Source organism: Allobosea sp. GW821-FHT03A12 (genome assembly GCF_058986765.1).
Genome location: NZ_JBYSVZ010000010.1, coordinates 55,673 through 105,781, shown reverse-complemented (window position 1 = coordinate 105,781; position 50,109 = coordinate 55,673). Strand labels below are relative to the sequence as shown.

Annotated in this window: 46 protein-coding genes (1 of these 46 running past the window's edge); 21 read left to right on the top strand and 25 right to left on the bottom strand. The window is 64.9% G+C overall.

Annotated elements, in window-relative coordinates; translation table 11 throughout:
- Window positions 1–188: 188 nt before the first annotated feature.
- Window positions 189–929 carry a metallophosphoesterase family protein gene (locus AC3WLC_RS29995; RefSeq protein WP_493687556.1) on the top strand — a complete coding sequence of 247 codons (741 nt, stop codon included), beginning with the start codon at window positions 189–191 and terminating at the stop codon, window positions 927–929.
- 127 nt (window positions 930–1,056) lie between these two features.
- Here the strand turns inward: AC3WLC_RS29995 and AC3WLC_RS29990 are convergent, their stop codons facing one another.
- On the bottom strand, window positions 1,057–2,517 hold the full coding sequence (locus tag AC3WLC_RS29990) for an aldehyde dehydrogenase family protein (protein WP_493687555.1): 1,461 nt from the start codon (window positions 2,515–2,517) through the stop codon (window positions 1,057–1,059).
- A gap of 399 nt (window positions 2,518–2,916) precedes the next feature.
- Here AC3WLC_RS29990 and AC3WLC_RS29985 point away from each other — a divergent pair, with 399 nt between their 5' ends.
- Both AC3WLC_RS29985 and AC3WLC_RS29980 read left to right on the top strand, forming a co-directional pair.
- On the top strand, window positions 2,917–4,269 hold the full coding sequence (locus AC3WLC_RS29985) for an MFS transporter (protein ID WP_493687554.1): 1,353 nt from the start codon (window positions 2,917–2,919) through the stop codon (window positions 4,267–4,269).
- A gap of 2 nt (window positions 4,270–4,271) precedes the next feature.
- Complete coding sequence (locus tag AC3WLC_RS29980) at window positions 4,272–5,930, top strand: GMC family oxidoreductase (protein ID WP_493687553.1); 1,659 nt, start codon at window positions 4,272–4,274, stop codon at window positions 5,928–5,930.
- A 244-nt stretch (window positions 5,931–6,174) separates the two neighbouring features.
- Here AC3WLC_RS29980 and AC3WLC_RS29975 read toward each other — a convergent pair whose 3' ends face one another.
- Window positions 6,175–7,479 carry an MFS transporter gene (locus AC3WLC_RS29975; protein ID WP_493687552.1) on the bottom strand — a complete coding sequence of 435 codons (1,305 nt, stop codon included), beginning with the start codon at window positions 7,477–7,479 and terminating at the stop codon, window positions 6,175–6,177.
- A 351-nt stretch (window positions 7,480–7,830) separates the two neighbouring features.
- Here AC3WLC_RS29975 and AC3WLC_RS29970 point away from each other — a divergent pair, with 351 nt between their 5' ends.
- Window positions 7,831–8,748: a LysR family transcriptional regulator gene (locus tag AC3WLC_RS29970; protein ID WP_493687551.1), complete on the top strand. Its 918-nt coding sequence runs from the start codon at window positions 7,831–7,833 to the stop codon at window positions 8,746–8,748.
- Between the two features lie 27 nt (window positions 8,749–8,775).
- On the opposite strand, the gene AC3WLC_RS29965 is transcribed toward AC3WLC_RS29970, so the two are convergent.
- From AC3WLC_RS29965 to AC3WLC_RS29925, 9 genes are all read right to left on the bottom strand, one after another.
- A complete protein-coding gene (locus AC3WLC_RS29965; protein ID WP_493687550.1) occupies window positions 8,776–9,450 on the bottom strand; it encodes a dienelactone hydrolase family protein in 675 nt (224 codons plus the stop codon).
- 28 nt (window positions 9,451–9,478) lie between these two features.
- A complete protein-coding gene (locus AC3WLC_RS29960; RefSeq protein WP_493687549.1) occupies window positions 9,479–10,189 on the bottom strand; it encodes an SDR family NAD(P)-dependent oxidoreductase in 711 nt (236 codons plus the stop codon).
- Between the two features lie 42 nt (window positions 10,190–10,231).
- Window positions 10,232–11,149, bottom strand: coding sequence for an alpha/beta hydrolase (locus tag AC3WLC_RS29955; protein ID WP_493687548.1), 918 nt, complete (start codon window positions 11,147–11,149; stop codon window positions 10,232–10,234).
- Between the two features lie 17 nt (window positions 11,150–11,166).
- Window positions 11,167–12,798 (bottom strand): flavin-containing monooxygenase, encoded by a 1,632-nt coding sequence (locus AC3WLC_RS29950; protein WP_493687547.1) that lies wholly within the window; start codon window positions 12,796–12,798, stop codon window positions 11,167–11,169.
- Between the two features lie 195 nt (window positions 12,799–12,993).
- Entirely contained in the window at window positions 12,994–14,625 is a 1,632-nt protein-coding gene (locus AC3WLC_RS29945) for an ABC transporter ATP-binding protein (RefSeq protein ID WP_493687546.1), read from the bottom strand.
- Window positions 14,622–15,452 carry an ABC transporter permease gene (locus tag AC3WLC_RS29940; protein WP_493687545.1) on the bottom strand — a complete coding sequence of 277 codons (831 nt, stop codon included), beginning with the start codon at window positions 15,450–15,452 and terminating at the stop codon, window positions 14,622–14,624. The genes AC3WLC_RS29945 and AC3WLC_RS29940 overlap by 4 nt, the downstream gene beginning before the upstream one ends.
- Before the next feature lie 3 nt (window positions 15,453–15,455).
- On the bottom strand, window positions 15,456–16,433 hold the full coding sequence (locus AC3WLC_RS29935) for an ABC transporter permease (RefSeq protein ID WP_493687544.1): 978 nt from the start codon (window positions 16,431–16,433) through the stop codon (window positions 15,456–15,458).
- A gap of 40 nt (window positions 16,434–16,473) precedes the next feature.
- Entirely contained in the window at window positions 16,474–18,078 is a 1,605-nt protein-coding gene (locus AC3WLC_RS29930; RefSeq protein ID WP_493687543.1) for an ABC transporter substrate-binding protein, read from the bottom strand.
- A 98-nt stretch (window positions 18,079–18,176) separates the two neighbouring features.
- On the bottom strand, window positions 18,177–19,028 hold the full coding sequence (locus tag AC3WLC_RS29925) for a VOC family protein (protein WP_493687542.1): 852 nt from the start codon (window positions 19,026–19,028) through the stop codon (window positions 18,177–18,179).
- 326 nt (window positions 19,029–19,354) lie between these two features.
- On the opposite strand from AC3WLC_RS29925, the gene AC3WLC_RS29920 reads away from it, so the two are divergent.
- The 4 genes from AC3WLC_RS29920 to AC3WLC_RS29905 all read left to right on the top strand — a co-directional run bounded on the left by AC3WLC_RS29920 (window position 19,355) and on the right by AC3WLC_RS29905 (window position 23,722).
- Entirely contained in the window at window positions 19,355–20,683 is a 1,329-nt protein-coding gene (locus AC3WLC_RS29920) for an NAD(P)/FAD-dependent oxidoreductase (RefSeq protein WP_493687541.1), read from the top strand.
- Window positions 20,684–20,967: 284 nt separating this feature from the next.
- A complete protein-coding gene (locus AC3WLC_RS29915) occupies window positions 20,968–21,717 on the top strand; it encodes a response regulator (protein ID WP_493687540.1) in 750 nt (249 codons plus the stop codon).
- Complete coding sequence (locus tag AC3WLC_RS29910; protein WP_493687539.1) at window positions 21,714–23,060, top strand: ATP-binding protein; 1,347 nt, start codon at window positions 21,714–21,716, stop codon at window positions 23,058–23,060. Before AC3WLC_RS29915 ends, AC3WLC_RS29910 begins: the two co-directional genes overlap by 4 nt.
- A gap of 101 nt (window positions 23,061–23,161) precedes the next feature.
- Window positions 23,162–23,722: a hypothetical protein gene (locus tag AC3WLC_RS29905; RefSeq protein ID WP_493687538.1), complete on the top strand. Its 561-nt coding sequence runs from the start codon at window positions 23,162–23,164 to the stop codon at window positions 23,720–23,722.
- 133 nt (window positions 23,723–23,855) lie between these two features.
- Here the strand turns inward: AC3WLC_RS29905 and AC3WLC_RS29900 are convergent, their stop codons facing one another.
- The gene (locus AC3WLC_RS29900; RefSeq protein ID WP_493687537.1) at window positions 23,856–24,410 is read right to left on the bottom strand and encodes a helix-turn-helix transcriptional regulator; all 555 of its coding nucleotides are present in this window, start codon (window positions 24,408–24,410) and stop codon (window positions 23,856–23,858) included.
- 214 nt (window positions 24,411–24,624) lie between these two features.
- Here AC3WLC_RS29900 and AC3WLC_RS29895 point away from each other — a divergent pair, with 214 nt between their 5' ends.
- The 11 genes from AC3WLC_RS29895 to AC3WLC_RS29845 all read left to right on the top strand — a co-directional run bounded on the left by AC3WLC_RS29895 (window position 24,625) and on the right by AC3WLC_RS29845 (window position 35,381).
- A complete protein-coding gene (locus tag AC3WLC_RS29895; RefSeq protein WP_493687536.1) occupies window positions 24,625–25,380 on the top strand; it encodes an ABC transporter ATP-binding protein in 756 nt (251 codons plus the stop codon).
- Complete coding sequence (locus AC3WLC_RS29890; RefSeq protein ID WP_493687535.1) at window positions 25,377–26,144, top strand: ABC transporter ATP-binding protein; 768 nt, start codon at window positions 25,377–25,379, stop codon at window positions 26,142–26,144. The genes AC3WLC_RS29895 and AC3WLC_RS29890 overlap by 4 nt, the downstream gene beginning before the upstream one ends.
- On the top strand, window positions 26,137–27,339 hold the full coding sequence (locus AC3WLC_RS29885) for an ABC transporter substrate-binding protein (RefSeq protein ID WP_493687534.1): 1,203 nt from the start codon (window positions 26,137–26,139) through the stop codon (window positions 27,337–27,339). Before AC3WLC_RS29890 ends, AC3WLC_RS29885 begins: the two co-directional genes overlap by 8 nt.
- 21 nt (window positions 27,340–27,360) lie before the next feature.
- Complete coding sequence (locus AC3WLC_RS29880; RefSeq protein WP_493687533.1) at window positions 27,361–28,248, top strand: branched-chain amino acid ABC transporter permease; 888 nt, start codon at window positions 27,361–27,363, stop codon at window positions 28,246–28,248.
- Window positions 28,245–29,189 (top strand): branched-chain amino acid ABC transporter permease, encoded by a 945-nt coding sequence (locus AC3WLC_RS29875; protein WP_493687532.1) that lies wholly within the window; start codon window positions 28,245–28,247, stop codon window positions 29,187–29,189. The genes AC3WLC_RS29880 and AC3WLC_RS29875 overlap by 4 nt, the downstream gene beginning before the upstream one ends.
- Window positions 29,186–30,766: an amidohydrolase family protein gene (locus AC3WLC_RS29870; RefSeq protein ID WP_493687531.1), complete on the top strand. Its 1,581-nt coding sequence runs from the start codon at window positions 29,186–29,188 to the stop codon at window positions 30,764–30,766. Before AC3WLC_RS29875 ends, AC3WLC_RS29870 begins: the two co-directional genes overlap by 4 nt.
- Window positions 30,766–31,746: a CobW family GTP-binding protein gene (locus AC3WLC_RS29865; RefSeq protein ID WP_493687530.1), complete on the top strand. Its 981-nt coding sequence runs from the start codon at window positions 30,766–30,768 to the stop codon at window positions 31,744–31,746. Before AC3WLC_RS29870 ends, AC3WLC_RS29865 begins: the two co-directional genes overlap by 1 nt.
- Window positions 31,743–32,321, top strand: a complete 579-nt coding sequence (locus AC3WLC_RS29860; RefSeq protein ID WP_493687529.1) for a hypothetical protein — start codon at window positions 31,743–31,745, stop codon at window positions 32,319–32,321. The genes AC3WLC_RS29865 and AC3WLC_RS29860 overlap by 4 nt, the downstream gene beginning before the upstream one ends.
- Window positions 32,322–32,633: 312 nt before the next feature.
- Window positions 32,634–33,356 (top strand): haloacid dehalogenase type II, encoded by a 723-nt coding sequence (locus tag AC3WLC_RS29855; RefSeq protein WP_493687528.1) that lies wholly within the window; start codon window positions 32,634–32,636, stop codon window positions 33,354–33,356.
- 21 nt (window positions 33,357–33,377) lie between these two features.
- Window positions 33,378–33,863, top strand: a complete 486-nt coding sequence (locus AC3WLC_RS29850) for an Lrp/AsnC family transcriptional regulator (RefSeq protein WP_493687527.1) — start codon at window positions 33,378–33,380, stop codon at window positions 33,861–33,863.
- 105 nt (window positions 33,864–33,968) lie between these two features.
- Window positions 33,969–35,381 carry an FAD-binding oxidoreductase gene (locus AC3WLC_RS29845; protein WP_493687526.1) on the top strand — a complete coding sequence of 471 codons (1,413 nt, stop codon included), beginning with the start codon at window positions 33,969–33,971 and terminating at the stop codon, window positions 35,379–35,381.
- Between the two features lie 281 nt (window positions 35,382–35,662).
- Here AC3WLC_RS29845 and AC3WLC_RS29840 read toward each other — a convergent pair whose 3' ends face one another.
- The 6 genes from AC3WLC_RS29840 to AC3WLC_RS29815 form a co-directional block, all read right to left on the bottom strand.
- A complete protein-coding gene (locus AC3WLC_RS29840; protein ID WP_493687525.1) occupies window positions 35,663–36,610 on the bottom strand; it encodes an electron transfer flavoprotein subunit alpha/FixB family protein in 948 nt (315 codons plus the stop codon).
- Window positions 36,610–37,356, bottom strand: a complete 747-nt coding sequence (locus AC3WLC_RS29835) for an electron transfer flavoprotein subunit beta/FixA family protein (RefSeq protein WP_493683537.1) — start codon at window positions 37,354–37,356, stop codon at window positions 36,610–36,612. Before AC3WLC_RS29835 ends, AC3WLC_RS29840 begins: the two co-directional genes overlap by 1 nt.
- Before the next feature lie 55 nt (window positions 37,357–37,411).
- Window positions 37,412–38,308, bottom strand: coding sequence for an NAD(P)-dependent oxidoreductase (locus AC3WLC_RS29830; protein WP_493687524.1), 897 nt, complete (start codon window positions 38,306–38,308; stop codon window positions 37,412–37,414).
- A gap of 99 nt (window positions 38,309–38,407) precedes the next feature.
- Window positions 38,408–39,712 (bottom strand): 4-aminobutyrate--2-oxoglutarate transaminase, encoded by a 1,305-nt coding sequence (gabT, locus tag AC3WLC_RS29825; RefSeq protein ID WP_493687523.1) that lies wholly within the window; start codon window positions 39,710–39,712, stop codon window positions 38,408–38,410.
- A 37-nt stretch (window positions 39,713–39,749) separates the two neighbouring features.
- A complete protein-coding gene (locus AC3WLC_RS29820; protein WP_493687522.1) occupies window positions 39,750–40,928 on the bottom strand; it encodes an NAD(P)/FAD-dependent oxidoreductase in 1,179 nt (392 codons plus the stop codon).
- 55 nt (window positions 40,929–40,983) lie between these two features.
- Window positions 40,984–41,322 carry a tRNA-binding protein gene (locus AC3WLC_RS29815; RefSeq protein WP_493687521.1) on the bottom strand — a complete coding sequence of 113 codons (339 nt, stop codon included), beginning with the start codon at window positions 41,320–41,322 and terminating at the stop codon, window positions 40,984–40,986.
- Between the two features lie 158 nt (window positions 41,323–41,480).
- Here AC3WLC_RS29815 and AC3WLC_RS29810 point away from each other — a divergent pair, with 158 nt between their 5' ends.
- Both AC3WLC_RS29810 and AC3WLC_RS29805 read left to right on the top strand, forming a co-directional pair.
- The gene (locus AC3WLC_RS29810; RefSeq protein WP_493687520.1) at window positions 41,481–42,938 is read left to right on the top strand and encodes an NAD-dependent succinate-semialdehyde dehydrogenase; all 1,458 of its coding nucleotides are present in this window, start codon (window positions 41,481–41,483) and stop codon (window positions 42,936–42,938) included.
- A 13-nt stretch (window positions 42,939–42,951) separates the two neighbouring features.
- Window positions 42,952–43,467 (top strand): Lrp/AsnC family transcriptional regulator, encoded by a 516-nt coding sequence (locus AC3WLC_RS29805; protein ID WP_493687519.1) that lies wholly within the window; start codon window positions 42,952–42,954, stop codon window positions 43,465–43,467.
- A 131-nt stretch (window positions 43,468–43,598) separates the two neighbouring features.
- Here AC3WLC_RS29805 and proX read toward each other — a convergent pair whose 3' ends face one another.
- From proX to AC3WLC_RS29770, 7 genes are all read right to left on the bottom strand, one after another.
- The gene (proX, locus tag AC3WLC_RS29800) at window positions 43,599–44,639 is read right to left on the bottom strand and encodes a glycine betaine/L-proline ABC transporter substrate-binding protein ProX (protein WP_493687518.1); all 1,041 of its coding nucleotides are present in this window, start codon (window positions 44,637–44,639) and stop codon (window positions 43,599–43,601) included.
- 81 nt (window positions 44,640–44,720) lie between these two features.
- Complete coding sequence (locus tag AC3WLC_RS29795; RefSeq protein WP_493687517.1) at window positions 44,721–45,668, bottom strand: ABC transporter permease; 948 nt, start codon at window positions 45,666–45,668, stop codon at window positions 44,721–44,723.
- Window positions 45,665–46,834 carry a quaternary amine ABC transporter ATP-binding protein gene (locus AC3WLC_RS29790; protein WP_493687516.1) on the bottom strand — a complete coding sequence of 390 codons (1,170 nt, stop codon included), beginning with the start codon at window positions 46,832–46,834 and terminating at the stop codon, window positions 45,665–45,667. Before AC3WLC_RS29790 ends, AC3WLC_RS29795 begins: the two co-directional genes overlap by 4 nt.
- 64 nt (window positions 46,835–46,898) lie before the next feature.
- Window positions 46,899–47,213 carry an NIPSNAP family protein gene (locus tag AC3WLC_RS29785; protein WP_493687515.1) on the bottom strand — a complete coding sequence of 105 codons (315 nt, stop codon included), beginning with the start codon at window positions 47,211–47,213 and terminating at the stop codon, window positions 46,899–46,901.
- Window positions 47,210–48,043 (bottom strand): alpha/beta fold hydrolase, encoded by an 834-nt coding sequence (locus AC3WLC_RS29780; RefSeq protein WP_493687514.1) that lies wholly within the window; start codon window positions 48,041–48,043, stop codon window positions 47,210–47,212. Before AC3WLC_RS29780 ends, AC3WLC_RS29785 begins: the two co-directional genes overlap by 4 nt.
- Before the next feature lie 5 nt (window positions 48,044–48,048).
- Window positions 48,049–49,134: an LLM class flavin-dependent oxidoreductase gene (locus AC3WLC_RS29775; RefSeq protein WP_493687513.1), complete on the bottom strand. Its 1,086-nt coding sequence runs from the start codon at window positions 49,132–49,134 to the stop codon at window positions 48,049–48,051.
- 32 nt (window positions 49,135–49,166) lie between these two features.
- Window positions 49,167–50,109, bottom strand: partial view of an aldehyde dehydrogenase gene (locus AC3WLC_RS29770; RefSeq protein ID WP_493687512.1) — the 3' portion only. The gene runs 569 nt beyond the window's last position; the window shows 943 of its 1,512 coding nt (coding positions 570–1,512); the start codon falls outside the window, past its right edge; its stop codon occupies window positions 49,167–49,169.

Below are 50,109 nucleotides of genomic sequence, written 5' to 3'. Positions count from 1 at the left end.
GGCGGCATCAAGGACTCCGGCCTCGGCTACAAGGAGGGCGTCGTCGAGGCCATGAAGTCCTTCACTAACGTCAAGACTTGGTCAATGCCATGGAACGCGTGACCGTCCCGGGCCTTGGCCTGCGGTCCGAGACACGCCATCACTGGACCGGCCGGCACTGAGCCGGCTCGGGATTCGGGATTTGCGACATGCGGCTAGGCGTCATCGCTGACATTCACGGCAACCTGCCGGCGCTCGAAGCGGTGCTCGCCAGCCTCGCCGGGCTCTCCGTCGACCGGGTCGTCAATCTCGGCGACTGCGCCTCCGGTCCGCTCTGGCCGGCGGAGACGGTGCAGCTGCTGCGCGCCAGCGCGATGAGCCATGTCCGCGGCAACCATGATCGGGCGCTCGGTGCGACCTCCCCGGATGGGCTCGGCGCCTCCGACAGCTATGCCTGGCGCAACCTCGATGCCGAGGCGCGTGGCTGGCTGGCCGGACTGCCATTCGAGCTCGAGGTCGGCGGGGCGTATTGCGTCCATGCCAGCCCGAAGGACGACGACACCTATCTCCTCGACGCGATCGAAGGCGGGCGGCTGGTCGCCGCCGGCCCGGAGGCCGTCGCGGCCTTGCTCGGCCCCGCCGGCGCCCCCATTGTCCTGTGCGGTCACAGCCATCAACCGCGCCTGCTGCGGCTCGATGACGGCACCGTCGTCGTCAATCCCGGCAGCGTCGGCAACCCCGCCTATCACGCCACCGAGCCGAGCATCCACCTCTCGGAAAACGGTGCACCGCATGCACGTTTCGCTGTCGTGGACATGACGGCTGCGGTCGCGGTCGAGCACTACGCCATCGCCTATGATTGGGAGCATGCCGCAAGGCGGGCCGAGATCAATGACCGGGCCGACTGGGCCCACGCCTTGAGAACTGGTCGGGCATCGACGTCGCGATAGCGTCCCTTCCAGATATTGGCCCGATGCGGGCAGCGGCCACCAGCACCGCGCCATTGTCACAGGTAACTGTGGCCTGTTTCGACGCAACCGCGGCGAACCACCTGCATCGCCGCCCGCTCCGTTCTCCTCAGCGTCGCGGCAGCATGATGTTGATCGTCTTCGTTTCCGTGTAGCTCAGCATCTCCTCGATGCCCTCCTCGCGCTCCACACCGGAACTCTTCATTCCGCCGAACGGAACGCCGATGAAATGGGCCGAGGAGCCGTTGATCCACGTGTGGCCGGAGCGGATCTTGCGCACCATCCGCAGGGCGTCGTTGATGTTGTTGGTCCAGATGGCGGCCGTCAGCCCGTATTCCGTGCCGTTGGCCTTCTCCACGGCCTCGTCGAAGGTCGTCCATTTGCCGACCGACAGGATCGGCCCGAACACCTCCTCGCGCCAGACCCGCATGCCCGGCTCGACATCGGCATAGACTGTCGGCTCGACCCAGAAGCCCCTGGCGAACATCTCGCCCGCGGGGCGCTTGCCGCCGGTCATCAGGCGCGTCCCATCCGTCCTGGCGCTATCGAAGAAGGACAGCACCTTCTCCAGCTGGGCGCGCGAATTCAGCGGGCCCATGCCGGTTTCGGGCGATTGCGGGTCGCCGATGCGGATCGCCCGGACCCTCTCGACGACACGCTCCAGCACGGCGTCGTAGATGTCCGCATGCAGCAGGAGGCGGCTGGTCGAACCGCAGGACTGGCCCTGCCAAGCGAAGTTCATGCCGCGCACCGCCGCGTCCGCGATCTCGTCGGGATCGACGTCCGGGAAGGCGACGAACGGGTTCTTGCCGCCCAGCTCCAGGCTGACATGCTTGACATCGACCTCGGCGGCGGCGCGTTGGATCGCGCGGCCGGTTTGCGGCGAGCCGATGAAGGCGATGCGCTTGATCAGCGGATGCTGGACGATGCTGTTGCCGACCGTCCGCCCGTCGCCGGTGACGATGTTGAACACGCCGGGCGGCAAAGCGTCCCTGGCGATCTCCGACAGGATCATCGCGGAGAGCGGGCTGGTCTCCGGCGGTTTGACGAGGACGGCATTGCCGGCCGCCAGCGCCGCTGCGGTCCGCGCCACCGCAAACATCAGGGGGTGGTTGAAGGGCGCGATGCGGCCGACGACGCCATAGGGCTCGCGCATGGTGATGTGGATGTTCTCATGCGTCGAGGGGATCGTCTGCCCCTTCAGCTCATGGGTGATGCCGGCATAGTAATCGAGGCTGTCGACCGCGAAACCGACATCGCCGCGCATCGGCGTGATCGTGTTGCCGGTATCGGCGACCTCGACCTTGAGGATCTCCTCCGAGCGGGCGAGGAGGGCTTTGCCGAAGTCGCGCATGGCCCGGCCGCGGGCGAGCGGGGTCAGCGCGAACCAGTCAGGCCAGGCGGCATCGGCAGCCTTGGCGGCGCGATCGACATCCTCGGCCGTGCCGCGCGGCACCCGGCCGATGACCTCCTCCGTCGCGGGATTGATGGAGAGATCGAACTCGCCGCTGCTGGCATGGACGAGCTCGCCGCCGATCAGCATGCGATCGGCCCGGGTCACGTAGTTCATCGGACGCTCCTCCTCGAGCCGACCCGGGATGGTCGGCTTCCCGTTTCTCGAAGCCCGCCATCGCGCATCGAAAGCCGGACGACCGGCGCGATGTGGGCTTTCGCATTCAATTATTGACAGCATACTGATCATCAGTTAGCTGTCAATATCTGACGACCGCTGACTTTGAGACTGCTCGCCGACCCCGATCAGGACCGCGGCAGATCGTTCGGTGATATAATTGACAGTATACGTACTTTACGTATGCTCACTATATAGACGGAGGAGTGCGGACCGGCTGCCGCGATGACCGCACGAGCGGCGCCGGATCACCGTTCCGCATGACTCCGAATGACTTCACGCGATCGAGCGGCCGGCATGGCCCGCGGTCGACAAGTGACGCTTCAGGGAGGAACTGCCATGGCGCCCAACGCGCTCAACGTCTCGCGGATCATCGACGAGCGGCCATTCAGCCGATTGCAGATCACGGTGATCGCCCTCTGCGGCATGATCAATTTCTTCGACGGCATCGACACTCAGTCGATCGGCGTCGCGGCGCCCTTCATCGCCAAGTCGCTGGGCCTGACCATTCCGCAGCTCGGTCCGGTCTTCTCGGCCGGCCTGCTCGGCGCCGCCGTCGGCGCGGTTGGGTTCGGCGCCATCGCCGACAGGGTCGGGCGCAAACGGCTCCTCATCCTCGCGGCCGTGCTGATCGGCATCTTCACGCTGCTCACGGCCTTCGCCCAGTCGTTCAACACGCTGCTGCTGTACCGCTTCCTCGCCGGCATCGGGCTCGGCGGCGCGACGCCCTGCTTCATCTCGCTGACGGCCGAATATACACCGGAGCGCCACCGGGCGACCTGCGTGACGCTGATGTGGTCCTCCTTCCCGCTCGGGGCGATGGTCGGCGCCTTCGTGAACTCGCGCCTGATCGAGCATTTCGGCTGGCAGGCGATCTTCTATATCGGCGGCGTCCTGCCGCTGGTGATCGCAGTCATTCTTGCGATCTGGCTGCCGGAATCGCTCAAATTCCTGATCGTGCGGCGCAACGACACGACGGCTGCGCGCAGGATCCTGCAGCGCATGGGCATCGCCTCGGTCTCGGAGAGCACGATCCTGACCGCCGACGGCGACAAGGCCGAGCGCACCTCGTTCGGCTCCGTCTTCCACGACGGTCGCGCCGCCGGCACGCTCCTGCTCTGGGTCCCCTTCTTCGTCGGCTTCGGCATCCTCACCATCGTCGTGCTCTGGACGCCGGCGCTGATGGGAATGAACGGCGTCACGCCGGCCGATGCCGCCTTCGTCGTCGCCTTCAATGGCCTCGGCGCCTTCATCGGACAGGCCATTGCGGGTCGCTGCATCCAGCGCTTCGGCATCGTCCCGACGATGGTTCCCGCCTTCGTGCTGGGAGCGGTCGCGACCATCGGCCTCGGCTACAACGTCGCCTCCATTCCGGCGGCAGCGGCGTTCATCGGCCTCGTCGGCCTGTTCCTCGGCATCGGAACCGCCGGCGCCATAGCGCTCGCCGCCGAGATCTATCCCACCGCCATCCGGGCGACCGGCGTCGGCCTCAGCATGGCGATCGGGCGGTTCGGCCAGGTCTGCGCTCCCTTCATCGTCGGCCAGACGCTCGCGGCCGGGATGCTGCCGAGCCAGATCATGTTCGGCGCGGGCGGCGCCGCCCTCATCGGCGGCGTCTTCGTCCTGCTGTTCAAGCTCTGGCTCTCGCAGCGGCCGCTCACACCGGCCGTCAACTCCGAGGCGACCTCCTGACCATGCCCCTCGATCCATCCATCCACGACGCCGGAACCTACGACTTCGTCGTCGTAGGGGGAGGCTCCGCCGGCTGCGTGCTGGCCAACCGGCTGACGGAAGGAGGCGCCAGCGTCCTCCTGCTCGAGGCCGGGCAATGGGACCGCGATCCCCTGATCCACATCCCTGTCGGCATCGGCAAGATCTTCCCCGAGCGCCTGCACGACTGGGGCTACTTCATGGAGCCCGACCCCGGCATCGACGGCCGGGGCATCGAATGCGCCCGCGGGCGGGTGATCGGCGGCTCCTCCTCGATCAATGTGATGGCCTATGTCCGCGGCCACCGCAGCGACTATGACCGCTGGGCGCAGTCGGGCCTCGACGGCTGGTCCTATGCCGACGTGTTGCCCTATTTCCGCCGGTCCGAAACCTGGGAAGGCGGCGGCGATGCGTTTCGCGGCAGCAACGGCCCCTTGCGCGTGCAGCGCACCCGCTATCAAGACGGCATCCTGGGCGACTTCATCGAGGCGGGCCGGCAGGCCGGCTACCCGGTGACATCCGACTACAACGGCGCGCAGCAGGAAGGCTTCGACTTCATCCAGGAGACGATCCATGGCGGGCGCCGCAACAGCGCCGCCACAGCCTATCTCCGCCCTGCCCTGCGACGCCCTAACCTGCGCGTCGTCGTCGGCGCGCGCGCCGACCGGATCGAGCTGGAAAGTGGGCGCGCCACCGGCATCCGCTTCAGCCAGGGCGGCCGCGTCCAGCTTGCCCGGGCCCGGCGCGAGGTTCTGCTGGCGTCCGGCGTGATCAATTCGCCGAAGCTGCTGATGCTGTCCGGAATCGGCGACCCCGAGCAGCTGGCGGCGCATGGCATCGCGGTGCGGATCGCCAACCCGCATGTCGGAAGCAACCTGCAGGACCACCTCTCGGTGATGGCGAGCTATCGCCGCAAGAGTCCGAGCTGGTTCCAGCAGGAGATGCGCTATGACCGGCTCGCCTTGGCCATGCTCAAATCGCTGCTGCGCAAGGACGGCTTCGCTTCCGACGTCCCGATCGGGGTGACCGCCTTCCTCAAGACCCGGCCGGACTTGGTGGCACCGGACATCCAGTTCCTGTTCCTGGCGGCCCCCTTCCCGGCCCGCCCCTATCTTCCGCCCTTCATCCAGCCGCTTCCGGACGGGTTCGGCTGCCGGGTCGCACTGCTGCGGCCCGAAAGCACCGGCTCGGTAACGCTCGCTTCCGCCGATCCCGACGCGATGCCGAAGATCACGCCGAATTTCCTGACCTCGGAGCGCGACCGCGAGACCTTGCGGGAAGGCCTGCAGATCCTGCGCAGGACGATGAACCAGCCGGCGATGGCCGGCCACATCCAGCAGGAGAACGCTCCGGGCCGCGCCGTCCAGGACGAGGAGGCGCTCGACGCCTTCATCCGGTCGACCTCGGTGACGGTGCATCACCCGGCGGGAACCTGCCGGATGGGCGCCGCGCAGGATACGCGCCGCGTCGTCGACCAGGAGCTCAGGCTGGTCGGCGTCGACGGACTGCGCGTCGTCGACGCCTCGGTCATGCCCGACCTCGTCGGCGGCAACATCAACGCCGTCGTGATGATGATCGCGGAGAAGGCGGCCGACCTGATCCTCGGCAAGCCCTCCCTGCCGCAGGCGGCGCTCGCGGCCTGAGCTGAGCGCCAGGTTCGCCCATCGACGACAAGAAGCCGGTGCCTGCTCTCAAAGCAGGCACCGGCTTTTTCTGTTGCGGACTGGCAGCGGCAGCGCTGCTCGCGGCGTCAGGTTTCGGAACTTACGCCTTGACGCAGTTTCGTCGTCCGACCGGTGCCACTTCGCTTAGATGTGTTCCGGGCAAAGCCGACGGCGCGCCGCCCTAAGGGCGACGCGCCGCGGGATGTTCGCCTCGTTCTGGAGGTCAACGAAGCCGGTCGTAGGCGGTCTCACGAACCGTCAGCAACGCCAGACCGGTCAGCAGGGCCGCGGCGACGACATAGTAGGCCGGGGCCACCGGCGAGCCGGTCTGGGCGACCAGGAGCGTGGAAAAGAACGGCGCGAATCCGCCAAACACCGTGATCGCGATCGCCGAGGAGATGCCGACGAGCGTCGCCCGGTGGCGCGTGGCGAAAAGCTCGGAGATCAGGGCCGGCCCCACCCCGGCGATCAGTGCCGTCGGGATGGCGAGGGCAACCTGAAGCAGCACGATCATCGCAAATCCGGGGGCGCCAACGATCAGGCTATAGACGGGAACGGGCAGGAGGATGAACGCCACGACGCTGCACCAGATGACCGAGCGGCGGCCGACGCGGTCCGAGATCGCGCCGGCGAGCGGGATCAGGAGCACGGTGAGCATCGTCGCCGTCGCCGTCGACCAAAGGGCTTGCTTCGGCGACAGGCCGCCAAAGCGCTGCGTGTAGGTGGTGAGATAGACCATGGTCGCGAAGGCCGTGACGGACCACAGGGTGACGATGCCGACCGACTGCAGGACCGCGACCACGACCGAGCCGGTCTCGGGAGCCGCGTGTCGAGCCGCTGCCGCGGGCGCCTGCTGGAAGCGCGGCGTCTCGTCGACATGCCGCCGCATGTAGAGAGCGACCACGGCGAGCAGGCCGCCGGCGATGAACGGGATGCGCCAGCCCCACTGATCGATCTGCTCCGGCGTGAGCAGCGTCGACAGCGTCGCCACCGCGGCGGCGCCAAGCAGCAGGCCGCCATAGGTCCCGACCTGATGGAAGCTCGCAAAGAATCCCCGGCGGGAATCCGGGGCCCATTCGATCAGAAAGGCCGCGGCGCCGCCGAACTCGGCGCCAGCCGACAGGCCTTGGACCAGGCGCGCAAGGACGATGATGATCGGCGCCAGGATGCCGACTTTTTCAAAGGTCGGCGCGATGCCGATGAGGAGCGATGCCCCTGCCATCAGGAACATCGCGATCAGCAGCACGAATTTGCGCCCCTTCAGGTCGGCGAGCCGGCCGAAGACAATGGCACCAAGGGGACGAGCGACGAAGCCGACGCCGAACGCGGCGAAGGTCGCCAAAAGCGCGGTCGTCTCGTTTTCAGCCGGAAAGAAATGGCGCGCGAAGATGGCGACGAGAAATCCGTAGACAGTAAAGTCGTACCACTCGAGGATATTCCCGATGCTGGTGATCACGACATAACGCCGGCGTCTGGAACCGATATCCACGACGCCGCCGCTCAGCGCGCCCAGGTTCTGTACTGTCATGCCATCCTCCCAAGGATATTATTTGGAATTATGATCCTGGGATGTCGGGATAGCCGCCCGACACGAGCGCACCGTCGTTATCGACAGTCGATCGGTGTATTGCGTCTCGCGCGCCCGCTCCCGTATCTTGAGAGTGATGCCGCAACCGATAACACGCAAATTTTATTCGAGAATAGCCAGTATTGATATTGTGAATTCCGGCAAGAAGAGACGCGGGCCAAATTCGCCGCAGCCCCGCTGGTGGCCGCCCGAGCGCGCAGAAGCCTTCCGGAGAAGACGAAGCTCGCCCCACGCGCTTTACGCTGATAGACCTGAGGAGAGTTATGAATGCTGTAAATGCAGGACCGAGCCATGCGGGACATCAACCTGTTGGATCTCAACCTGCTGCGGGTGTTCGAAACCGTAATGCGGGAGCGCAGCGTCTCCCTGGCCGCAGAGCGCCTGCACATCACGCAATCGGCGGTGTCGAACGCGCTGAATCGCCTGCGAGCCGCGCTCGACGATCCGCTGTTCGTGCGCACTCGCAACGGCATGGAGCCGACGCCGCTCGCCATCTCGTTCGCGACGCCCGTGCAGGATGGCCTGGCGACGATCAGGGCCGGCGTCACGCAGAGCCTGTCTTTCGACCCTGCCGTCGCCCGGCGCCGCTTCACGATCATCACGACGGACGTTGGCGAGGAGACTTATATCGCGGCGCTCCTGCAGATCCTGGCCCGGGAAGCCCCGTTCATCGATCTGCGGGTGATAGAGGCTCCCAGCGAGGAATATGAAAAGCTGCTCGACAACGGCGAGGCGGACTTCGCCATCGGGCGCGTCGAGATCGCAGAGTCCTTTCGCCAGGAGCAGATCGGCTCGTGCATCTATGTCGCGGTGATCTGCGCGGAGCACGCAGCGCGCCTCGGACTGCGACAGGGGGATGTCATCCCCTACGAGACCTTCATCGGACTGCCTCACGTCCAGGTCGTCCCGCGCGGCGCGGGCCTCAACACCAACCCGGTCGAACGCGCCCTGGACGGTGCGAGCCGGCGTGTCGCGCTGACCCTGCCCCATACTTCCGTGCTCTCGGAGCTGATCCCCGGAACCAGGCTGGTGGCGGCGGTGCCGCAGCCCGCGGCCCCGCCTCTCTGTCGCGAGCGCCTGCTTTGGCTGCATCTGCCCTTCGAAACCGAGATCAGCCGTCAGCGCATGATCTGGCACAAGCGCCAGGACCCCGACAAAGGACATGTCTGGATGCGCGAGAAGATCCGCTCGATCGAACTCAAGATCTGAACGGATCCCGCTAGTTCGCGGCCTGTCTTACGGGCTCGCCACCTTGCTCCCGAACAGGTCCAAGGCCCGCGACCAGGCCAGGTTCGCAGCCACTGGCGCATAGCTGGCGCGCCTGTCGCAATTGAAGCCGTGGCCGGCGCCTTCGTAGACGAAGAGCGAGACGTCCGGACGCCGCGCTGCGACATCGCGATAGTTAGCTTCAGGGATCGACTGATCGTCGGCGCCATAGTGGAGCTCGGTTGCGCAGCGTGGCACCTCGTCGGCGAAACGCTGGATCATGCCGCCATAGAAGCAGGACGCCGCCGCAAAGCCGCCAAGGCGCGTCGCCGCGAGAAAGGCGATCGTCCCCCCGAGGCAGAAGCCGACGATGCTGACACGGCCGAGCTTCGACAGCTCCTCGCGACAGGCATCGACATCGCGCAGGCAGCCGTCGAAATCGAGATTGGGGATGAACGTCTTGGCCCGCTCGACCTCTGCCGGCGAATAGCCGGTCTCGAAGCCCCGCGCCTGCCTGTCGAAGATCGACGGAGCGATGGCCGCGTAGCCTTCGCCGGCGAGCCTGTCGCAGATGTCGCGGATATGCTCGTTGACCCCGAAAATCTCCTGGACGACGACGATGCCGCCTCGAAGCATGGAGGTCGGTTCGGCGCGATAGGCGGAGAAGACGTGCCCGTCGTTCGCCTGCAGCTCGATCATTGGCATGATGTGCCCGATCCTTTCCTGTCCGGCGTCAGAACGCCGAAAGCCCGCCATCGATGTGAAGAACTTCACCTGTTATCAGAGCTGCATCGGATGAGCACAGGAATGCCGCCCCGCGCGCGACGTCCTGCGGAGAGACGAGACGGCCGAGCGGGACGAGCTTGCTGGCGGCTTCTTCTCCGCCCTGTCGCCGGCGCAGCTCTTCCCCGCCCTTCATCGTCACGGAGACGAAGCCGGGCGCGATCGCGTTGACGCGGATGCCACGCGCCGCACAGGCGATCGCCATCGCCTTGGTCATCGCTTCCATCCCGCCCTTGCTCGCCTGATAGGCGAAGGCATTGCGGATGCGGCCCAGGAATGCGGTGGCGCTGCTGATCATCAGGATCGTGCCATTGTCGGCAAGGCGCTGGCTGGCGACCTCGCAGACAAAGGCCGCGCTCTTCAAGTTGATGTCGAGAACCCTGCCGACCGTCGCCAGGTCGGCCTGCCCCGCCGGTGTCTCGGCGAGGATGCCATGCGCGATCACGACGCAGGTCAGGGTACCGAGCTTGGCGGCCTCGTCGAACAGGCGATGGACGTCTTCGGGCTTGGTCAGGTCGCAGGCGACGAAGGCGCGGTTCCCCGGCACGCTGGCGGCCGCCATGTCGGCTGCGACCGCGATCAGGCCGCGCTTCTCGAATTCCTCGCAGATGGCGGTGCCGATGGACCCGGTGCCGCCCGTTACGATCACGACATTCGACATGCTCGTCTCCTCTCCGCGACGACGTCAGCCGTCGGCGTTCCCTCAAAAGGCAGCCCGCATCGCCCCGGCCGCGGCAGCGACCGCTTGGTCGGCCACGTCGACGTGATTGTGCAGGCGCGCGAAGCCGTGCATCACGCCAGTGCAATGCCGGAGCTCGACGCCCCGTCCGGCCGCGCGCATCCGCTCGGCAAACGCCTCCGCTTCGCTGCGCAGCAGGTCGAATTCGGCGATGCCGATCCAGGCCGCCGGCGCCTGCGAAAGATCGGGCCAATGCAAGGGGGCGAGCAGCGGATCCGTGGGGTCGGCACCGGCCGCGTAATTGTCGACGAACCACGCCATATCCTGCCGGGTGAGAAGGTAGCCCTCGCCGTAGCGGGCGTAGCTCTCGGTTCCCGGATCGACATCGACGCAAGGATTGAAGAGAACCTGCAGGCGAATATCGAGCTGGCTCCCAAGCTCCAGCGCCGCGGCGGCAGCGAGATTCCCGCCGGCGCTGTCGCCGGCGACGATCAGACCGGGACCGAGCCCGAGCTCCGACAAGCCCTCGGCGCCGGCCCAGTGGAGCGCCGTCCTAACGTCCTCGAGCGCCGCGGGAAAGGGATGTTCCGGCGCGAGGCGGTAATCTACCGAGAAGACCGCGCTACCACTCCTATGCGCCAGGGTCCTGACGAGCGCATCGAAATCGTCGAGCGCTCCCAAGGTCCAGCCGCCGCCATGGAAATAGACACACAGGCCGACGAGCTCCCCGGTGGGAACGTAGAGCCTGCCGGTGACGGAGCGCCCGTTCGCATGGACGGTTCGATCGGTGACCGAAGCAAGCTCGGGACCGCTGCCGAAGGCCGGCCGCGCCGCCGAGAACGCCCTGCGCGCCTCGGCAATGGGAAGCGACCAGAGCGGCGGGGCGCCCAGGTTCTTCTTCTGGAGCTCCCAGATCTTCGCGACGACCGGATGCAGCGGCATGGCGCTTCTCCCTGCCGTCACTCGGCGGCCGTCAGGGCGGGACCTGCGAAGGTTCCGCCGAAGCTCAGTCCTGCCGCAGCCTCGCGCTCGATTTCGGTCCGGAACGCCTCGATCGTCCCCGGCCAATGGGTGATCACCTTGCCGGTGCCGCCAGCACGGTAATAGGAATTGCAGCTGCCACGAACCAGGACGCTGTTCTGCGCCCGCGCCTGGATATCGCAGTTGAAGGCATCATGTGCCTCGGCCGTCACCTCAACGACACTCGCCCCGTTCTCCCGCAGGCGCTCCAGCGCCCCGATCACCAGCTTGAGCTGCGCCTCGATGAACTCGGTAGCCGATGCGCCCGAGACGTTCGGGCCGTTGATGACGAAGAGGTTGGGGAAGCCTTTGACCAGCGTTCCGTAATAGGCCTCGGGCGCCCTGCCCCAGAACTGCGAAAGCTCCCGTCCGTCGCGGGCGGTGACCTTCAGCCCGCCCAGCATCGCCGCGGGATCGAAGCCGGTCGCCCATATGACCATGTCGATCTTGTATTCGGTGCCGTCGGTGTCGACGATCCCATCCGGCGTCATCGCCGCCGCGCCGGAACCGACGACAGTGACGTTGTCTTGGATCATCGCCGGGTAATAGGCATTACTGAACAGCGGGCGCTTGCAGCCGAACCGGTAATCCGGGGCCAGGATCTGTCGCAGGCGCGGGTCAGAGACGACGGATTCGAAATACCTCCGCCACTCCGCCTCCTGCTGCGCGATGAGCGCCTCGTTCATCGGAAAGCGGCCCTTCGCGATGAGTTCGAAGCGTTCGAACCAGACGTCCCGGCGTTCGCGCTGCTGTTCGGCGAATTTGTGCGCGTCGGTCGTCTCATGATCGAAGAAGAGATCGGGCCGCGCCATCACATAGGATGGGGTCCTGACGAAATTGATCAGCCGGGCGGCAATGGCGGCCGCAGCGGGCACGATTTGGATGGCCGTCGCACCGCTGCCGACCATGGCGACGCGCTTGCCGTCCATCGACACCGCCTGCGACCAGTCGCCGGCGTGCAGCGTCTCGCCTGCGAAGGCGGAAAGCCCGGGGATTTTCGGAACCGTCGGCTGCGAGAAGATGCCGCCCGCCCAGATGATGAAGCGGGCGTTGAAGGCGCGCCCGTCGGCTGTGGCGACACGCCAGCGGCCAACGGCGTCGTTCCAGGCGGCGTAGGTCACCTCGGCGTTGTAGTGGATGAGGTCGTGGAGACCATAGGTCTCGGCGAGGTCCCCGAGATAGGCGAGGATTTCGCTGCCCGGAGCGAAGTTCGTCGTCCACTTCGCCCCCGGATAGAAGCGAAAGGAATAGAGATCGATCGGCGTATCGCAGGCCACGTTCGGATATTTGTTGGCCTGCCAGACCCCGCCGAGGCCGGAGGCCTTTTCGAAGACGGCGATGTTGGAGAAGCCCGCTTGCTTCAGCTGCGCAGCCGAAGCCAGCCCGCCAAGTCCCGACCCAATGATTGCTACATCAACGTCGCCGATATGCTTGGGTCGTGCGAGGTGTTTCGCCGCATCCATCTCGTCGCCTCCCAATATTGCTTCGCTGATTGTGATTATTCCTTCCCTGCATTCAAATTTAATTTGGTATATTGGATTATCACTGCTCGAAATATTCCTCGAGCACACAAGCTCGCACCACTGGCAGTGAGAGCGCTCCGGCACTGACCTGGGTAGAGGTCTCCGCGAAGCAAGCTGATGGGGTCTGAACGAGGCCCTAGTCGGCGGGGCTTGAGGCCTGCAATGCCACAGCGGCCACCGCGACCGGACTGCGCCGACGAGCGGCGCCTCGGCCTCCGCGGATCTGCGCCCATCGTCCGCCGATCAGCCTATTGCCTCTCGACGGAGCCCTTGCACGTTCCCGAACTCCCGGCCCGGGATCGAGGCGAGCAGCGCCTGCGTATAGGGGTGCTGCGGCTGACCGAAGACCATGCCTATCGGCCCGGCTTCGACCACCTCGCCATTCTTCATCACCGCGACCAGATCGCAGACCTGCGCCGCGACGCGCAGGTCATGGGTGATGAAGACGATCGAGAGGCCGAGGCGCTGGCGCAATTCGGCAAGGAGCTTCAGCACCTGCGCCTGCACGGAGACATCGAGCGCCGAGACCGGCTCGTCGGCGACCAGCACCGCCGGCTCCAGCGCGAGCGCCCGGGCGAGGCCGATGCGCTGGCGCTGACCGCCCGAGAATTCGTGCGGATAGCGTTCGGTTGCCGCCGGATCGAGCCCGACCAGCCCGAACAGCTCCTTCGCCCGCGCCAAGGCCTCTGGCCGCGCCATGCCGTGCACGATCAGCCCTTGCGCCACCGCCTCGCCGGCCTTGCGGCGCGGGTTCAGCGAGGCGAACGGGTCCTGGAACACCATCTGGATATCGCGTGTCGCCGCGCGCATTTCTTCGCGGCTCAGCTTGGCGAGATCGGTGCCGTTGAGGCGAATCTCGCCGCTTTCCGGATCGATCAGCCGCACGAGGCAGCGCGCCAGCGTCGACTTGCCCGAGCCGGATTCGCCGACGATGCCGAGCGTCGCGCCCCTGGGCAGCACCAGCGAGACGTCCTTGACCGCATGGGTGACGCGCTGGCCACGGCCGAGGAAGCCGCCGGTGCGGTAAGTCTTCGAGACATGGCCAATCGTCATGATCGGCTCGTCGGACAGAGGCCGCGGTGGCGGCGCCTTGAGCGGTGGGACAGCCGCGATCAGCTGGCGGGTATAGGCGTGCTGCGGGTTGCCGAGCACGGCAGCGGTTTCGCCCTGCTCGACGACATGGCCCTTGCTCATCACCACGACCCGGTCGGCGATCTCGGCGACGACGCCGAAATCATGGGTGATGAACAGGACCGCCGTGCCCTTGCGGCGCTGCAGGTCACGGATCAGCTTGAGGATCTGCGCCTGGGTGGTGACGTCGAGCGCCGTCGTCGGCTCGTCGGCGATCAGCACCTTGGGGTCGAGCGCCAGCGCCATCGCGATCATGGCGCGCTGGCGCTGGCCGCCGGAAAGCTCGTGCGGATAGGCCTTGAAGGCGAGCGCCGGATCGGGAATGCGCACTTCCTCGAGCAAAGCGAGCGTGCGGACCTTGATCTCGGCCGTCGACAGTTCCGTATGCAGCTCGAACATCTCGCCGATCTGGTCGCCGATGCTGCGCAGCGGGTTGAGCGCCGTCATCGGCTCCTGAAAGATCATGGCGATGCCGGCGCCGCGGACCTTGCGCATCTCGGCTTCGTCCAGCCCGCAGAGATCGCGCCCTTCGAACAGGATGCGGCCGCCGTCGATGCTGACGCCGCCGGGCAGGAGCCGCATGATCGCGTTGGCGGTCATCGACTTGCCGGAGCCGGATTCGCCGACGACGCAGAGGATCTCGTTCGCCGCCAGCGTGAGCGAGACCTTTTCCATGGCGTGCGAGCGGTCGCCGCCAGCCGGCAGCTTCACGCTGACATCGTCGACGACGAGGATCGGGCTCATCGGCTCTTCAGCCTCGGATTGAGGGCGTCGTTGAGCCCCTGCCCGACCAGCGAGACGGCGAGCACGGTGACGAGGATGGCGATGCCGGGAATGGCCGAGACGTACCATTGCACCCGCAGCACGTCGCGGCCGGCCCCGATCAGATTGCCCCAGGAAGCGACGTTCGGGTCGGAGAGCTTGAGGAAGGCGAGCGCGCTTTCGAGCAGGATCGCGATCGCCATCACCACGCTGGCATAGACGATCACCGGCGGCAGCGCGTTCGGCAGGATCTCGCCGAAGATCAGCCTCATATCCTTGAGGCCGAGCGTCCGGCCCGCCTGCACGAATTCGCGGTTGCGCAGCGAGAGGAACTCGGCCCGCGTCAGCCTAGCCGAGGCCGGCCAGGAGACGATGCCGATCGCGACCGTCACGGTGGTGATGGTCGAGCCGAAGACCGCGACCAGCACCAGCAGCAGCAGGAAGTTCGGCAGGGTCTGGAACGCCTCGGTGACGCGCATCAGCGCGGTGTCAACGAAAGCACCGTAATAGCCCGCGAGCGCACCGATGGTGATGCCGATCATGACCGAGATCACCGTCGCGACGCCGCCGATCAGGAGCGAGATGCGGGCGCCATGGAAGATCTGGGCGGCGATATCGCGGCCGGAATTGTCGGTGCCAAGCAGGAAGCGCGGATTGCTGAACGGCCAGATCAGCGGCCGTCCGGCGAGCGCCAGCGGATCGCGCGGATAAAGGAAGTCAGCGCTCGCGGCCATGGCGAGGACGAGGATCAGCAGCACCAGGCCGATGACGGCCGGTGGGCTGCGGACATAGAGCTTCACCAGGTCCATGGCTCAGCTCCCGGTCGTGATGCGCGGGTCGAGCCGGGCATAGAGCAGATCGACGATGAAGTTGACGGCGATCACCAGCAGCGCCGAGACGAAGACGATACCGAGCAGCGTGTTGAGGTCGCGCTGGATCACCGATTCATAGGCGAGGCGCCCGAGCCCCGGCAGGGAGAATACGCTCTCCACCACGACCGAGCCGCCGAGCATGGTGCCGGCCTGCAGGCCGATCAGCGTCACCATCGGCAGGAGCGCGTTGCGCAGCACATGCCGCACCACGACACGCGTCTCGTCCATGCCCTTCGAGCGCGCCGTGCGGACGAAGTCGAGATTGAGCACTTCGAGCATCGAGCCGCGCATGATCCGCAGATAGATCGCCATGTAGAACAGGCCGAGCGTCAGCGTCGGCAGGACGAGATGCAGGGAGATGTCGAGCGTCCGCCGCAAGCCGGTATAGCTCACGGTGATGTCCTCGAAGCCGCCGGCCGGCAGCCATTGCAGGTAGATCGCGAAGACGACGATCGCCATCAGCCCGAACCAGAAGGTCGGCATCGCATAGAACATCAGGCCGAGAGTCGAGATCAGCGTGTCCGGCCATGTGTTGACGCCGCGCGCCGCGACGACGCCGAGGATCAGTCCGAAGAAGAAGGCGAAGGAGAGCGAGGCGGTCATCAGGAGGATGGTCGCCGGCAGCCGCTCGGCGATCACCGTCGCCACCGGCTTGCCATAGATCGCGGAGAAGCCGAGATCGAGCCGGACCAGCCGCCAGAGATAGTTGCCGAGCTGGGCCCAGACCGAGAGGTCAAGCCCGTAGAACTCGCGCAGCTGCCTGGCGGTGGCGGCATCGCCGCCGCCCATCTGTGCCATCAGCGCATCGACCGTGTCGCCGGGTGCGAGCTGCAGCAGCAGGAAGACGCCGATCAGGATCAGGATCAGGGTCGGGATCGAGGCGGCAAGACGCCGCCCCGCGAGGATTAGGACACGCATTGGGACTGGCCGGATCCGGCTGTGGAGATGAGCGGAGAGGTCACTCCGCCAGCCACAGATCGTGCCAGGAGGCGGAGCCCCAGCGCGGCGTGTTGGAGTGGTTGCGGGCCTTGGCGTTGATCACGGTCAGGAAGATCTGCTCGATCGGCGTCCAGATCGGCAACTCGGTGTTGGCGCGCCGCACGAAGTCGCCATAGAGCGCCTTGCGCTTGGCCGCATCGACCTCGGTCGCGGCATCGTCGATGATCTTGTCGATGGTCGGGTCGGTCCAGTCCCACTGGTTGGTCCAGGGCGCGCCCTTGGGCTGGCCGGAGCGGTACCACACAGTGGTCGAGACGGCAGGATCGTTGCGGTACTGGTGCCAGCCGGTGGCGAGGTCGAAGGCATGGTCGTCATAGACCTGCTTCAGGAAGCCGCCGCCATCAGTGCGGACGATATCGACCTTGATGCCGACATCGGCGAGCGACTGCTGGATGAAGGTGGAAAAGAGCGAGATGTCCTCGCCCCAGGGCGCCGGCAGCAGCCGCAGCGAGAAGCGTGTCCCGCCGGCACCGGGCTTGAAGCCGGCCTCGTCGAGCAGCTTGGCGGCGAGCTTCTTGTCGAACGGATACTGCGGGCCGTTGTCGGCCGGATAGAAATCGGTCGAGACCGAGGGGATCGGCCCGGTGCCGCGCTCGGCGAAGTCGCCGAGGAAGTTCTCGATGAAGAACGGGATGTCGAGCGCATGCGCGATGGCACGCCGGACGCGGATGTCGGCGAGCTCCTTGCGGCGGAAATTGAACTCGATCGTGTTGGTGCGGGCATTGCCCTCATTGCCCTTGGTCGAGACGATGAAGCGCGGATCCTTGCCGAGGCGGGCCGAGTCCGAGATCGTCAGGCCCGAGAACGGGCTGTAATGGATCTGCCCGGCTTCCATCTGGGCGGCGGCGGCGGCGCGATCGGTGACCACGCGCCAGACGATCCGGTCGAGATAGGGCGCATTGGCGCGCCAGTAATTCGGGTTGCGCTCGGCGATGACGTGCTGGCCACGCTCGTACTGGACGAACTTGAACGGTCCGGTGCCGACCGGCGCGAGATTGACCGGGTTCTGGCGGATGTCGCCTTTGCCCTCGTAGAGATGGCGCGGCGAGATGTAGCCGAGGTCCGGCAGCGCGCGCAGCAGCAGGTTGAGCGGCATCGGGCGCTCATAGCGGAACACCGCCGTCAGCGGGTCGGGCGTATCGACCGCGGTGAGGAAGAGCTGCAGCGTCGAGCCGTAGTTCAGGATCTTCTTCCACATCTCCATCGCCGTGTACTGCACGTCGGCGGAGGTGAAGGGCTTGCCGTCATGCCAGGTCACGCCGGGACGGAGCTTGAAGGTGATGGTCTTGCCGTCGGCCGACGATTCCCAGCTCTCGGCGAGGACGCCGACCGGCTGGCCCTTGGCGTCGAGATCGACCAGCTGCTCCTGGATCTTGCCGCCGATGATGTAGACGCCGGTCGAGGCCTGCAGGCTCGGATTGAGCTGGCGCTGCTCGGCGCCGTAGTGGACGGTGAAGACGCCGCCCTTGCGCGGCGTTTCCTGGCCAAAGGAGCGCATCGGGAACAGCACGCTGGAGGCGATGGCGGCGCTGGTCATCAGCGCGGCGCGGCGGGTCATGTCCATGGATGATCTCCTGGGCCGGCGTGCAGGCTCGGCACGATGCGGTCGTCACAAGGCCCCGTCAATGCGACGGGGCCGCTCTCGGAAACGGGAAAACCGCACTATTGCGGCAGGAAGCTCACGATCAGGCCATTGGCCGACGCGGCGGGAACGCTGAGTGCCGCACCATGGTGGACACCGACCGAGCCGACCGCTTTGGCGGCGCCGTCGAGATCCGCGCTTGCCAGCACGATCGCCACGGCGCCCGCAGGCGCCGCGCCGGCCCGCACCGCATCGGGATAGCGCCGGGCGAGGCCGGCGGCATCGTAGAACAGGAAGTCGGCGCGCTTGCCGCCCGACGGCACCAGCCAGCCATCGTCCTGCTGCTTCACCGGCTCGTCGATCAGCCGGCTCAGATGCTCGGCTGCGGCCTTGGCATCCGCCGCGAGCACCTCGACGCGGATGATGCGGCTCGCCCCGTTGGCATGGCTCTGCAGCTCGGGGATCCAAACCGTCTCGCGGGTCAGGTGCTGGCAGGCGAAGATGCGCAGGCTGCCGGGAGTCTCGTCGAGCGGCCAGCGGAAGACGTTGAACTTGGCCTCGCCCTTGCCGCCATTGGGCAGATCGACCGGGCGGCCGAAATGGACCGGGCCGAGCGGCTCGAGGCCGCGGCTCTTGAGCTCGGCCGCGCCGGCGGCGGCATCATCGGTGGTGAAGGCGGCCCGCTCGATGCCCTCGCGCTCCCGAAGGAAGTCGCGGGTCGGCTTGTTGTGCTCGGTCTCGGCGAGGATGCCGAGCAACTCGACATAGTCGTCGCCGAACATGATCGTGTAGTTGCCGCTGCCGAGGATCGCCGAATGCGTGCCGCGCGGCGAGACGGTGAAACCGAGGCTCTGCCATTGCCGGGCCGAGGCGTCGAGATCACGAACCGTCACCACGACGTGGTCGAGGCCGAGAATATGCTTGAGCGGCATGACGCCCCCTTATGATCAGAACCCAACGGAAGGAGAGTTCATCCGAACGCAGAGAGGGGCGCAACCGCTCCGGGATGGCGTTTCCTGCAACCCCCGCTGCGCCGCAGACATAGCGTCGGGAGAATAGTATTTTCAAGAACACGAGCAGCGAAGCCGAAATTTGGTAGAAATCATTCGTTTCAAGCCAACAAGATAGAAAACTGTTCTCCGACAGATGAACAGCCGGGAAGGACCTACTTGCAGGCTGGCGGTCCTGGCGGCAAGGATAGGAGCGTGCTCGTCCCAAGGGACTGCGCTCATCCCTTCCCAGCCGAAAGACGCCGCCGATGACTGCCCCCTCCCCCGTCACCTGGCCGCCTTCGCTCTGGGCAGCGACGGCCCAGCCCGGCCCCGTGCTCGGGACGCTGGAAGGCGCGGTCGAGAGCGATGTCGTGGTGATCGGTGCCGGCTTCACCGGGCTTTCGACCGCGATCCATCTGCGCGAGAGCGGGGTCGGCGTCACCGTCCTGGAAGCGGCCGAGCCGGGCTGGGGCGCCTCGGGCCGCAATAACGGCCAGGTCATCCCGACGCTCGCCGGCCATGACCCCTCCGCGATGACCGCCCGGCATGGCGAGGCCGGCGAGCGCTTCAACGCCGTGCTGCGCGACGCCGCGCAATATCTCTTCGAGCTCGTGCGGAAATACGAGATCCCGGCCGAAGCCGAGCAGGCTGGCTGGATCCAGCCGGTGCATTCACCGGGCCGCTTCAAGCTCGCCGAGAAGCGCGTCCGGGAATGGTCGGCGATCGGCGCGCCGGTCGAACTGCTCGATCGTGCCGCCGCAGCTGAGATGCTCGGCTCGGATGCCTGGTTCGGCGGCTTCTGGAACCGTACGGGCGGCCATATCAACCCGCTCGCTTTGACCCGCGGCCTCGCCGAGGTAGCGCTCAAGCTCGGCGCGACCATCCATGCGCGTTCGCCGGCCGTGAGCATGGCGCACCAGAACGGCCGCTGGGTGGTGACGACGGCGAAGGGCTCGGTGACGGCGCGCGCGCTCGTGCTGGCGACCAACGCCTATACCGGCGAGTTCGAGCCCGGCCTCGCTCCGGAGATCGCCAATGAGGTCATCCCCGTCCTGTCCTGGCAGATGGCGACCAGGCCGGTCAGCGACAACATCGCCAAGACCGTCATCCCCGGCCGGCAGGCGATGTCGGATACTCATCGCGAACTCTATTTCGCCCGTTGGGACGCCCGCAACCGCCTGGTCACCGGCGGCGCCGCGATCCTGCCGGGAGCCGGCGGCGCCAATCTGCGCCCGACGGTCGCGGCGCGGCTGAAGCGGCTCTGGCCGCAGCTCGGCGATGTCGCGTTCGACTATGTCTGGTCCGGCTATGTCGGGATGACCCCCGACAACCTGCTGCAGCCGCAGGTGCCGGGCTATCCGCGCATCCACCAGCTCGGTCCGAACGGCTTCGGCTGGGTCGGCTGCAATGGCCGCGCGGTCGCGCTGTCGATCTCGCTCGGCCGCGAATTGGCGAAAGCGATCCAAGGAACGGCGCTGGAGACACTGGGCCTGCCGCTCTCGACGCCGAAGCCGCAGCCCTTGCAGGGCCTGATCCGCCGGATCGCGCCGCTCGCCCTGCCGCTCTATCGCAGGCTGGACGCGCAGGAGGTCTAGAGCATTTCCGAGCGAGCTGGATGCCGATTAGCGTGAAGAAAACGCCTTAAAACAAAGGCTTAAACTGGAAAGGCCTCTTCAGAAACATATTGAAACGATCCGGCAACACGCGTCCGGCATGGCGGAAACACGACAGGTCTATCCTGCGGGCAGCACAATTGCCGAGGCGCCATGTCGAGTTTCACTTCATCGTCGCGACCTGCAGACTCAGCGGCTGCCCGGTGCCACGCGTGACCGATCGAGCAGGACCGCAATGATGGCTGCACAACGGGGGCGGCTTCGATATGCTCGTTTCACTTGAGGCACCGGACATCCACGTGAATGCATCGGCGCATATCCTGATCGTCGAGGATGATCGCGACATCAGTGCTCTGGTCGCGCGCTATTTGTCCCAGAACGGCATGCGGACGGCGGTCGCGCGCGACGGGCGCGAGATGGACCGGGCGCTGCGGGACGGTCGCTTCGATCTGATCGTGCTCGATCTCAACCTGCCTGGCGAGGACGGGCTCTCGCTCTGCCGCAGGCTGCGGCAGAGCACGGCCGTGCCGATCGTCATGCTCACCGCCCGCAGCGAGGACGTCGACAAGATCATCGGCCTCGAAATGGGGGCGGACGACTATCTCGGGAAGCCCTTCAACCCGCGCGAGCTGCTGGCCCGGATCCGGGCGGTGCTGCGCCGCCAGGGCGGCGGGCAACCGGATCCCGACGAGCCGCCCGGCTCCTTCGTCTTCCATGGCTGGACGCTGAACGCGAACAATCGCGAATTGACCAACCCCGACCAGGTCCGCGTCGCGGTCACGGGCGCGGAGTTCGACCTGCTCCGTGCCTTCTGCGAGCGGCCGGGCCGCGTGCTCTCGCGCGATGTCCTGCTCGATCTCACTCGGGGCCGCACGGCTGCTCCGTTCGAGCGCAGCATCGACATCCTGATCAGCCGGCTGCGCCAGAAGATCGAGCGCGAGCCGCGCGAACCGGACCTGATCAAGACCATCCGTTCCGGCGGCTATCTCTTCACCGCGACCGTCGAGCGGCGATGAGCTGGCCGTTTCGCCTGCCTGCCCGGATCGGCAGCCAGATCGCGCTGCTGGTGCTCAGCGTCATCGCCCTGCTCTATCTGCTCCTGGCCGGAGCCCTGATCGTGCAGTCGCCGCGCAACCGCCCGGGTCCTCCGGCGCTCGAGAGCATCGCCACCATCGCCAGGATCGTCGCGCAGGCGCCGGCGGAGCTGCGCCCGGGCGTCATCGAGGCTGCGAACAGGGCCGACGCGCGCTTCCGGTTCACGCCGACATCGGACGGGCCCGGCTCCGCCGCACCGAACTCGCATCTGCGCGAGGTCGACGGGCTGGCGCAGCGTCTCGGCAGCAGCTTTCGCGTCGCGTCGCCAGAGATGGCGGATGGAGAGGAGCAGCCGCGCTCCTTCTCGATCGGCCTTCCGGACGGGACCGGCCTCGATGTCGCGCTCGCGCCCGGCGCTCTGGGGACGCCGCCGCCGCGCCCGATCCCGCTTCTGGTGATCGCCACGATCATCCTGATCGGGCTCAATATCGGCGCCTTGAGCCTGTGGGCCTCGCGCGGCATCAGCGCGCCGCTGGCCCGCTTCGCCACCGCCGCCGAGGAGTTCTCGATCGACCGCGATCCGTCGCCGCTACGCGAGGAAGGGCCGGTCGAGGTGCGCACCGCGGCGCGCGCCCTGAACAGGCTGAGGGACCGCATCCACACCTTGTTCGCCGACCGCACGCGCATGCTCGCGGCGATCAGCCATGACCTGCGCACGCCGATCACGCGCATGCGGCTGCGTGTCGAGTTCATCGAGGACGATGCCCTGCGCGGCCAGCTCACGCGCGACCTGGAGCATATGGACGCGATGGTCCAGGGCGCGCTGTCCTATCTGCGGGATGCGGGTGGCCAGGAGCAGCGCGCGGCCTTCGATCTCTCCAGCCTGCTGCAGACGATCGCCGACGAATTCGGCGATATGGGCCAGGATGTCCGCTATGACGGCCCGCGGCAGGCGGTCTTCGTCGGGAGCCCCCACCAGTTCGAGCGTGCGTTGACCAATCTCGTCGAGAATGCCGTGCGCTATGGTCGCGAGGTTCGCCTCCGGCTGCGCGAGGAGGTGGGAACGCTGCTGATCGAAGTCGGCGATGACGGGCCCGGCATTCCCGAGGGCGACCGCGCGCGCCTGCTCGAACCATTCATGCGCGGCGACGAGGCACGCGGGCGGATCGGCTCGGAGGGCTTCGGCCTCGGCCTTGCCATCGCCCGGTCGATCGTGGCCGCCCATGACGGCGAGTTGACGCTGCACGACAACCTTTCGCGTGGCCTGCTGGTCCGCATCGCCCTGCCGGCCCACCGGGCGTCTCCGCCGTCCACTGGCGCCTGAGCGCTTACAAGTTTCAACGCCTCCGAAACATTCAGCAACATTGGCGCCGGCTTTTCGCCCGAGCCTCCGGCGAACGTCCCGAGAGATCGAACGGGACAGTCATGTTCGCCATCACCCGCAATCACCGCTCATCGACGCTGTCGGCATCGATCCTGGCCAGGGTCGCCTTGTCGCTTGCCCTCGGCAGGCTCGGTACCGACACGCCGGCCACTCCGCAGCCCGTCCCCACCCCCGTCGCCGCTGAGCGCAGCGTGTCCGGGAAAATCGTCGACAGGCTGCCCGGCAGCACGCCGGCCACGCCCCGCTTCGCCGAGGCCCTCGCGCAAGCGCAGTGGTCCATGGCAACCGGAGCCGACCACGACATGGCTCTCGCTTCCGCAAGCTGGAGCGATGGCGCAGGGACCGGGCAGGTTGGATACAAACCTACGCTAACCGCGGCTGCCAGGTCAGCGACGCAGGCGCCGAAACCTGTTCACGCGGCCGCAGCAAGACTGCGCAGAGAGCCTTTGGTCGTGGCGATCTCGCCACCGCCACGTCCAGCTACGCTTCGCACGCCCCAGCCAGCTGCCCAGGTCGCGACCGTACCGGACAAGCGCCCCTCCGTCGCGGCGCGGATGATCGCCTTCGTCGGCTCGCTGGCCTCCTTGGCGCATCCGCTGTGAGCGCAGCCGGCAACCGCCCGCCGGGCCGGGTTGCGATTGGCAATTCCGACATGAACCGACGGCCGCATCGATGGCTCGCCTAATTTCGAGGCGCCGACAGTGCATTAAATCCAGGCAACATCACCATATTTGTCTACCCCTGCAGAAGATAATCTATCAGTTCGGCAGTTTTGGATACGTTGTATTTACGAAGAAGCCGACTCCTATAGATATCAACTGTACGATGACTTATTTCAAGTGCCTTCGCTATCTCCTTCCCCGTTTTTCCTTCAATAAGCAACGTTGCGACATCACGCTCGCGCGCGGTCAGGGACGACCTCAATGACTGTCCCGACGCGGGCCCTTTGGACAGTTCCGTGAAAACCCACAGCGTGTGCGCATGCGAGTCTTCCGGCGTGTAAGTGAAGCCGCGCACCCGTATCCAGAACAGATCACCGTCGAGTCGGCGCATCACACGATCATCGCTGTAGGTGCTGTCGTGGGCGAGGAACGCGCCGACACGCTGCCCGGTCTGCTCGAAATCGGTCTGCGTCGGATACAGGCGCTCAAAGGTCTTTCCGACAAAATCCTCAACTGTGCCGCGGAAAATCCGCCTGAACATCTGGTTGCACGCCACGATGACGCGGTTCCTGCCGATCGCCTGCCCTACCGGCGAGTTCTCGAAGGCCTTCTCGTAGTCCACATCCATCGTTGCGACCTCGCCGCTGCATCGGCTGACGACAACCCGTCGAACACTTAAGTGCTCAACACCTATAGCAGTAAGTGTTTAGGTAGCATAGCGTCATAAATCGTTAAGGCATGCACCAGCCCGAGCGGCTGGATCGCACGCCAATCAGAAGAGCAGGCTGACAAGCCGAAGCTCGCGGGGAACGACGTGTTGGGCAGCAATGACAGAGCCGCTATTGGAGATCGCTGATCTCAGGATTCATTTCGGGGGAGTCCGGGCGCTCGATGGCGCATCGTTCCAGGTCAAATCCGGCATCACGACCGGGCTGATCGGCCCCAACGGCGCGGGAAAGACAACGCTCTTCAACTGCGTGTCCGGATTGCTCACCGGAGCCTCCGGGTCGGTCAGGTTTCGCGGCGAGGATATTTCGCGGGCATCGCCCGAGGCCATTTCCCGCGCCGGGCTGGTCCGCTCCTTCCAGCTCGCCCGTGGCTGCGAGAACATGACGGTGTTCGAGCACCTCATGCTCTACGGCCCGCGGCAGCGCGGCGAGAGCCTGTTGCAGGCCGTGGTTGGCGGCCGCTGCTTACGCCATGACGAAGAGGAGCTTCGCGACGCGGCACTCGACATGGCAAGGCACCTCAAGCTTTCCCATGTCGTCGATAATCTCGTGACACAGCTCTCAGGCGGGCAGAAGAAGCTCCTCGAGATCGGCCGGGTTCTCCTAGCGAAGCCCCAGCTGATCTTGCTTGACGAGCCCATGGCCGGCGTCAATCCGACGCTCGTCCAGGAGATCGCCGATCATCTCGTGACGATCCGCAAGAGCGGCATTTCGATCGTTCTGATCGAACACGAAATGGAGCTCATCGAGCGTCTTTGCGACGAGATCATCGTCATGGCCGGCGGGCGCTTTCTGACCCGTGGCACCTTCGTAGAGGTCGCATCGAACCGGGAGGTCCAGGAAAGCTATCTGGGGCTGAGGCGCCAATGACCGATCTCGCCATCAAGACCCTGCGCGGCGGCTATCCGAATGCCGAAGAGATCGTCAAGGGCATCGATCTCGAGGTCGCGGCCGGTGATCTCGCCGTGATCATCGGACCGAACGGCGCCGGAAAGTCCACCTTCCTGAAGCTCGTCGCCGGCCTGCTGACGCCGACCGAAGGCGAGGTCCGCCTGCAGGGCGAGGCCATACCGCCGGGCAACGCCCAGATCGCCTGCAGCAAGGGCATGAGCTTCGTGCCGCAGGAGCGCAACGTCTTTTCGAGCCTGACCGTGCGCGAAAACCTCGAAATGGGCGGGTATCTGCTGCGCCGGGGGATGAAGGAGCGCATCGACGAGCAGGTGTCGCGCTTTCCGCTGCTGAAATCCAAGCTTCGCGAAAAAGCCGGCAACCTTTCCGGCGGTCAACGCCAGGTGTTGGCGATGGGCGTCGCCCTCATGACCAATCCCAGCGTGCTGCTGCTCGACGAGCCAACCGCGGGACTGTCGCCGACCGCCGCCGACGAAATCTTCGAGCTGGTGCGCGACCTCGCGAAGAGCGGCTTGACCGTCCTCATGGTCGAGCAGAACGCGCTTCTGGCACTCGAGTACGGCACCAAAGGCCTCGTCCTAGTGGCGGGACGCAAGATCCGCGAGGAAACGGCAGCGTCGCTGCTCGCCGATGACGAGGTCCGCCACCTGTTTCTGGGTCGGCGAGAACAACACCAAGCCTCGGCCAACCAATCAAAAAAGGGGGACTACCATGCACATGCTTGACCGACGTCAACTCCTGACCGGCGCTGCCGGTGCCGCCTCGCTCGCTCTCTGGCCGAAGGCGCTGATGGCGCAGGGCGCAGGGCGCATCAAGATCGGCATCATCATTCCCCTTACGGGAGCGACCAGCCAGTTCGGCGCGACGATGAGCGCTGCCGCCAAGACCGCGGTAGACGAGATCAATGCAGCCGGCGGCATCAGAGGTCGACTGATCGAGGTGCTCATCGAGGACGATCAGAGCAATCCGGAGGCGGCGGTTCGCGCCGCTCGCAAGTTGATCGACGTCGACAAGGTCGTCTCGATCGGCGGATCCTACGCCTCCGCCGTCACCTCGGCGATCGCGCCGCTCTGCTACGAAAGCAAGACCGCGCTGTTCACCTCGTCCGGTGCGGACAGCATCACGAAGACGCCTCACGACGGCTACATTTTCCGGACGTCGCCGACCGTTACGTTGCAGGGAACGCGCGTCGGCCAATATGCGCTCGAACTCGGTGCCAAGAAGATGTTCTTCCTGGGCCCGCAGACACCCTTCGCCCAATCCTATATCGACATCATCTCGAAGCTCTTCAAAGAAGCCGGCGGCACCGGACAGGGCCTGATCTACGAGGACAAGCGCGCCAGCTATCGCACCGAAGTCGATCAGGCGTTGCGGACGAACCCCGATGTCATCGTCCTCGGCGGCTATGTGCCGGATACGGCCGTCGTGCTGAAGGATCTTTACCGGGCCGGCTATGCCGGCAGGAAGGTCGGCTTCTCCTTCGGCGTCAATCCGGTCCTCGCCGACAGCGTGCCCCAGGAGGTGTCCGAAGGCACCGCCTCCCTAGTCCCGTCCGCCTCCGTCGATTCGACCGCTTACAAGAGCCTGGTCGACAAATTGGGTAAGCCGGCGCTCGACAGCTATTCCTGCCAAGTCTACGACCATGTCGTTCTCACGGCCCTTGCCCTCGCCCGCGCGGCCGCGTCCTCGCCAAATGGCACTGTGGTTCGAGACAATGTTCGCGCGATCTCGCAGGATGAGAGGGGTAAAAAGCTCAACAACGCCGCAGCCGCGCTCAAGCTGATCGCCGACAAGAAGCCGATCAACTACGACGGCGCGAGCGGTCCTCTCGCCTTCGCCGCCAATGGCGACGTCGAGGGTGTCTTCTTCCGGTACGAGCAGGCTCAGAAGGGGAAGATGGCCCTTCTGAAGGTCGCTTGACCTTCGAGGATTGGGTGAACCGTGCTCACTGAACTCACGCAATACGTCTTGAACGGACTGGTGTTGGGGGCGCTGATCTCGCTCCCGGCGCTGGGCCTGACGCTGATCTTCTCGGTCCAAGGCTTCGTCAACTTCAGTGTCGCGGCCCAGATGACGGTGGGAGCCTATGCGGCCTGGCTGACCGGTTCCTATCTCGGCTGGTCTCACATCCCGATGCTCGCTCTCGCCTTCGCGGTACCCGGTCTGCTGGGTATCGCCACCGACCGCATCGCCCTGGCACCTATACGACGCCAGCCCGGCGGCCATACCGCCTTGATGCTCGCCGTCGTCTCTATCGCCCTGAACCTGGCGATGGAGAACGGCCTGCGCTTCATCTTCGGCAGCAATCTCAACAGCTTCGATCTGCCGATCGAGCGAAACCTGCAAATCTGGGGCCTGAGCGTCGGCCCGCAGCAGCTGCGCAACCTCATCACGGCCCTGGTCATCGCGGTCGCCCTTGCCGCCTTCTTCTCGCTCACGCGCTGGGGCAAGGCGATGCGCGCAGTCGCGGACAATAGCGATCTGGCCCGATTGAAGGGGATCGATCCGCGGCGCCTGTCGAACCTCGCGACATTCCTCGGCATGGGCCTGGCCGGCATCGGCGGATCGCTGCTGGCGATCGACACCAGCGTCGATCCCTCGACCGGCTCGCGCCTGATCCTCGTCATCTTCGCGGCGAGCGTCCTCGGCGGCTTGACCAGCCTCTACGGAGCGGTTCTGGGCGCCCTGCTGATCGGGGTCATCGGCGAAGTCGCCCTGGTCGCGATGCCGCCCGTCTATCAATCCCTCACGGCGTTCCTCGCGATCCTGGTCATCCTGCTGGTCAAACCCACAGGCCTCTTCGCGGGCGCTGCCGGAGTCAGAAAATGACCTCCTATCTATTGTTCATCGCAACGCTGACCGCCATCTACGCGCTCCTTTCACTCGGCCTGGTGGTGAGCTGGGGCCAGGGCGGCATGGTCAATCTCGGCCTCGTCGGCTTCTTCGGACTGGGGGCATATTGCTCGGCACTGCTGACGGCAGTCGGCGCGCCGATCGGCCTCGGCTGGGTGGCGGGGACCCTTCTCGCCGCAACGATCGGGATCGGGTTCTGCCTGCTCACGCGAACGCTGAGAGGGGACTACCTTGCGATCGTGACGCTTGGCTTCGGCGAAGGCCTGCGTCTGGTCGAGCTCAACGAGCGCTGGCTGACCGGAGGAAGCGACGGCATCTCCGGCATTCGCGCTCCGCTGAAACAGACGCTCGGAGAGATCTATCCCTGGTTCTACCTCGCTCTCGCCTGGGGCATCGTCCTGCTAGCGGTCTGGCTTCTCGCCCGCGTGCTGGGCAGCCCGTTCGGCCGGGCACTGCGCGCGGTCCGCGACGACGAGAAGGTGGCGGCTGTTGCCGGCAAGAGCGTGCTGCGCCTGAAATGCCAGGCGTTCGGCATCGGCGCCGGCCTATTCGGGCTAGCGGGCGCGCTCTACGCCCATTTCACCAGCTACATCTCGCCGGACAATTTCGTAGTCCAGCTGACGATCTACATCTTCCTTGCCGTGACGGCAGGCGGGTACAGCCGGCTGGCGGGCGCGATCTTCGGGTCGTTCGCGGTCATGACCATCCTGGAATCCTCGCGCTTCGCCGCCGAACTGATCCCCGGCCTCAGCGCGGTGCAGATCGCCTCGCTGCGGGAATTCGCGATTGCGGTCGCGCTCATCGTGATCATGCAGGTTCGGCCGCAGGGGTTGCTCAGCCTCAAGAACGACCGTGCCGGCGCCGAGGTGCCCGGCGCCGCCATGACCGCCCCCGTCGCAGTGAGGGCGGGACAGTGACGAACGAAGGCAAGACGACCTGTGCCGCCGGCGACGAATTTGCGGTCATGTTCGCCGAAGCGGGGCTACCGGCGTTGAAGCCGGCGACAGAGAGGCAGCGGGGTCAGGGGCCGCATCGCTACATCAGGCTCGCCAACGCCCGCATCATCGATGGAACGGGAGCCCCACCCTGGGGCCCGGCCGACCTCCTCATCGAGAACGGGCGAATCATCGGCCTTGCGAAGGCCGGAAAGGCTAAGTTCCAGACGCCCGCGCCACGGCCGGAGGAGGTTCTCGAGATCGACTGCTCGGGCAGGTTCCTTACGCCGGGGCTGGTCGACTGCCACGCCCATATCGGTGCCCCCTTCCATGCGAAGAACGGCCCGCAACCATCCGCCGACTATGTCTACAAGCTCTGGTTGGCGCATGGCGTCACGACGATCCGTGAAACGGGATGTTTCAACGGCCTGTCCTGGACACTCGAACAGAAGGCGGCTGTCGAGCGGAACCGCATCGACGCACCGAATATCCTCGCCTATGCGCCATTTCCCGCGACGTCCGACTACGTCCGGAGCCTGCATACGCCGGAACAGGCTGTCACCTGGGTCGAGAGTGTGAAAGCGGCTGGCGCCGACGGCGTGAAATTCTTCGGCGCCCCCCCTGCCCTGATGAAGGCGGCGCTCGATAGATGCGCGCAGCTTGGTCTACGCAGCTGCTGCCACCACGCCCAGCTCGCGGTTGGCCGGATGAACCCGCTGCAGACGGCAAGCTGGGGCCTGACGAGCACCGAACATTCATACGGCATTCCCGAGACCCTGCTCGAGGACCAGACGCTGCAGGCCTTTCCCGCCGACTACGACTATGGCGACGAATATCTGCGCTTCTCTGCGGCGGGACAGACCTTCATGCAGGCGGCGCGGCCCGGCTCGGCCAAATGGGACGCGGTCCTCGCCCGCTTCCTCGAAGCCGGCCACTGGTTCGTTCCGACCTTCAACGTCTATGACGCCAATCGCGATCTCATGCGCACGCGCCGGGCCGACTGGCACGAGCGTTTCACTGACCCGACCCTGTGGGCCTATTTCCAGCCGCAACGCGGCGGGCACGGAGCCTACTGGTATCGCTGGTCGACAACGAACGAGATCGAGTGGCGCGAAACCTTCCGGCTCTGGATGCGCTTCGTCAACGACTACAAGAATCGCGGCGGCCGCATCGGCGTCGGCAGCGATTCGGGCTTCATGTTCCAGACCTATGGCTTCGGCTATGTGCGCGAGCTGGAACTGCTGCAAGAGGCCGGATTCACGCCGCTGGAAGTCCTGCGCGCCGCGACCGCCTGGGGCGCGGAACTGCTCGGCATCGACCAGGATACCGGAACGCTGGAGATCGGAAAGCGCGCCGATATCCTGATCCACCGCGCCAACCCGTTGACCGATTTCAAGCTGCTCTACGGCACAGGTGCGATGCGCCTCAACGATGAATCGACATCCATCGACTGGGATCGGAGCCTCGAGACAGTCATCAAGGGTGGCGTGATCTACGACCCCGCGGAGCTACTCGTGGACGTCGAGACCATGGTGTCGGCCGCAAGGGCCATCGCCTGATGAACCAGCCCCCTGTCCCCGCGCTTCCGGAATTCGTGCTTCTGACCGGTCCCCTGGGGTCGGGCAAGACGACCTTGCTGTCTGATCATATCGCTCTTGGCGGAACGACTGATACCGGTGTCATCATCAACGACGCCGGCGAGGTGAATGTCGACGGAGCCGTCATCGGCTCGGACCATCGTGAGCTCGCGCTCGCGACCTTGAGCAACGGCTGCATCTGCTGCTCGCTGGGAAGCAGCCTGCAGGAGGGCATCGACGCCTTGCTGCTGGCTCGCGCCGAGAGGCGGCTGGGTGCCCTGCGCAGGATCATTCTGGAGACGAGCGGTCTCGCCGAACCGGGCCCGATCGTGGCGTCCCTTCGGCAGGTCCGGCAGATGAGTTTCAACTTGCGGATCGTCTGCACCTTCGATGCGTCGCAATCGAACGAGGGGGATGATTTCCTTCCCCATTACGCAGCCCAGCTCGCGGCAGCACAATCCATCGTGCTGACGAAGCTCGACATTGTGCCAGCCGAGCAATGGCAGAAGCGGGCCGACGTGGTGCGAAGCTTCAATCCCATGGCCTTCCAGGTCATTTCGTCTCGACGGGACGACAGGGCGCGGGATGCATTTGCCCGAGCCGCGGGCACTGTCCCGCGCGTGTCACAGTTTTCAGCCGGCGAGCCACAGCCTTCACGCATCACCATAGCCTTCGCGCGCTGGACACCGGCAGCCTCCTGGGAGGCGATCGGTGAGTGGATCGAAAACATCACCGGGCACCTCGGCCCGCGGCTGCTGCGATTGAAAGGGCTCGTGCGACCCCTCGGCTTTTGCGATCCGCTGCTGATCAACGGTGTCGGCGGCGCGTTTTCTCCGCCGCGGCAGGTGAGAATCGAAGGCGGCCTATCACTGGGCCTCGTGATGATTCTACGCGATGTCGCCAAAGAAGAACTCCTGAAATGCTCAGGAATAGCGCCCGAACCCGAGCTGATCTTCAAATGACGGTCGATTTCTGCCTGCCGTCCTTCTCGAAGGCACTTGCTCAAGCACCCGATGCCGCGAGCGCTTTTGCGATACTTGAAGAGAGATCACGGAATCTCTTCGACCACATCCTGTTCACCTGTCTTCGCTTTGACTACGACGGCGAGATTATGACACGCCTCTATTCGAACAGGGAAGATGTTTGCCCCTCCGGCGGATCCAAACCGTTCCCTTCCGGAATTTGGGCGGATCGCATCATAGCCAGTGGTGTCCACTACATCGGAAACAGCCGGGTCGATCTCCAATCCGTCTTCTCCGACTACGAAGCGCTATGGGCGATAGGCTGCGAGAGCGTCATGAATATTCCGGCGCGCTGGCGCGGCAGGACCGTGGGGTCACTTAATATTCTCGGGCGCGCCAATCAGTTCGACCAGGAAACTGCCGTTCAATTCAGCATGCTCGCCCAGCTTGCCGTTCCACTATTTCTTCAAAACGAGCGGGCGCTCTGGGCAATTGAAGAAGCGCAAAGTTCTACGGCAAAAAAAGCCGGGCACAGCCTTCATTGCAACGCCCCCCTAAAGCGGGATGCCCAATGAAATTGCCCCAACGCTTTGCAAATGCACGACAATCTCACAACCATCTGGTCGAGCGTGAGTGCGGACGACCCGGCAAATCTTATCGATTCCCGGTTCGCATTCAGTGGGACTTGCGGATCGCGCACGCCGGTTTTGCGGCAATTGCCGCGCCATCCAGGGCACAATGATGGCGTTCAAGAGATGCCGGCTGCGGTGCGGGAGATACTCCGCGGACCACAAGTCCGTCAACGAACCGCTGCAACACCACGCTCACGCCCTGCGGCAGACCTTTTTGCTCACCGTTTATTCTACCGAGAACAGGACCCCAGGCTCATGAAACTTACAGACTTCAAAGCCCTCACCTTCGACTGCTATGGCACGCTGATCGATTGGGAATCGGGCATGTTCGAAGGCCTCAAGCCTTTGACAAGTCGGCTGGCGACACCGCTGACGCGCGACCAGGTGCTCGAGGCGCATGCCCGTCACGAATCTTCCCAGCAGTTGCAGACGCCGGCCAAGAACTACCGTGACCTCCTGCCTATCGTGTACAAGCGACTGGCCGAAGAATGGGATCTCCCGGTTTCATGGGACGAGTGCGTCGCGTACGGGAAATCCGTGAAGAACTGGCCGGCGTTCACCGACTCGGCTGGGGCTCTCCAGTATCTGAAGCGGCACTACAAGCTGGTCATCCTGTCCAACGTCGACAATGAGAGCTTTGCCGCCAGCAACAAGAAGCTGCAGGTCGAGTTCGACGCCATTTACACGGCTGAAGACGCCGGCTCCTACAAGCCGTCGGACCGCAATTTCGAGTACATGATCAAGAAGCTCGAAACCCTGGGCATCCAGAAGCACGAGATCCTGCACACCGCCGAGAGCATGTTCCATGATCACGGCCCGGCGAACCGGCACGGCTTGGCTTCCTGCTGGATCTATCGCCGATACGACCAGGAGGGCTTCGGCGCAACCATGCATCCAGGTGACATGCCGAAGTTTGACTTCCGGTTCAACAGCATGGCTGACCTGGCAAAGGCTCACCAGGAAGCTCTCCGGGCATAACGAGAACAGGGTTGCGCGAGAATGACTGGTGCACCAAAGCTGGATCGTATCGATATCAACATTCTCGCGCAGCTTCAGCAGAATGGCCGACTGACCATTGTCGATCTGGCCGATGCAGTGGGCTTGTCGCCGAGCCCCTGCCTCACGCGCCTGAGAAGACTGGAAGACGCCGGATATATCATCGGCTACGGCGCCCGCATCCAGTTGTCCAAACTCGTCGAGCATATCACCGTCTTCACCGAAGTGACGCTGAACGACCATCGACGCGAGGATTTCATCAAGTTCGAATCCGAGATTCGCAAATACGACGCCCTTCAAGAATGCCACCTGATCAGTGGAGGATACGACTATCTCCTGAGATTCACGATAAAAACTGTCGCCAAGTATCAGGAACTCATGGAATCGATACTTGAACGAAACATCGGCGTTGAGAAATACTTCAGCTATATCGTAATCAAGACGATACTCGATCGCGGCAGCGTCCCGCTGAAGACCCTCGTTCAGTAACAATTGAGCCGTGAGTTCCGTCGCAGCCGGCACCGTTCGGCTGCCAATTATCGGCGTGCTCGGTCGGCCTGATCAGAATGCCGCTGCACTCAGGAAAGCCCAGACATGGATGCCATCGCACAAGTGCTCGCACGACTGTCACCGGACATCGTCACGAGCGATCAGGATATCATCGCGGGCTACACGACCGACTTCCGCCGGCAATATGTTGGGAACACGCGAGCGGTTCTGCGGCCGCGGCACGCCGACGAGGTGCAAGAGGTCGTCCGCTGCTGCGCCGAATTGGGCGTTCCACTGGTCCCGCAGGGCGGCAATACGAGCTATTGTACGGCGGCCACGCCGAGCGACCGCGGAGACGAGCTTGTCGTGAGCCTCGAAAGGATGGACAGGCTGCGCGAGTTGGACCGAGCCAATCTGTCGGTCTGCGCCGAGGCAGGCATCATTCTCAGCGAACTCCAGCGAGCGGCGTCCGAAGCCGATCTTCTGTTGCCTCTCGCGCTCGGCTCCCAACAATCCTGCCGGATTGGAGGAAATCTCTCGACCAATGCCGGTGGTATTTCGGTGTTGCGTTACGGGATGGCTCGCGACCTGGTCCTCGGACTGGAGGTCGTTCTGCCAGATGGCAGCCTCTACAGCGAACTCAGCCCGCTGCGGAAGAATAATTCGGGCTACGACGTCAAGCAGCTCTTCATCGGAGCTGAGGGCACTCTCGGGATCATCACGGCCGTATCGCTCAAACTCGCGCGCAAGCCGCGTCAGACAATCACCGCCTTCATCGCCATCGACGACATCACAAGTCTCGCCGATATCCTGGGCCTCGCCCAACGTCAGACCGGTGAGTCGATCACTTCGTTCGAATACATCTCCGATGCCTCGTTGAAACTGCTTCTCGATGCGAGGAAAGATTTGCGTCATCCGCTAAAGGCCAGAAGCGCGCACTATGTCCTGCTCGAGGCGGCAACCGCCTCGCCTGTGCTCAATCTCGAAGAGACGGTCACCAGCCTCCTCGGCGAACTTTTCGAGCGTGGTCTGGTGGTCGACGGAGCTATCGCTGCGAGCGGGCAGCAGGCAGCAGACTTCTGGCATCTGCGGGAAAACATCCCGGAAGCCGAGGTGCATCATGGCGGCTCCGTGAAGCACGATATCGCAGTGCGCACCTCGAGGCTTGCGGCTTTCATCCAGACTGCCTCGAAGATCGTCGAGAGGGATACGGAGGGAGCCATTCTCTCGGTCTATGGCCATATCGGCGACGGAAATGTGCATTTCAACGTCGTCGCGCCTCCCGGCGCCCAGGCCGGGCCGTTCAAAAGCCGGTTCGAACGCAACGTGTCTCCCATGATCTACCGGCTCGCTGCCGCAATGGAGGGCACCTTCAGCGCCGAATACGGAATCGGGCGGGTGAAGATGGACTTGCTGGAGCGCTATGCGGCGCAGGGCAAGATCGACCTTATGAGGCGCATCAAAGCTGTACTGGATCCGAATGGAACGATGAACCCGGGCAAGGTCGTCATCCCGTGACATGAGACGTATCGGAGCTGCCGTTAACGCAGCGCTCTGCCAGGGCGGCTGAAACACTTTCCGATCGATCGAGCGCCCTTGAGAGGATCGCAGCAGCGAAGCAATCCAGGGACAAGCGGAATACTAACGCCCTTGGGTTGCTTCGATGCATTCGCAAGGCGGGGTAAGCACGTCGGTGATCGATCCGGGTCGGAAAGCTTGCAGCCGGGCCGCGCGATTGTTGTCAGGATATTCGGCGAAGCGACCGGGCAGCTGCATACGAGCCGCCCGGTAACGATCCTTTAAATTCCGGCCTTTTCGAGCTCTTTGTCGAGCTCGGGCAGGATGGTGAAGAGGTCGCCGACGAGGCCGTAGTCGGCGATCTGGAAGATCGGCGCTTCCTCGTCCTTGTTGATGGCGACGATGACCTTCGAATCCTTCATGCCGGCGAGGTGCTGGATCGCGCCGGAGATGCCGACCGCGACATAGAGCTCGGGGGCGACGACCTTGCCGGTCTGGCCGACCTGCCAGTCGTTCGGGGCGTAGCCGGCATCGACCGCGGCGCGCGAGGCGCCCATGGCAGCGCCGAGGCGATCCGCCACCGGCTCGATCACCTTGGCGAAGTTCTCGGCCGAGGCGAGCGCGCGCCCGCCCGAGACGATGATCTTGGCCGAGGCCAGCTCCGGCCGGTCGGACTTGGCGACCTCCTCGCCCTTGAAGGACGAACTGCCGGGGTTTTCCGCCGCCGAGACAGCCTCGATCGGGGCAGAGGCAGCACCGTCGCCGGTCGCCTGGAAGGAGGCGCCGCGCACGGTGATCACCTTCTTGGCGTCGGCGGACTGCACGGTCTGGATGGCGTTGCCGGCATAGATCGGCCGCTCGAAGGTGTCAGCCGAGACGACCTTCGTCACCTCGGAGACCTGCATCACGTCGAGCAAGGCGGCGACGCGCGGCATCACGTTCTTGCCGGTGGTGGTGCCGGGCGCGACGAGGGCGTCATAGCCGGGGGCGAGCGAAACGATCAGCGCGGCCAGCGGCTCGGCGAGGCGATGCTCATAGGAGGCATCGTCGGCGAGCAGCACCTTCTCGACGCCGTCGAGCTTGGCCGCGGCTTCGGCAACGGCCTTGGCGTTAAGGCCGGCGACCAGGACGTGCACGGGCGCGCCGAGATCCTTGGCGGCGCTCAGGGCCTTGCGGGTGGCCTCGTTGAGGGCCTTGTTGTCGTGCTTGGCGAGCAGCAGCGTGGTCATCAGATCACCCCGGCGGTCTTGAGCTTGGAGACGAGTTCGGCGGCATTGGCCACCTTGACACCGGCGGAGCGCCCGGCCGGCTCGGCCGTCTTCAGCACCTTGAGGCGCGGCGAGACATCGACGCCGAGCGTCTCCGGCGTGGTCTCGTCGAGCGGCTTCTTCTTCGCCTTCATGATGTTGGGCAGCGAGGCATAGCGCGGCTCGTTCAGGCGAAGATCGGTGGTGACGATCGCCGGCAGCTTGAGCTGCACGGTCTGCAGGCCGCCATCGACCTCGCGGGTGACGTCGGCCGAACCGCCGTCGAGCACCACCTTCGAGGCGAAGGTACCCTGCGGCCAGCCAAGCAGCGCGGCGAGCATCTGGCCGGTCTGGTTGCAGTCGTCGTCGATCGCCTGCTTGCCGAGGATGACGAGCTCGGGCGTCTCCTGCTCGACGACCTTCTTGAGGAGCTTGGCGACGGCGAGCGGCTCGGTGGCGGCGTCGGTCTTCACCAGGATGCCGCGGTCGGCACCCATGGCGAGGCCGGTGCGGATCGTCTCGGCGGCCTGCGCCGGCCCGACCGAGACCACGATCACCTCGGTCGCCTTGCCCGCTTCTTTCAGCCGCAGCGCCTCTTCGACAGCGATCTCGTCGAAGGGGTTCATCGACATCTTCACATTGGCCAGCTCGACCCCGGAACCGTCGCCCTTCACCCGGATCTTCACGTTGAAGTCGACCACGCGCTTCACTGGCACAAGTATCTTCATGGGCTCCATCCCTGTTCTTATCGGATACGCAGTCGCCAGCCGGCTGCCGGATCGATCAAAGCGCCTGGTAGGCTTTCAGCGTCCGCAGCCACAGCTCTCGATAGGCGGCGTCGGTCATGTAGGCCGCATGTGCGGTCAAGGTGGTGTTTTCAAGAGTTCGGTAGGAATTTCCGTGCGTCAGCGGCTCTTCGGGAAAGACGTCTAGGGCGGCGTGCCCGATCTGCCCCTCCGCCAGCAACTGCATCAAAGCGGTCTCGTCGACCAAGCCTGCGCGCGCCGTGTTGACGAGGATGAACCCTTGTTTCGGAAGGCTCAGGCGGCGGTGATCGAGGATACCGGCCGTCTCGCTGCTGAGCGAAAGATGAAGCGAGACGACGCTGGCGCCGGTCAATGCGTCGTCGAGCTCGGCGACGAAGGCCGGATGATCGCGCGGCGTCCGATTCCAGGCCGCAACCTCCATGCCGATTCCTTGCGCGAGCTCCGCCATGCAGGTCCCAATGCCTCCCAGGCCGAGGACCGCCAGCTTTTCCCCCTTCAACTGCCGCCCGCCAGTCGGAACCCAGGATCCGGCGCGGATGCCGCGATCCATCGCGGTGATTTCGCGCGCGGCGCAGAACATCAGCGCGAATGCGTGTTCGGCGATCGATCGATCACCGTATCCGGGCGTGGTGTAGACCTTGACGCCTCGTCTCGCCGCATCCTCCAGGTCGACATAGGTTCCCGCGCCGGTTCCCATGAAGATGATCGCCCGCACGGTCGGGCAGGCATCGAGAACGGTAGGCGGAACGACCGTGTGCTCGACGAGGACGACCTCGGCCGCCTTGCACAGAACGGTCAACTCGTCCTCCGTGGGGCTGCCCTCGTTGATCGCGACCGTCGCCGGAATGGGCAAACCGCCCTGTTCAATGACGCGCGAGAGTTCAGGCGTGCAGTCGACGAAGATGGCGCGCATGGGTGCCTCGGGATTGGCAATCGAGTCGGCGTTCGATCGGCCGCCGAGAAAACGATCCTGACGCGGGGCAAGCCCCGCGTCAGGATCGGTGGACCGGCATCAAGCCGCGGCGGAAACCTTATCCGCGTCGAGCGCGTCGGCGAGGATGCGCATGGCCTCGTCGAGGTCTTCGTCGGAAATGACGATCGGCGCGAGGAAGCGGACGATGTTGCGGTGGACGCCGCACTTGATCACCAGGAGCCCGCGCTCGCGAGCCCGTTCCATGACCTGCTGCGCCCGATCCGCATCGGGCTTCTTCGTGTCGCCATCGGTCACGAACTCGATGGCGCGCATGAAGCCGAGACCGCGGACCACGCCGATATCCGAGTGGGGCACTTTTAAGGCCTCGAGGGCGGCGGAGAGCTTCGCGCCATGCGCGGCCGCGCGCTCGACGAGCCCGTCCTGCTCGAAGGCATCGAGGACGGCAAGCGCCGCCGCACACGCAATGGCGTTGCCGCCATAGGTGCCACCGAGACCGCCGGGCGTCGGGGCGTCCATGATCTCGGCCTTGCCGACCACGCCGGAGATCGGAAAGCCGCCCGCGAGGCTCTTGGCCACCGTCACCAGATCAGGCTGGATGCCGGAATGCTCAAAGCCAAACAGCTTGCCGGTGCGCCCGAACCCGGTCTGGATTTCGTCCGCGATGAGGACGATGCCATGGCGCTGCGTGATGTCGCGCAGCCCCCGCATGAACTCGACGGGCGCCTGCAGGAAGCCGCCATCGCCCTGAACCGGCTCGATGATGATGGCCGCAACACGATCGGCGGCGATCTCGGTCGCGAAGACCTCCTCGAGAGCCGCGAGCGCGTCATCCGAAGAGATGCCGCGATAGCTGTCGGGATAAGCGGAGTGGAAGACCTCGGGCGCGAAGGGGCCGAAATTCTGCTTATAGGGCTGGGCGAACCCGGTGAGCGTCACACCAAGGAGGGTGCGGCCATGGAACCCGCCGCGAAACGAGATGATGCCCGGCCGGTCGGTGAAGCCGCGCGCAATCTTGACCGCGTTCTCGACCGCTTCCGCGCCGGTCGTAAACAGAGCGGTCTTGTACGCGTCGCCCTTGCCGACCAGCTTGTTGAGCCGCTCGGCCAGCGCGATATACGGCTCGTATGCTGCAACCTGAAACGCCGTATGCGTGACGCGCTCAAGCTGCGCCTTCACGGCAGCGACCACGCGCGGATGGTTGTGGCCGACATTGATGACGCCTATCCCGCCGACGAAATCGAGATAGCGACGCCCCTCCGTGTCCCAGAGGTAAGCGCCCTCAGCGCGATCGACGACGATCGGATGAGCAGTCAGCACGCCCCTGGGAATGTTGCTGTTACGTGCGGCAAGCAGTTCTTCGGATTTGCGGTGGCTTGCAGACATGGCTCTCCCTTTCGTCAATATGTCTTAGACGGATCGATCATTCGAACGCTTCGAGCGTGCCGACGACAGGCGCATCGGCGGAAGGGTCGATCACGCAGGACCGGCCTGGCGAGACGTTCTCGGCCGTGATCCCGAGCGCAGCGATATCGGCGGGGATCGCGGCGTTCAGCGCAAAGCTCGCGGCCAGCCTTGCAGCTGCAGCACCGGCCATCACACCGTTACCACCCTGCCCGGCCAGCCAGATGAAGCTCGGCTGCTCGGGATCACAGCCGATGACCGGCTCATGGTCAGGCGCAAATGTTCTGAGCCCGCCCCATTTGTGGGTCACCCTCGGCACCTCCATCGTAGTGAAGCGATGAATCCTGTCGATGGCGATCGCGACCTCGAGCTCGTCGGCCTGCGCATCGCAGGGCTCGGACAGCGCCATGTCGACGGGTGAGACCATGATCCGCCCCGCCTCGGGCTTAAAGTAGAAGGTCTCTGCGACGTCGAAGGTCATCGGCCAGGTGTGGATGGCGCTGCCTGCCGGCGGATCGAAAACGACCGCCGTTCTCCGGAACGGGACGACATTGCGGTAGGACAGGCCCGCAAGTGCTGCGATTTGCTGAACCCAGCCCCCGGCAGCGTTGACGATAACAGGCGCCTCAAACGCACCGCGCAGCGTCGAAACCCTCCAAAAGCCGCCTGAACGCGTCAGCGCTTCGACCTTAGCGTCAGGGATGAAGTGCCCGCCGCGCGCCCGCAGCGCTTTCAGATAACCCGCAAGCAGCGCATTCGTGTCGATGTCCTTGCAGTCCTGTTCGTACATGGCGGTGGCGAACTCGCTCGCCCGGAGCACAGGACAGAACCGCAGCGCCTCCTCCGCAGTGGTCAGCTCGACCTGCGCCCCCCTGCGGACCAGTTCGTCGGCCTGCTGGGCCAATTGCGCCTGTTCGTCTCTGCGCGCGAGGAACAATGCTCCGCGAGGAGTGACGAGCGAAACGTCCGTGAAGCCGTCGGGAGGCGTTTCGAGGAAGGCCCGCGACGCCGTGACGAGGCGGCTCCAGAGAGCGGGGCCGTAGTTTTCCGACATGACGGCGGCCGAGCGGCCGGTCGAGTGATAGCCGGCCGCCGACTCCATTTCGAGCACGACGACCTTGCCGGCCAGGCTCAGTTCGTATGCGATCGAGGTGCCGGCGATCCCCCCACCAATCACGATGAAATCTGCGGTTTTCATGTTTTTTCTTCCCTTCGCATGGAGAAGTCGGCGCAGGCGCCCAAAGCTTACGTTCTCAGAAAACCTGACCGCCGATTTCGACCTCGTGCGTCGGCGTGAGCACCTTGACCTCACCGGAGCCGTTGCGTGCCCCGAGAATAAGGATCTCGGACTGGAAACCGGCGATGTTGCGAGGCGGCATGTTGACGACGCAGGCTACGAGCCGCCCGACCAGATCATCCGTGCTATAGCTGGTGATCTGCGCGCTCGACCATTTCCGGCCAAACTCACCGAAGTCGACCTCCACCTTGTAGGCAGGGGTGCGAGCACGCTCGAATGGCTGAACAGCAACGATGCGGCCGATCTTGATGTCAATTCTTGCGAAGTCATCATAGACGACTGATGATTTGTCCATCTCTGCCCCTTCCGGCTTCTGACTATTTTGCACGACTTCAACAGCGAAAATAAACAGATCGATAGGCGCCTTCAGCCGTTCTTATCGACGTTGGCTACTGCTTCAGCGGAATCCGCTGCGGCGGGTGAGCGATGATCGCGGCAACATTGGAGAAGGCCATGACCCTCGCTCGCCATTTGAAAGACGCGTCGCTATTCACCGAGCTCTGTTACATCGATGGCCGCTGGGTCGGGGCCGGCAATTCCGCGACCTTCCCGGTAGACAATCCCGCCACTGGCGATGTCATTGGGCATGTTCCCGAGTGCGGCGCGCAGGAGACGAACAACGCCATCGCCGCGGCAGAGCGCGCGTTTCAGGGCTGGCGCAAGAAGACCGCTGGTGAGCGCGGCGCGCTGCTCGAGCGCTGGTTCGACCTCATGATCGAGAACAGCGAGGACCTCGCCCGCATCATGACCTTGGAACAGGGCAAGCCCCTCGCCGAGGCTCGCGGGGAAATCACCTACGGGGCGTCGTTCGTGAAGTGGTTCGGAGAAGAGGCACGCCGCGTCTATGGCGAGACGATCCCGGCCGCAGCCGCTGACGGACGGATCATCGTCCAGAAGCATCCGATTGGCGTCGTGGCGGCGATCACGCCGTGGAATTTCCCCAATGCCATGATCACCCGCAAGGCGGCACCCGCCCTGGCCGCCGGCTGCACGATCGTGATCAAGCCCGCCGAGGCCACGCCCTTCTCCGCTCTTGCCCTAGGCGTTCTGGCGCAGCGCGCAGGCATTCCCAAAGGCGTCATCAACATCCTGACCGGGCGGCCGGCAGACATCGGCGGCGCGCTGACGAAGAGCCCGATCGTGCGCAAGCTGACCTTCACGGGATCGACCCGCGTCGGCAAGATCCTCATGGAGCAATGCGCAGCGACCGTGAAGCGCGTCGGCCTCGAGCTGGGCGGCAATGCGCCCTTCCTGATCTTCGACGATGCCGATCTCGACGCGGCGGTCTCTGGCGTGATGGCGAGCAAGTTTCGCAATGGCGGCCAGACCTGCGTCTGCGCCAATCGCATCCTCGTTCAGGATGGTGTCTATGACGCCTTCTCCGAAAAGCTCGCCGCTGCCGCATCGAAATTGGTCGTCGGTGACGGCCTGGCCGAAGGGACGACCATCGGTCCAATGATCAACCAAGCTGCCATCGACAAAATTCGGCAGCATGTCGATGACGCGACCGCGCTTGGTGCCGAGGTTGTCGTCGGCGGCAGGCTCCGCTCCGGCCTGTACTACGAGCCGACGGTGCTTAGGGATGCAACGGTCGAGATGAAGATCGCTCGAGAGGAGACCTTCGGCCCCGTCGCCCCGCTCTTTCGATTTGCGAGCGATGACGAGGCCATCGCGATGTCGAATGACACACCGTTCGGCCTGGCGTCCTATCTGTACACCCGGGACATCTCGCGCGCCTTCCGGGTGGCCGAGGCGCTGGAATTCGGCATGGTCGGGATCAATGCAGGCTCGGTCTCTACGACGACCGCCCCCTTTGGCGGAATCAAGGAGTCCGGATTGGGGCGCGAAGGCTCGCACCACGGGATCGAGGAATTCCTCGAGATGAAGACGCTACACCTCGGCGGCATCTGAACGGCGGCGCACGATGAAAATCATAAAAAATTCAATCGACGCCGTAAATAATAATATTGACAACTTTGACTTAGCAATACTCCGCGAATTGTCAAACAATGCTCGCAGTTTAAACATTGATATTTCAGATCGAGTCTGCCTATCCCCATCAGCAACGCTGCGAAGACATCGTAAATTAGAATTATTAAATATTATCGAAGGGTATCATACAAAAATCAATTACTCACTACTTGGTTATCGAGATCTAATTATGATTGAAGTAAAAATCTCAAATATGAAATCAGAATTTGAATCTGAAATAAAGCATACAATAGCAAATTTTGGAAAAATAATTGATTTTTACAAATGCGTGAACGAGCCACATTTCATAATATTTCTTTCTGTTGCATCATTCTCCGACTCAGCACTAATATTACATGAGCATATATACAATATCGACTTTGTAACTGGATTGAAGCTGAGATTGACCTCTCAGACAAACGGCAACGATCCGCTTTTTTGTGAACCTCAAAGGCAGACTGTTACTTGAAGACAGGCCAGAAACAATGGCTAACGTTCCAATGACATGGAACAGAATTCAAGCTGCCTGCGAGCAAGAAATCACCACTCGACCGCGAAAAGGAAAGCCGACCTCCTGTGCCGGCTTTCCATCGAACCTTTTCAGACGGCGTCCCTGCCGCTCTTCACCCAGCCATCGAACGTCGCCTTGTTCTGGCTGATCCACTCCTCGGCCATGCGGTTGACGTTAGCGCTGCTCGCTCCGTTCTTGTTGATGCTGAATTCCCAGGCCGACCAGGTCGGCAGCGGAAATTTCATCTGCTCGATCAGCGCCTTGACGGCCGGGTTGGCGGCGACGAACTGCTTGTTGGCGACGGAAGCCCAGTTCCAGGACGCCATCGCCATGCGGCAGGGGTCGGCCCCGCCGGCGCAGCCCTTGACGCCCGAGACCTGAGCGGAGCCGCGATTGGGTACGTTCGGCGGCAGCGCGTCCTCGGGTGTCGGCAGCCAGACGACGTCTTCGCCCGGGATCAGCGCGTTGTTCACCCAGGACGGGCTCCAGGCGTAAAAGAAGGCCGGCTCGCCCCGCTTCACTCGCGCCACGGCCTCGACCATCAGCGTCTCGTACTTGCCGCGCACCGAGCGCACCGCGTCCTTCAGGCCGAACTTGTCGAGCTGGAAATCGACGACGTCGCCGCAGCTCCAGCCGGGATCGCAATTGATCAGATCGGCCCGCCCGTCCTTGCCGAACAAGGCAGCGAGCTTGGGATCCTTCATCTGGGCGAGGCTGGTGATGTTGTGTGCCGTCGCGGTCTTCTTGTCGATCAGGTAGCCGTTGACGCCGCCGCCGACGATCATGCCGTTGCCGATGAGCTCCGCCTGCTTCTCGACAGCGCGGAAAGCCGGCTCACGCTGGGGCATGTTGACGTCGGTCGCGAGATCAAGGTCCCCCTGCGCCGCGGCCTGGAAGAACAGCGTCGTATTCAGGGTCGAGATCTTCACCTCATAGCCGAGCTCCTTCAGCGCTCGGCTGACGATCTGGGCAGTGACGTAATTGGCGCCGAGGCTGTCGCTCTGGGCGTAACGCACGGTCTTGCCCTTGCCCGGCAGGGCCTGGGCCACGGCAGAGCCTTGCAGGGTGGCGGCGGCGAGCGCGGCCGCGGCAAATGTCTTGACGAGGGTCTTGGCTGACAGGCTGATCATCGCGTTCTCCTCTTTGATTATCTCTTCTTGTTGTTCCCACCCGCCTGACCAGCGGGATGCCTTGCGCCGCTGGTCAGGCGTCTATGCGCCCTGCCGGGTGACCTCGCCCGGCGGCAGGGCGGCGATCTCCTCGCGCCGCCCGCCGCGCAGGAAGCGCAGGACGAGCTGGAACAGCGACGGGCGCTGGCCGCTCTTGGCTTCGGCGAGCTTCTGCGTGATCCGGTCCAGCATCATCGCCAGCAGGACGATGGCGATGCCGCCGACCGCGGCGCGGCCGACATCGAGCCGCCCCAGCCCCTGGAGCACGACGAGGCCGAGGCCCTCGGCGCCGATCATCGCGACCACGACCGACATCACCATCGCGGTCAGCACGGTCTGGTTGAGACCGCCGAGGATGGTCGGGATCGCAAGCGGCAGCTGGATTTCCCAGAGCAGCTGGCGCCGGTCGGCGCCGAAGGCGAGGCCGGCCTCGACGATCTCGTGCTCGACCATTCGGATGCCGAGATTGGTGAAGCGGATCAGGGGCGGTGCGGCCGCCGTGACGACCGCGACCTCGCCAGGCACCGTCCCGACGCCGAAGAGCATCACCACCGGCACGAGATAAACAAAGGTCGGCGTCGTCTGCATGATGTCTAGGATCGGGCGGACCACGTTCCAGACCCGGTCACTGCGCGCACAGAAAATGCCGATCGGAATGCCAATCGCGGCGCAGAAGACAATCGCCGTCGCGATCAGCGACAGGGTCGTCATCGCCTCGGCCCAGACGCCGAGCATGGCGATCACGACCAGCGAGACGACGCTGAAGAGCGCGACGCCCACACCGGCGCTGCGCCAGGCGATCAAGCCGATCAGCAGCAGCATCGCTGGGAACGGGATGGCGTGCAGCACCCAGTCGTTGAAGCCGAGCAGGCTCTCGACCGGCCATTTGATCGCCTGGAAGAGCGGACGCAGGTTCAGCGCGAGCCAACGCACCCCCTCCTGGATCCACTGGTCGACCGGGAAGATGGCGAGATCGTCGGCTTTGATCATGACTCGCGCTCCTGAGCCGGCACGTTGGCGATGCGGGCAAGGATTTGCTCGGCGCCGAGCAGGCCGACGAGCCGGCCGGCATCGTCGATCACACCGACCGCCCGGTCGGCACGGTAGCTGCGGGCGACATCGATGAGCTTGGCGGCCTCCGGCACGCAGATCGGGGCGGCCTGCCCGGCCGGCAGCGTCCCGGTCTCCTGCAGGCGGGCGATCTCGGCACCGTCCAGCCCTGCAACGACCTGCTCCTGCTGATCGAGCAGGAAGCCACCGTCCGGTCCGCCAACGACGATGCCGGCCGGCCCGCGCCAGAGCACCGCCGGCATCTTCATCACCGAGCGCGCGTCGAACAGGCGCGCCCGATCGACCTCGCGGGTGAAGGCCGCGACATAGTCGCTGCCCGGCTCGAGCACGATCGACTGCGGCGTTCCCTCGCGCACCAGCCGCCCCTCGGACATGATCGCGATGCGGGTGCCGAGCTTCAGCGCTTCCTGGAAATCATGGGTGATGAACAGGATGGTCTTGTTGAGCGTGCGCTGCAGGCGCAGCAGTTCATCCTGCATCTCGGTGCGGATCAACGGATCGAGCGCGCTGAAGGCCTCGTCCATGATCAGGATGTCGGCATCGGTCGCCAGTGCGCGCGCCAGGCCGACGCGCTGACGCATGCCGCCCGATAGCTCATGCGGCAGGTGATAGCCCCAGCGCCCGAGCCCGACGACCGAGAGTACCTCCTCGGCACGGCGGCGGCGCTCGGCCGGCGCGACGCCGCGCAGCTTCAAACCGAACTCGACATTGTCGATCACGCGCTTGTTCGGCAGCAGCGCGAAATGCTGGAACACCATCGAGATGCGCGTGCGCCTGACCTCGCGCAGCGCCTTCTCGTCGAGTGGCACGAGATCCTGGCCGTCGAGCAGGATGCGGCCGGCGCTGGGCTCGTTCAGCCGGTTGATGCAGCGCGCCAGGGTGGATTTGCCGGAGCCCGACAGCCCCATCACCATGTACATGGCGCCCGAGGGCACGGCGAGCGAGACGTCGTCCAGGCCGACGACATGGCCGAGCGTCTCGAAGACGCTGTCCTTCGTGCCGCCCTTGCGCAGGATCTGCAGGGCAGGCGCCGGGTCCTTGGCGAAAACCTTATAGAGGTTCTCGATACGCAGCCTCTCGCTCACTGCAATCCTCCTCGTGTGATCGCGCGGGGCGGCGATTGCGCCTTGTGACCCGCGCGTGCTGCGCTCAGCGCAGCGGCGAAAAATCCGTCGGCAGCAGAATGCGGTTCTCGGCCTGCTCGATGTTCTCGACCAGTTTGGGCAGGAAGGCCTGCCAGCGTGGATCGTCGGCGAGTTGCTGGCGCCGCGCACGACGGTCTTCGAGATCGGCATAGGCCCAGAGATGCGTGACCTGGCTCAGCACCCCGATCTCGGTTGTGAAGTAGCCGACAAGCTGCCCAAGAATGGGCTGCTGGATGGCGAGCCCCTCCTCGCGCACAAGCTGGAGATAGCGGTTCATCCGTCCGTTGCGGATGCGGTAAATGCGCTCCTCGACGATCACGCCGTGCCCTCCGTGAGAAACTCATTCATCAGCGCCGCGACGCGGTCGGGCGCCTCGTTCAGCAGGGAATGGCGCAGCCCCGGCAGGATGTGCAGGCGCGAGCCAGCAATGCGTTCATGCATGAAGCGTGACATGCGCGGGTTCGAACCCTGATCGTGCTCGCCTGTGGCGATCAGCGTCGGCAGACGGATCTGGTCGATCAGCCCGCCGAAGTCGGCTTCCGCCAGCACGCGATAGGCTGCGGCATAACAATCCGGGTCGTTCTCAGCGTTACGGCGGCGCAATTCCGCGATCAGCTTGGGATTGCGTTCCTGGAATTCCTCGGTCAGCCAGCGCGACAGCGAGGCGTCGTAATGCGAGCCGCGATCGCCGGCCTTGAGCGCCGCGAGCCTGGCGAGCACGCGCTCGCGCTCCTCCGGCGTCCGGCCGGATACGGTCGAGAGCAGCACCAGCCGCCGCAGCCGCTCGGGATGGGTCAAGGCGAGGCGCTGCGCGATCAGACCGCCGAGTGAGAAGCCCGCGAGATCGAAGCTAGAGAAACCGACATGATCGGCGAGGCCGAGCACGTCCCCGGTGAAGTCGTCGATCTCGTAGCGCCCCCTGACGCGCTCCGAATGGCCATGGCCGCGCAGGTCAAAGCTCAACATCCGGAAGCGGTCGGAGAGCCGCGCGATCACCCCGTCCCAGGCTTCGCGATAGGAGCCGACACCATGCACCAGCACGAGCGGTCGGGGCCCCTGCCCGCTCAGCCGGTAATTCAGCGCGACACCGTCGCGGACGAAGGTCGCGGCGATATCCGGCTCGGTCACTGCGGCGGCGAGACCAGCCATGCCCGTCATGCTCCTGCGGCGGCAAAGCGAGGTTTGGCCGCTTCGCGCTCGCGGGTGGCGAAATGCGGCATCACCTCGTCGATGAACAGCCTCAGCGTCTTCATCTGCAGCTCGAAGGGCAGATTATACGACAGGCCGAGGCAGAACTGGTCGACGCCGGCCGCCTCATAGACCTCGAGCTTCGGGATGACCTCGTCGGGCGTGCCGAAGACGAGATTGTCGCGGATGGCGCGCGGATCGTAATTGCCGCGATTGGCGACGGTCTCGAACGGCACCGCCTTTGGGAAGCCGTTGGTCACTGTGCCGATGTTCTGCATCAGGTTCTCGAAATAGCGGCCGTAGTCGACGCTGTAGCGGACAACCTGCTCCCAATCCTGCGAGCGCTCGTAGACGCAGGACCGGCGCTGCATCATGAATTTCGGCCGCGGGCGCCCGGGATGGTCGGCGCAGGCCTTGCGGAACTTCTCCGCGAGAACGCCGATCTCGGCCACCGGCGCGGAGAGCGGCGTTGAGAGGATATTGGCGCCGATGCCGACCGCCCAGTCAAAGGTGCCGGGATCGCGCGCCGCCACCCAAATGCGCGGATGGGGGCTCTGCAGCGGCTTCGGCACGGAGGTCGCGAGCGGAAACTGCCAGTACTGGCCTTCATGCGCATAGTCGCCGGCCCAGAGCTTCTGCACTGCCGGCACGAGCTCCTTCATATAGGCGACGCCCTCCTGCTGAGGCATGCCGCCAGCCATGCGGTCGAACTCGTATTGATAGGCGCCGCGCGCGATGCCGAATTCGAGGCGCCCGCCGGTGAGGTGGTCGCAGAGAGCTGCTTCGCCGGCTAGCCGGATCGGCGACCAATAGGGCGCCACCAGCGTCGCCGTGCCCAGCCTGATGCGGTCTGTATGCTGGGCCAGCCAGGTCAGCGTCTGGAAGGGGTTGGGCGAGATCGTGCACTCGATCGTGTGATGCTCGGCCGTCCACAGCGTCTCGAAGCCGCCTTCATCCGCGACGCGGGCGAGCGCCCGCATCTGAGACATGGCGTCCTGCATCGACGTCTTCGGCGAGAAACGCTCCATATTGATCGAGAGAGCGAATTTCATGGGTGCCTCCGTGGAGCGAGTGGGACAGCGCGTCAGCGCAGCCGGATGACGAACGGGTCCTGCATGGCGCCCGAGTAGTCGATGACGACGTTCTTCAGCCGCGAGAATTCGCGCATGACCTCGAAGCCGCCGCGGCGGCCATAACCGCTCTTCTTCGTGCCGCCATTGGCGGACATGAAGGCGGCCGAGCGGTAGGTGTTGATCCAGACGGTGCCCGCCTCGACATTGCGGGCGAAGCGCATCGCGCGATCGATGTCGCGCGTCCAGATGCCGGAGGCGAGGCCGTATTCGGTGTCGTTGGCCAGCGCGATCATCTCTTCCTCGCTGGAGAAGGGCACGACTCCGACCACCGGACCGAAGATCTCATGGCGCATGAAGCTCATCTCGTTGCGCGCCTCGGCCAGCACCGTCGGCTCGTAGTACCAGCCGCGTGCCAAGGCCTCGTCCTGCGGCTTGCGCCCGCCGACGGCGACCCGCGCACCCTCGCGCACGCCGGAGCCGACGAAGTGCTCGACCTTCTCGAGCTGCGCCGCCAGCGCCAGCGGCCCGATATCGGTGTCCTCGGCCATCGGATGCCCGACCTTGACCCGCCTGGTGCGTTCGACCAGCGCCTCGACGAAGCGCTCGTAGACCGGCGCCTCGACGAAGCAGCGCGAGCCGGCGACGCAGGTCTGGCCCGCAGCGGCGAAGATGCCGGAGACGACGCCGTTGACCGCGCGCTCGATGTCGACATCGGAAAAAACGACATGGGGCGACTTGCCGCCGAGCTCCATCTGGCAGGGTACGAGATTGCCCGCGGCATTGCCGGCGATCTTGCGGCCGGTGTCGGTCGAGCCGGTGAAGACGTATTTGGCGATGCCGGGATGGCGTGTCAGCGCATCGCCCGTGGTCGCGCCGTCGCCGGTGACGACGTTTACGACACCGGCCGGGATGCCGGCTTCGATGACGAGTTCCGCCAGCGCCAGCGCCGAGGCT

Excerpts from the sequence above, each read along its gene's own strand:
- AC3WLC_RS29780 (WP_493687514.1), bottom strand. The coding sequence starts at position 48,043 with ATGGCTGGTCTCGCCGCCGCAGTGACCGAGCCGGATATCGCCGCGACC.
- AC3WLC_RS29945 (WP_493687546.1), bottom strand. The coding sequence starts at position 14,625 with ATGAGCCCGATCCTCGTCGTCGACGATGTCAGCGTGAAGCTGCCGGCT.
- AC3WLC_RS29855 (WP_493687528.1), top strand. The coding sequence starts at position 32,634 with ATGAAACTTACAGACTTCAAAGCCCTCACCTTCGACTGCTATGGCACG.
- AC3WLC_RS29890 (WP_493687535.1), top strand. The coding sequence starts at position 25,377 with ATGACCGATCTCGCCATCAAGACCCTGCGCGGCGGCTATCCGAATGCC.
- AC3WLC_RS29900 (WP_493687537.1), bottom strand. The coding sequence starts at position 24,410 with ATGGATGTGGACTACGAGAAGGCCTTCGAGAACTCGCCGGTAGGGCAG.
- AC3WLC_RS29835 (WP_493683537.1), bottom strand. The coding sequence starts at position 37,356 with ATGAAGATACTTGTGCCAGTGAAGCGCGTGGTCGACTTCAACGTGAAG.
- AC3WLC_RS29965 (WP_493687550.1), bottom strand. The coding sequence starts at position 9,450 with ATGCCAATGATCGAGCTGCAGGCGAACGACGGGCACGTCTTCTCCGCC.
- AC3WLC_RS29930 (WP_493687543.1), bottom strand. The coding sequence starts at position 18,078 with ATGGACATGACCCGCCGCGCCGCGCTGATGACCAGCGCCGCCATCGCC.
- AC3WLC_RS29845 (WP_493687526.1), top strand. The coding sequence starts at position 33,969 with ATGGATGCCATCGCACAAGTGCTCGCACGACTGTCACCGGACATCGTC.
- AC3WLC_RS29910 (WP_493687539.1), top strand. The coding sequence starts at position 21,714 with ATGAGCTGGCCGTTTCGCCTGCCTGCCCGGATCGGCAGCCAGATCGCG.
- AC3WLC_RS29975 (WP_493687552.1), bottom strand. The coding sequence starts at position 7,479 with ATGACAGTACAGAACCTGGGCGCGCTGAGCGGCGGCGTCGTGGATATC.
- AC3WLC_RS29960 (WP_493687549.1), bottom strand. The coding sequence starts at position 10,189 with ATGTCGAATGTCGTGATCGTAACGGGCGGCACCGGGTCCATCGGCACC.
- AC3WLC_RS29840 (WP_493687525.1), bottom strand. The coding sequence starts at position 36,610 with ATGACCACGCTGCTGCTCGCCAAGCACGACAACAAGGCCCTCAACGAG.
- AC3WLC_RS29995 (WP_493687556.1), top strand. The coding sequence starts at position 189 with ATGCGGCTAGGCGTCATCGCTGACATTCACGGCAACCTGCCGGCGCTC.
- AC3WLC_RS29875 (WP_493687532.1), top strand. The coding sequence starts at position 28,245 with ATGACCTCCTATCTATTGTTCATCGCAACGCTGACCGCCATCTACGCG.
- AC3WLC_RS29905 (WP_493687538.1), top strand. The coding sequence starts at position 23,162 with ATGTTCGCCATCACCCGCAATCACCGCTCATCGACGCTGTCGGCATCG.
- AC3WLC_RS29830 (WP_493687524.1), bottom strand. The coding sequence starts at position 38,308 with ATGCGCGCCATCTTCGTCGACTGCACGCCTGAACTCTCGCGCGTCATT.
- AC3WLC_RS29795 (WP_493687517.1), bottom strand. The coding sequence starts at position 45,668 with ATGATCAAAGCCGACGATCTCGCCATCTTCCCGGTCGACCAGTGGATC.
- AC3WLC_RS29990 (WP_493687555.1), bottom strand. The coding sequence starts at position 2,517 with ATGAACTACGTGACCCGGGCCGATCGCATGCTGATCGGCGGCGAGCTC.
- gabT (WP_493687523.1), bottom strand. The coding sequence starts at position 39,712 with ATGTCTGCAAGCCACCGCAAATCCGAAGAACTGCTTGCCGCACGTAAC.
- AC3WLC_RS29860 (WP_493687529.1), top strand. The coding sequence starts at position 31,743 with ATGACGGTCGATTTCTGCCTGCCGTCCTTCTCGAAGGCACTTGCTCAA.
- AC3WLC_RS29935 (WP_493687544.1), bottom strand. The coding sequence starts at position 16,433 with ATGCGTGTCCTAATCCTCGCGGGGCGGCGTCTTGCCGCCTCGATCCCG.
- AC3WLC_RS29925 (WP_493687542.1), bottom strand. The coding sequence starts at position 19,028 with ATGCCGCTCAAGCATATTCTCGGCCTCGACCACGTCGTGGTGACGGTT.
- AC3WLC_RS29885 (WP_493687534.1), top strand. The coding sequence starts at position 26,137 with ATGCTTGACCGACGTCAACTCCTGACCGGCGCTGCCGGTGCCGCCTCG.
- AC3WLC_RS29850 (WP_493687527.1), top strand. The coding sequence starts at position 33,378 with ATGACTGGTGCACCAAAGCTGGATCGTATCGATATCAACATTCTCGCG.
- AC3WLC_RS29980 (WP_493687553.1), top strand. The coding sequence starts at position 4,272 with ATGCCCCTCGATCCATCCATCCACGACGCCGGAACCTACGACTTCGTC.
- AC3WLC_RS29775 (WP_493687513.1), bottom strand. The coding sequence starts at position 49,134 with ATGAAATTCGCTCTCTCGATCAATATGGAGCGTTTCTCGCCGAAGACG.
- AC3WLC_RS29805 (WP_493687519.1), top strand. The coding sequence starts at position 42,952 with ATGAAAATCATAAAAAATTCAATCGACGCCGTAAATAATAATATTGAC.
- AC3WLC_RS29955 (WP_493687548.1), bottom strand. The coding sequence starts at position 11,149 with ATGCCGCTGCATCCGGTCGTCGCGAAGATCTGGGAGCTCCAGAAGAAG.
- AC3WLC_RS29815 (WP_493687521.1), bottom strand. The coding sequence starts at position 41,322 with ATGGACAAATCATCAGTCGTCTATGATGACTTCGCAAGAATTGACATC.
- proX (WP_493687518.1), bottom strand. The coding sequence starts at position 44,639 with ATGATCAGCCTGTCAGCCAAGACCCTCGTCAAGACATTTGCCGCGGCC.
- AC3WLC_RS29940 (WP_493687545.1), bottom strand. The coding sequence starts at position 15,452 with ATGGACCTGGTGAAGCTCTATGTCCGCAGCCCACCGGCCGTCATCGGC.
- AC3WLC_RS29915 (WP_493687540.1), top strand. The coding sequence starts at position 20,968 with ATGCTCGTTTCACTTGAGGCACCGGACATCCACGTGAATGCATCGGCG.
- AC3WLC_RS29820 (WP_493687522.1), bottom strand. The coding sequence starts at position 40,928 with ATGAAAACCGCAGATTTCATCGTGATTGGTGGGGGGATCGCCGGCACC.
- AC3WLC_RS29985 (WP_493687554.1), top strand. The coding sequence starts at position 2,917 with ATGGCGCCCAACGCGCTCAACGTCTCGCGGATCATCGACGAGCGGCCA.
- AC3WLC_RS29920 (WP_493687541.1), top strand. The coding sequence starts at position 19,355 with ATGACTGCCCCCTCCCCCGTCACCTGGCCGCCTTCGCTCTGGGCAGCG.
- AC3WLC_RS29810 (WP_493687520.1), top strand. The coding sequence starts at position 41,481 with ATGACCCTCGCTCGCCATTTGAAAGACGCGTCGCTATTCACCGAGCTC.
- AC3WLC_RS29865 (WP_493687530.1), top strand. The coding sequence starts at position 30,766 with ATGAACCAGCCCCCTGTCCCCGCGCTTCCGGAATTCGTGCTTCTGACC.
- AC3WLC_RS29970 (WP_493687551.1), top strand. The coding sequence starts at position 7,831 with ATGCGGGACATCAACCTGTTGGATCTCAACCTGCTGCGGGTGTTCGAA.